This window comes from Collinsella sp. CLA-ER-H10 (genome assembly GCF_040092475.1).
Taxonomy (GTDB): Bacteria; Actinomycetota; Coriobacteriia; order Coriobacteriales; family Coriobacteriaceae; genus Collinsella.
On the sequence record NZ_JBBNLM010000014.1, the window covers coordinates 1 to 57671 of the forward strand.

General features: G+C 55.8%; 41 protein-coding genes and 3 tRNA genes (1 of these 44 running past the window's edge). 16 read left to right on the forward strand and 28 right to left on the reverse strand.

The genetic code is table 11. The annotated features are described in order from the left end of the window. Positions 1-362: 362 nt before the first annotated feature. Entirely contained in the window at positions 363-620 is a 258-nt protein-coding gene (locus AAAX36_RS06810; protein ID WP_349074845.1) for a transposase, read from the forward strand. Positions 621-1099: 479 nt separating this feature from the next. On the opposite strand, the gene AAAX36_RS06815 is transcribed toward AAAX36_RS06810, so the two are convergent. The 8 genes from AAAX36_RS06815 to AAAX36_RS06850 form a co-directional block, all read right to left on the reverse strand. Next, the gene (locus tag AAAX36_RS06815) at positions 1100-1456 is read right to left on the reverse strand and encodes a DUF2304 domain-containing protein (protein ID WP_117840743.1); all 357 of its coding nucleotides are present in this window, start codon (positions 1454-1456) and stop codon (positions 1100-1102) included. Then, positions 1456-2202: a glycosyltransferase family 2 protein gene (locus AAAX36_RS06820; RefSeq protein WP_117840741.1), complete on the reverse strand. Its 747-nt coding sequence runs from the start codon at positions 2200-2202 to the stop codon at positions 1456-1458. The genes AAAX36_RS06815 and AAAX36_RS06820 overlap by 1 nt, the downstream gene beginning before the upstream one ends. Before the next feature lie 605 nt (positions 2203-2807). Then, positions 2808-3953 carry a glycosyltransferase family 4 protein gene (locus AAAX36_RS06825; protein WP_084591857.1) on the reverse strand — a complete coding sequence of 382 codons (1146 nt, stop codon included), beginning with the start codon at positions 3951-3953 and terminating at the stop codon, positions 2808-2810. 33 nt (positions 3954-3986) lie between these two features. Beyond that, a complete protein-coding gene (locus tag AAAX36_RS06830; protein ID WP_158558654.1) occupies positions 3987-4847 on the reverse strand; it encodes a LicD family protein in 861 nt (286 codons plus the stop codon). Between the two features lie 4 nt (positions 4848-4851). Beyond that, positions 4852-6096 (reverse strand): hypothetical protein, encoded by a 1245-nt coding sequence (locus AAAX36_RS06835; RefSeq protein ID WP_349074803.1) that lies wholly within the window; start codon positions 6094-6096, stop codon positions 4852-4854. A 44-nt stretch (positions 6097-6140) separates the two neighbouring features. Next, positions 6141-7088 carry a glycosyltransferase gene (locus AAAX36_RS06840; protein ID WP_349074805.1) on the reverse strand — a complete coding sequence of 316 codons (948 nt, stop codon included), beginning with the start codon at positions 7086-7088 and terminating at the stop codon, positions 6141-6143. Positions 7089-7196: 108 nt separating this feature from the next. Next, complete coding sequence (locus tag AAAX36_RS06845; RefSeq protein ID WP_349074807.1) at positions 7197-9266, reverse strand: L,D-transpeptidase family protein; 2070 nt, start codon at positions 9264-9266, stop codon at positions 7197-7199. A 42-nt stretch (positions 9267-9308) separates the two neighbouring features. After that, entirely contained in the window at positions 9309-11480 is a 2172-nt protein-coding gene (locus AAAX36_RS06850) for an NlpC/P60 family protein (protein ID WP_349074808.1), read from the reverse strand. A 165-nt stretch (positions 11481-11645) separates the two neighbouring features. Here AAAX36_RS06850 and AAAX36_RS06855 point away from each other — a divergent pair, with 165 nt between their 5' ends. Both AAAX36_RS06855 and AAAX36_RS06860 read left to right on the forward strand, forming a co-directional pair. Continuing rightward, positions 11646-13418 (forward strand): phosphotransferase, encoded by a 1773-nt coding sequence (locus AAAX36_RS06855; RefSeq protein ID WP_217495622.1) that lies wholly within the window; start codon positions 11646-11648, stop codon positions 13416-13418. A 2-nt stretch (positions 13419-13420) separates the two neighbouring features. Then, entirely contained in the window at positions 13421-14362 is a 942-nt protein-coding gene (locus AAAX36_RS06860; RefSeq protein ID WP_117716690.1) for a DMT family transporter, read from the forward strand. A gap of 61 nt (positions 14363-14423) precedes the next feature. Here the strand turns inward: AAAX36_RS06860 and AAAX36_RS06865 are convergent, their stop codons facing one another. The 9 genes from AAAX36_RS06865 to AAAX36_RS06905 form a co-directional block, all read right to left on the reverse strand. Beyond that, the gene (locus AAAX36_RS06865) at positions 14424-16565 is read right to left on the reverse strand and encodes a C39 family peptidase (protein ID WP_349074810.1); all 2142 of its coding nucleotides are present in this window, start codon (positions 16563-16565) and stop codon (positions 14424-14426) included. Between the two features lie 100 nt (positions 16566-16665). Further along, on the reverse strand, positions 16666-17619 hold the full coding sequence (locus tag AAAX36_RS06870) for a hypothetical protein (RefSeq protein WP_349074811.1): 954 nt from the start codon (positions 17617-17619) through the stop codon (positions 16666-16668). Between the two features lie 1045 nt (positions 17620-18664). Further along, on the reverse strand, positions 18665-20875 hold the full coding sequence (locus AAAX36_RS06875; RefSeq protein ID WP_117786532.1) for an N-acetylmuramoyl-L-alanine amidase family protein: 2211 nt from the start codon (positions 20873-20875) through the stop codon (positions 18665-18667). Positions 20876-20955: 80 nt separating this feature from the next. Then, positions 20956-22176 carry a hypothetical protein gene (locus tag AAAX36_RS06880; RefSeq protein ID WP_349074813.1) on the reverse strand — a complete coding sequence of 407 codons (1221 nt, stop codon included), beginning with the start codon at positions 22174-22176 and terminating at the stop codon, positions 20956-20958. 349 nt (positions 22177-22525) lie between these two features. Further along, entirely contained in the window at positions 22526-25012 is a 2487-nt protein-coding gene (locus tag AAAX36_RS06885; RefSeq protein ID WP_349074814.1) for a glycosyltransferase family 2 protein, read from the reverse strand. Next, the gene (locus AAAX36_RS06890; protein WP_349074816.1) at positions 25013-26080 is read right to left on the reverse strand and encodes a glycosyltransferase; all 1068 of its coding nucleotides are present in this window, start codon (positions 26078-26080) and stop codon (positions 25013-25015) included. A 12-nt stretch (positions 26081-26092) separates the two neighbouring features. After that, positions 26093-27211 carry a glycosyltransferase gene (locus AAAX36_RS06895; protein WP_158554610.1) on the reverse strand — a complete coding sequence of 373 codons (1119 nt, stop codon included), beginning with the start codon at positions 27209-27211 and terminating at the stop codon, positions 26093-26095. 74 nt (positions 27212-27285) lie between these two features. After that, the gene (locus AAAX36_RS06900) at positions 27286-28326 is read right to left on the reverse strand and encodes a glycosyltransferase (protein WP_349074818.1); all 1041 of its coding nucleotides are present in this window, start codon (positions 28324-28326) and stop codon (positions 27286-27288) included. 6 nt (positions 28327-28332) lie between these two features. Beyond that, positions 28333-29436, reverse strand: coding sequence for a glycosyltransferase (locus tag AAAX36_RS06905; protein WP_349074820.1), 1104 nt, complete (start codon positions 29434-29436; stop codon positions 28333-28335). Positions 29437-29692: 256 nt separating this feature from the next. On the opposite strand from AAAX36_RS06905, the gene AAAX36_RS06910 reads away from it, so the two are divergent. Next, positions 29693-30712 carry a glycosyltransferase gene (locus AAAX36_RS06910; RefSeq protein ID WP_349074821.1) on the forward strand — a complete coding sequence of 340 codons (1020 nt, stop codon included), beginning with the start codon at positions 29693-29695 and terminating at the stop codon, positions 30710-30712. Between the two features lie 24 nt (positions 30713-30736). On the opposite strand, the gene AAAX36_RS06915 is transcribed toward AAAX36_RS06910, so the two are convergent. The 3 genes from AAAX36_RS06915 to AAAX36_RS06925 all read right to left on the reverse strand — a co-directional run bounded on the left by AAAX36_RS06915 (position 30737) and on the right by AAAX36_RS06925 (position 35091). Continuing rightward, complete coding sequence (locus AAAX36_RS06915; RefSeq protein WP_349074823.1) at positions 30737-32533, reverse strand: AAA family ATPase; 1797 nt, start codon at positions 32531-32533, stop codon at positions 30737-30739. 202 nt (positions 32534-32735) lie between these two features. After that, complete coding sequence (locus AAAX36_RS06920; RefSeq protein WP_349074825.1) at positions 32736-34520, reverse strand: hypothetical protein; 1785 nt, start codon at positions 34518-34520, stop codon at positions 32736-32738. 139 nt (positions 34521-34659) lie between these two features. Further along, positions 34660-35091, reverse strand: coding sequence for an Rrf2 family transcriptional regulator (locus AAAX36_RS06925; RefSeq protein ID WP_138340655.1), 432 nt, complete (start codon positions 35089-35091; stop codon positions 34660-34662). Positions 35092-35314: 223 nt separating this feature from the next. Here AAAX36_RS06925 and sufC point away from each other — a divergent pair, with 223 nt between their 5' ends. From sufC to sufU, 5 genes are read left to right on the forward strand one after another with little or no spacing between them, the layout of a single operon-like run. Further along, positions 35315-36115: a Fe-S cluster assembly ATPase SufC gene (gene sufC, locus AAAX36_RS06930; RefSeq protein ID WP_349074827.1), complete on the forward strand. Its 801-nt coding sequence runs from the start codon at positions 35315-35317 to the stop codon at positions 36113-36115. Positions 36116-36127: 12 nt separating this feature from the next. After that, the gene (sufB, locus tag AAAX36_RS06935; RefSeq protein ID WP_349074828.1) at positions 36128-37540 is read left to right on the forward strand and encodes a Fe-S cluster assembly protein SufB; all 1413 of its coding nucleotides are present in this window, start codon (positions 36128-36130) and stop codon (positions 37538-37540) included. Then, the gene (locus AAAX36_RS06940) at positions 37540-38811 is read left to right on the forward strand and encodes a SufD family Fe-S cluster assembly protein (RefSeq protein WP_349074830.1); all 1272 of its coding nucleotides are present in this window, start codon (positions 37540-37542) and stop codon (positions 38809-38811) included. The genes sufB and AAAX36_RS06940 overlap by 1 nt, the downstream gene beginning before the upstream one ends. Then, positions 38808-40133: a SufS family cysteine desulfurase gene (locus tag AAAX36_RS06945; protein ID WP_217495623.1), complete on the forward strand. Its 1326-nt coding sequence runs from the start codon at positions 38808-38810 to the stop codon at positions 40131-40133. The genes AAAX36_RS06940 and AAAX36_RS06945 overlap by 4 nt, the downstream gene beginning before the upstream one ends. Then, positions 40126-40560 (forward strand): Fe-S cluster assembly sulfur transfer protein SufU, encoded by a 435-nt coding sequence (gene sufU, locus AAAX36_RS06950; RefSeq protein ID WP_161145058.1) that lies wholly within the window; start codon positions 40126-40128, stop codon positions 40558-40560. The genes AAAX36_RS06945 and sufU overlap by 8 nt, the downstream gene beginning before the upstream one ends. Before the next feature lie 659 nt (positions 40561-41219). On the opposite strand, the gene AAAX36_RS06955 is transcribed toward sufU, so the two are convergent. After that, entirely contained in the window at positions 41220-42032 is an 813-nt protein-coding gene (locus AAAX36_RS06955; protein ID WP_349074833.1) for a transposase, read from the reverse strand. Between the two features lie 403 nt (positions 42033-42435). Here AAAX36_RS06955 and AAAX36_RS06960 point away from each other — a divergent pair, with 403 nt between their 5' ends. The 4 genes from AAAX36_RS06960 to dinD all read left to right on the forward strand — a co-directional run bounded on the left by AAAX36_RS06960 (position 42436) and on the right by dinD (position 46997). Next, positions 42436-43170: a nitrogen-fixing protein NifU gene (locus tag AAAX36_RS06960; protein ID WP_006235554.1), complete on the forward strand. Its 735-nt coding sequence runs from the start codon at positions 42436-42438 to the stop codon at positions 43168-43170. Positions 43171-43188: 18 nt separating this feature from the next. Further along, positions 43189-44193, forward strand: coding sequence for a GGGtGRT protein (locus AAAX36_RS06965; RefSeq protein WP_006235553.1), 1005 nt, complete (start codon positions 43189-43191; stop codon positions 44191-44193). A gap of 256 nt (positions 44194-44449) precedes the next feature. Continuing rightward, entirely contained in the window at positions 44450-45976 is a 1527-nt protein-coding gene (locus AAAX36_RS06970; protein ID WP_349074835.1) for an FAD-binding protein, read from the forward strand. Positions 45977-46136: 160 nt separating this feature from the next. Continuing rightward, positions 46137-46997 (forward strand): DNA damage-inducible protein D, encoded by an 861-nt coding sequence (gene dinD, locus AAAX36_RS06975; RefSeq protein ID WP_349074837.1) that lies wholly within the window; start codon positions 46137-46139, stop codon positions 46995-46997. A gap of 87 nt (positions 46998-47084) precedes the next feature. On the opposite strand, the gene AAAX36_RS06980 is transcribed toward dinD, so the two are convergent. The 3 genes from AAAX36_RS06980 to AAAX36_RS06990 form a co-directional block, all read right to left on the reverse strand. After that, a tRNA-Lys gene (locus AAAX36_RS06980) sits at positions 47085-47157 on the reverse strand. A gap of 43 nt (positions 47158-47200) precedes the next feature. After that, positions 47201-47276: transfer RNA gene (locus AAAX36_RS06985), tRNA-Lys, on the reverse strand. A 22-nt stretch (positions 47277-47298) separates the two neighbouring features. Then, positions 47299-47375: transfer RNA gene (locus AAAX36_RS06990), tRNA-His, on the reverse strand. A gap of 166 nt (positions 47376-47541) precedes the next feature. Between AAAX36_RS06990 and AAAX36_RS06995 the strand changes: the two genes are divergently transcribed. Continuing rightward, positions 47542-48723 (forward strand): aminotransferase class I/II-fold pyridoxal phosphate-dependent enzyme, encoded by a 1182-nt coding sequence (locus tag AAAX36_RS06995; protein ID WP_215673607.1) that lies wholly within the window; start codon positions 47542-47544, stop codon positions 48721-48723. A 135-nt stretch (positions 48724-48858) separates the two neighbouring features. Beyond that, entirely contained in the window at positions 48859-49749 is an 891-nt protein-coding gene (locus AAAX36_RS07000) for an ROK family protein (protein WP_196022784.1), read from the forward strand. A 114-nt stretch (positions 49750-49863) separates the two neighbouring features. Here AAAX36_RS07000 and AAAX36_RS07005 read toward each other — a convergent pair whose 3' ends face one another. The 4 genes from AAAX36_RS07005 to argS all read right to left on the reverse strand — a co-directional run bounded on the left by AAAX36_RS07005 (position 49864) and on the right by argS (position 57235). Next, on the reverse strand, positions 49864-50313 hold the full coding sequence (locus AAAX36_RS07005; RefSeq protein WP_349074839.1) for a VanZ family protein: 450 nt from the start codon (positions 50311-50313) through the stop codon (positions 49864-49866). Between the two features lie 7 nt (positions 50314-50320). After that, complete coding sequence (locus AAAX36_RS07010) at positions 50321-51721, reverse strand: hypothetical protein (RefSeq protein ID WP_349074841.1); 1401 nt, start codon at positions 51719-51721, stop codon at positions 50321-50323. Positions 51722-52034: 313 nt separating this feature from the next. Further along, positions 52035-54590 carry a transcription termination factor Rho gene (rho, locus tag AAAX36_RS07015; protein ID WP_349074842.1) on the reverse strand — a complete coding sequence of 852 codons (2556 nt, stop codon included), beginning with the start codon at positions 54588-54590 and terminating at the stop codon, positions 52035-52037. A gap of 791 nt (positions 54591-55381) precedes the next feature. Beyond that, positions 55382-57235: an arginine--tRNA ligase gene (gene argS, locus AAAX36_RS07020; RefSeq protein ID WP_118065045.1), complete on the reverse strand. Its 1854-nt coding sequence runs from the start codon at positions 57233-57235 to the stop codon at positions 55382-55384. A gap of 342 nt (positions 57236-57577) precedes the next feature. Here argS and AAAX36_RS07025 point away from each other — a divergent pair, with 342 nt between their 5' ends. Continuing rightward, positions 57578-57671 carry the beginning of a CarD family transcriptional regulator gene (locus tag AAAX36_RS07025; RefSeq protein WP_022094807.1) on the forward strand. The gene runs 392 nt beyond the window's last position, so the window shows 94 of its 486 coding nt (coding positions 1-94); the start codon lies at positions 57578-57580; its stop codon lies beyond the right edge, outside the window.

The following is a 57671-nucleotide window of genomic DNA, read 5'->3' on the forward strand; positions in this document are numbered from 1 at the left end:
GGCAGGGCCCTGAACCCGTGTGCCCTGACCGTCCTCGCGCGGGAGCGGGTGAGCCCCGTCCTCCTGCAGAACTCCGCGAGGTTGCATGCCTGCGGGTCGAACCCGTCGCCCTCCTCCGCGGCCATCTACCGGAGCGCCGCGTCTATAATCTCCTGTAGGTCATCGTGTCTCTCGTTCACCTCAATGGTCCTCCTAACGCCGGCGTGTTGGCACCACCAGCGTAGTGGCGGCGGGGAGGCACGGTGGCCATTATTCGGTGACCGGGATTGGTCAAAATAGTTTGACTATTAGCGGCTAAAATCGCCCGGCGCTAACAGCGCCACCGGCGCGTGGACCGCGCCCTCGTTGCCGCCGTCGCCGAGATGTACGCCACCGGCACGAGCACCCGCAAGGTGCAGAGGGTAGCCGAGAAGATAGGCGTCTCCAGGCTCTCGAAGGACCAGGTGAGCGCCATCGCCTCGAGCCTGGACCAGGCATCGAGGATCTGTACGGAAGGCCGCTCGAGGGCTCGCCAGTGCCCTACGTCTGGCTCGACGCGACCTACGTCAAGGAGCCCACTCTTCTTCGAGATTGTTTTCCGCAAGATAGCCAAAGCAATATCATTCCAAAGGCGTATTTAAAACCCAGCCCCACTGGGGCGTAGCGGTAGTGTGGTAGTAGTTCAGCCATCAGGCCAGTGATATCGTCCTAATAAATTTAACGGGTTAAAGGGCTAGCAAAAACCGATACATCATCTGCATTATGCATTACAAAATGATGCGTAACTACACACCACATCGAAATTAACCCAAATGGCTCGATAATGGAATTACGCTCTTTTGTAATGGAGTCCTCCGGCTGATTCTATTATCTGTTCTACATTATTAATACAAAACTATTCGACCACGACTTAACAGCTGAAACAACATTGCAGCCGGAGCAGGGATATCGCCTCCATTGACAAGCAAATGGCAACCCGCGATGAGAATCATCGGATTTGGTACCGATCCAGACCTCAGCAAAGGGTATAAGCAACGTTTGTATAAGGCAGATTTCCACTTTCCTCAACTAGCAACATTGAAGAACTAAAAGTAAACTGAATCAAATAATTGTATCAAGCTCAGTCATAATAATCCAACCGATTCTCAAGCTCCTTTTCGAGCAAGGCAATCCTTTGTGTAAGGCTTTTGATTGCCAAAACATGACGGCTCACCGCAACGCTAAGGGATAGAGAGATTGCAAGCAACAGCACAATTGCACCCAGGAAGAGGAAATTGGCCGGGTTAACAAACCCAATAGCCGTGGAGCAATAAAAAATAAGCTGAGGGAATAAATCACAAAGCAAGGCCGCCATGCACATTAAAATCCAAAGCAAAGAATACTTAAGAAGCATCTTTCCTTTGGATACGAGTCGAAGAACATAAACGAGGAACCCACCAAAAAAGATGGCTGCCCCAATCCTTAGAAAAAAATTCATTATTGGTCTCCCCTATGGATCCAACACACAAGGACAATAGCAAGCGTAACTTTAATCATGTAGTAGACGGAAGAGAGAACCCCAATGGATGAACGCCCGCCCTGGCGCTCATTCATCTTTACAGGTGCCTCCATAACGGGGAGACCAAGCTTCATAGCCAAAGCTATCGATTCCGGCTCCGGATAATCATCAGGATAGCTCTTGCAGAATAAGTCGATGGCGTCTTTATTGCAGGCTCTAAAGCCAGAAGTGGGATCGGTGACCGCCTTACCTGTAAGCAACTTAAGCAAAAAAGAGAGCCACCTGATTCCAACACGACGCATAAAGGTTGATTGGAAACCGTCGGTCTCGACCAAGAATCGAGAGCCTATCGCCAGACTCGCCCCACCCTCAATCAGCTTAACAAGCTCAGGTATATAAGAAGGATCATGTTGGCCATCGCCGTCAACCTGAATGTCAATATCATAGCCAAATCTCTGAGCATACTTATGCCCCGCCTGGACCGCCCCACCGATACCAAGGTTCTGTGGGAGATCCAATATGTTGACATCATGCTCTCGACAAAGCCTAAGTGTCCCATCCTGTGAGCCGTCGTTAATTACGACATAGTCATATCCAGCAGCCTTAATAGAAGCAACGGTATTGAGAATGCATTCCTGCTCGTTATAAGCGGGAATAATTACCAGAACACGCGGATATCCTTTTGAATCTTTTGTTAAAGCAAATGACAATCGAGTTTCATCCATTCCAAATAATAGTTGGCCCTTAGCGACGCTCGAAGAAAATGCGGCCCTTACAGTCCAACGCACTGTCTAGTAATGAATAAAGTTTACAGCATCCGGACTAACCATCGCGAAGTTACATCTCAAGCTTGGATATTTAGTTTGCACGGCTGGCATACAGCTGACGTTCACCTGGAGCCCCCATCTGCCATCGCGAGATACAAATCCGCTGCGGCTCTCGCCCAATTGCGCGGTGCATAAGACTTCGACGCCATTCTAATCGGACAAAACTGCTCCAACTATCCCCCCCATCCCAACGATAGCCTTAATCTTTGGCACTAGCTTAAGGAAACGCGGTCTGGGTTGATACAGGCGAGGCCAACATGCAGCAGCGACGCGACGCCGGACGCTAGCAATAAATAGGCGCCGAGACCCATGTCGGCCCCAAAGCCAGGCGCAATAACAGCGGCGTGCTTCTTGATATTCAGCGGTGCTCAAGCGAGCAAATATTCATGAAATAGGAGGAATCGACAATACCAAAATCGGCACTTATATCCAACTTCACGCAAAAGCCGAACAAAAGCCCTTGATTATCAACTTCATCCGAACATAAGCCAGCCAAGTATCACTTAGCAAATACAAAACGCCTTCTCGACATCCATAGCAGTGGCATCCCAGTTATATCGATTTTCAACAAGCGCCCTAGAGTTTCGAGACTGAAGAGAAAGCAGCTTTCGATCATCAAAAAGCCTGCATAATGCCGAAACCACCTCATCAGATGCCATGGACCGAATTATTGTGCCGTAGCTATCATCTAAGATAAGCTCGCGTGCCCCGCCCACGTCTGTTACCACTGCAGGCGTTCCGCAGGCTGAAGCTTCAAGAAGTACCGTTGAAAAGCCTTCGGAACGAGTTGGAAGACAAAGCACATCTGCTTGCTGAAGTAAGGAGGAAATATCCTCTGTGTTACATCTCCCAAGCCAAAACAAGTTAGACGAACAAGCTTCCTTGACCTCATTAGCCAGCGGACCATCCCCTGCAAGAACAAAACAAATATCACGCTTGGTAATATCTTTTGTGCGAGCCGCCTCAATAATTGAATAAATTCCCTTTTCAGGAATAAGCCGCCCGACAAAAGCTACAACCAAAGATGACTGAGGGATACCTAATTCAGATCGGAAATCTCTCCCCGAAGAAATACTCCTATAGAATGAGGCATTGATTGAGTTTGAAATTACGCCTTTTGCAGTGATATTAAAGTGCTGAAGCCATTCAACACTTTTAGAAGAAATCCCATAGAAATCAGGTTCAAACGACTTTACGCGATCAGTAATCCAATCTTCATATCGGCGAACAAAATAATCAAGAAATGGCTGATTGAAAGAGAGATACGCTGAGCCGTGGTCGAGAACAACAGCCTTAGCACTATGATCCGCAGCAAACTTCAGCCCTTCGAGCGAGAGAGGGAAAAGTCTCGTGTTTATCAGAACACCATTCCACTCATAATCATCAAGGGTTTGCAGGAGTCGGTAATAATCACTGGTTTTTTTGGGAAGAGGAAGTCTTCCATCAAGTAACGGAATGCAAGGAAGACGAATTACCTCCAGGCCGTTTTCGACTGAATGACCGACTCCCACGCGCATCGAATCATTAGTAACGATAACCACCCTATCGCCGCGTGCAGTCAAGGCGTGAGCGAGACCATCGACAAAATTACCAATTCCACTAAGTTGCGGGTGATAATGGTGAGTGAAAATACAAATAGAGGAGCTCATCACATAACCTCATCTGATATAGATGTCATATCCTTAATTCTGTGCCGTCCAGACTTCCCCATCTCCAAAGTCGAGCAAGAGCGGAAGATGGGTATGTCGATTATCCGGTGACGGTATTTTTTTCCAATCGCCATACATCGTTGTAAGATATTTATCCGTCATACGAGGAACAGGGAATTCACTGCCTTCGAAAACCGCACTGCTCAGAGGGAAAATCTCTGAAATAGGCACTGGCGCCATATTCGGCCAGCTTAACGTCAGACAGTAATCAGAGACCTCACCCGTATTTGAGTCGGCAATACAGGAATCGAACAAATCCTGGTAAGAGCATGCGCCTCGAGAAACCAGTTGTTCCACCACGTGCATAGCAGAACAACCAATTTGCTCGAGTTGACCAAGGAACCCTTTATGAGGGACAACAATGGAAGAAGAATGATATAAATAGGCTCTTTTCTGTGCAATTGATGCAGTTCGGACTTGCTTTGCACGAAGGCGTTTATCTGTATAGAGCTGGTCATATGGAAAGATGTCGACAAAAATGCCCATCGAACTGGAAGCCTCTCGAGCCTCTTGATTCTCGAAGCGAGTTCCATCGCGATACACCTTAGCAAACATCGCAGCATAGCCAGTAGTATTCCGCGATGTATGGAGCGAATATCCTTCCGGTAACCCACCCTCGGCTAAAGAGCAAAAGCGGTCATAATCTGAACGCATCATTCCGATATCTATATCATCATCCCAAGGGATAAACCCCCTATGACGCATTGCTCCTAAACATGTTCCACCGTCAAGCCACCACCTGATGCCGTGCTTAGAGCAGAATGCGGCGACAACCTGAAGGATATCCAATTCAGTGTTTTGAAGCTTTAATAGCGCGTGAGCTTTAGACATCATCGGCCTATCTCTTTTCCCCGAACCATTGTTGCGTCTGTTTCCCCAAAACAGAAGACTGATAAATAAGGCAAATGGCATTGGATATAAGCGCCGATACAGTAGGGCCATTTAAGCCAAACAGCATTTGCGCAGGAGCCATAACAGCGACAGCACTAATTAAGGACAGCATGCTGCCAACAAATACCCCTCGGTAATTATCAAGAGAAACCAACAAATCGTTGACAAACCAAGCGATGCCAGTCAAAAAGGCACAAGCCAACATAGGCTGAAGGAGATCGGTATGTTTAGCTATTCCAGCGCCATAAAACAGTGACAGCAATAATTTACCGAAAAAGAAAAGGGCAACTGAAGATATGACACCGACAAAAAAGATGCCAGCAAGTATTTTACCTATGAGCGAAAAAAAGGACTTTTCTCTAGAATGGTAACGCTCTACTAGATAACCTAATAAAGGATTATAAATATAGGTCGCACCCATTTGGATAATTGCCACAGGTGCAGCAACTGATGCATAAATACCCAGAGCAGAATCTCCGAATGAATAAGATAAATACTGCCTGGGAATATTCGGCGCCGCAGAAGCAGCAATGCCGCCCAGAACGATGGGCAAACAGCTACATAGGAAGGCTCTGACCTTCGCTCGGCTAATTCCAAGCTTGATTGCAGAAATCCGATTTGATCTTGGATAATCGTAAATAACTCCGATGCCTATTGTCACTACCGTCATAAGCAACAGTGCACCTTCGAGGCTATTAAAAAATCCAAAGACAAGAATGAATGAAAGGAGAGAGCCGATGCCCTGCATTATGAGGGATTTCCCAATATAGTCCATCCTATGACCAGCCTGATCATTAGCATGCATGACATCAATGACTAAGCCAGCGGTTTTATAGAGAGCATACAGAAGAATAGCGGGCACCGTACCAATACGACACGTTGCAATGGAATAGACGGCTAACATTGCAAACGCTATAAAAGTAGTAAAGAAACGAAAAGTCAGGTATTCACCAGCAGAGTTTTTCCTTTCAACATCTGCAATTTGCACCGTGTACATCCTGTATTGGGCTAATTGAGAAAACATGTTGAAAATAGACATAGCCAGCGAATAAATGCCTGCAGCACTATATCCATCAGACAGCCGAACGACCAAAATGGTGATAAGCCACTGACAGCCTAAATTAGTCAACGAACCGACGGTATTCCAGAACATATTATGTTTAATCGAAAGAGTCTTCTCTGTGGCCTTCACAAATATAAGCGCCCTTCTAAACCTGTCGAAATGAGGATACGGAGCTATCTCGCAGCTTTAAGTTCTTTTAAAATCAAAATAAACAGCCAATTCGGCATAAGACGTATAATGATATCTGCTTTAGCGATAGACGGGCAAGCTCGTCGGTATTTAAGTAAACCAATTATGGAGCGCCGCTCCCTTGCTTCAGCGAACCCCAATATTTCCTTTAGATGCGGTGAATCGGGAAATCTATCGGCAAATCGCCTAGCAGTATCAACCCTGTTTTTAACTCTTGTCGAATACCAATCATCTTTTGAAGAAACACCTGCAAGGAATCCAGTTTCGTTACCACCATGTCGACGATACTTAACCAAAGGAGTCATAGTAAAGCTGCACTTCCCCAGTTCACTGCAACCCAATGTCAACCACAAGTCATGTGCAGTCGATTCCGGAAAGGGAATCATCGACTTCGCCGCACTCGCATCTAACATGAGAGCCATACCAATGCCGTAACATACGCTTGCGGCCTGTACAGTAATATCCTCTCCAGAGCACCAATTTACTTCCGGCGAATTAGGATGAGCTTTCCTATAACTCTTTACCAGAATATTTCCGTTTTCGTCAATTACCGATCTATCACAAACATCTAGAATTGAGCCTTCTTCTAGCATATGGTTGAGCGAAACTTCAACTCTATTAGGCTCCCAAATATCATCCTGATCGCAAAGTACTACGTAATCCCCTTCCGCCAAGGAGAGCAGCACCTCGAACGATTTGACATAACCGAGATTATTATCACCGTGATAATACCGATAGGCGTTTTTCGTTATATGCGCTTGGATAAACCGCTCTAATGAATCCGATTCAGGGCAGTCATTTCTAACTAGAAGCGTAAGCGGAAACGTTTGTTTATCTATCGAATCAAGTTGTTCCGCGAAAAACTTAAGATCGGGTTTATAAGCTGAGAGAAGTACGCATACGCCAATATCATTTCCCATTTCTATTTCCAAAAATCCTCCCAAATTCATTGCTTAAAGATTATCAAAGCACCCTCAGTTAAAAGAAACTCTTTTAAAAATAGAGTATTTATCCCTGTCTCTTAAAACGAGTGCCTAATATCAATAAGTAACAACCTTTGTTCCATAAGGAATGTTATCGTAAATCCATTTTGCATTCTGAATCTCAAGGCGTACGCATCCAGCAGAGGATGGAACGCCCATCGTGGGATCCATCACGCGGTTGCTGTTGACGTAGTAGGGTGAGGAATGGAATAAGTAATCACCATAGAACTGCGTGTAGTAATAGCAAGTATATCCATGCCCAAAGGAGTATCCCTTACCGTAGACTTGATACTCCCCTATCACCGTAGGCGTGCTAGCTTTTCCCGTCGAACATACATATCGACGGTTTAAGGACCAGTTATTCCAGGATCCAGTGTAAATACTCGTAACGCAACGTGACGTATCGACAAGTATCAGCCAATTTGTATTGCTTGAATAACTTTGAGCCTTAGCATCCATATAGTCTGACACCCACGCGCCGTTAGCCATAAAGAAATTCCAGGATCCGTCCACAACGCGCCAGCCAGTAGCCATAGCTCCACTAGCATCAAGCCAATACCAGGTGGCGCCCAGATTGAGCCATCCTGTCTGCATATAACCAGACGAATTCAAGTAATACCAAGATCCGTTAACGGCAACCCAACCGGTTTTCATAGCATAAGTGGACGGATCTAAATAGAACCAGGAGCCATCCTTGTACAGCCAGCCAGATCGTGCATAGCCAGCGGTCTCATCAAAAAAGTACCATTTTCCGTTAACGTTCTTCCATCCAGCGCAGGGGGAGCCATCGGTTGAATCAGCATAGAACTTACAGCCTCCAAGCATCACAAACCCGTGAGCTTCGGCCAATTCGCCATCGCCGTTTGATGTAAACAGTTTTCCATTACGCAATGCTCCACACAATGAGCAATCAGAACCAGCAAAAGCCTTAGATGGCTCATCCTGAACCGAGTCCTGGACATCTACCCATTCACGACAAGCAACAGCGCCTGAAGCTTTTGCATAATAGCTTTTCCCATTTACAGAAAAATGACCAAGAAGCATTTTACCGTCGGCGGCAGGATCGAGATAATAGTATTGACCACCGTCCTTCAGCCATTCAGTCTTTATAATGCCCGACGCTTGAGAAGGCTCAGCGTAATACCAGTCTCCATCGCTCATAAACCAGCCAAGTGACAACGCTCCCGTTGAAGAAAAATGATACCGGTTGGATCCGATGACATAAAAGCCGGTAGCCATTCTATTGTCATTTGCGACATCGAGCCAATACCAAACGCCATTCACCAAACGCCAGCCCGATGCAAGTGCGCCGGAACCGTCAGCGTAATACCAGTCCGTCCCATCAAACGCCCAACCAACAGCCATTGCGCCGGAATCCGATAAATAGTAACGAGACGAACCGACAGAAACGATTCCTCTAGACATAACACCATCATTGGCGGGATCAAGCCAATACCAGTTATTGCCAGTTTGAAGCCAGCCGGTTAAGACTTCACCATTGCTACCCCAATACCATAAACCGTTATCAAGGTACCATCCATTAATCAGTCCATAGGTTCCAAGAAGATAAGGGTGCCCATCAATAACACGTCGACCAGTAGCCATAGAACAGCTGTTAAGGGAGTCAAACCAGTACCATTGGTCTCCAATAAACTGCCAGCCACTTACCAAAGCGCCTGACGGACCCGCGTAATACCACTTATTTTCAGTAAAAATCCAGCCGCAGCTCATTGCGCCGTCACGAGCGGGGTCCAAGTAGTACAGCAAGTCGTCAATATTCTGAATTCCGGTCAAACGACAGCCATCTAGATAGTAATACCAGGACAAACCGTTCCATTGCCATCCAGATAGTTGTTCTGTAGTCGACGGGTCATGGCTTTCGACAACCTGTAGGCTCGAATCTTCCGTTGTTTTGCCGGCACAATCGCTGGAGTCTTGAGAGCAACCGCCACCGACCAATGCTCCCGGCCCTCCTGTCGAGTCACGCTCTACGACACCGTTATCCGCCCCCTCTTCCACGGCATAAGCAGTGCAAGAAAATGCGGGGTCTGTAACTGAAAGTAAGGCGGAAAATAGCATCAAGCCAATTACTCGCCAGCAAATTCGATGATCAATCCGAGCATTCATTTCAAGCCCCCAACCGGTACCGACTGTCTTGCAGGGAATCTATTAAATAAACGGACGAGCTGCGCCGATTACATTTCCCCTTGCGCTAATAGGATGAATTCCGACACCTTGATGAGGCCAGGAATCAATCATCAAGCCGCCGCCAAGTGCAATTGCAATATGACCGCGGTAATAAATCACATCGCCGCGTTGAATCGAGCTCGTGCTCACGGGCATAAAGATATTGCTTCGATACCAATTCATGGAATTGTAGGTTTGGCTTGGATCCCAGCGATGGTTATAAGGGTTGTAAACACCCATATCCATGCCAGTAGCATAAAGGCACTGCAAGACAAAACCAGAGCAATCAACAGCTCCACCGGGAGCGGTAGACCAAGGCTCAATATATTGCGTACCGATATACTCATAGGCGCGCTGGATAAAGGCGTTCACGCAATCTTCCCGCGTTGCTTCGACAGAAATGCGAGAAGGGGTCACATAGGTAAAGTATCCGGTGCAATAGCTAGGCAGCTGAACAGTCCAAGAACTGACCTGAGGATACTGGGATGGATTTTGCCAGCCAACTTTGTCGCACTGGCCATCGCTCCAGAAAATTCGGCGAACACCGTCGATGGTCCTTGCGCCCGTTGCCATAGCGCCGCTGCCGTCTAACCAATACCACTTACCCGAATCTTTAAGCCAGCCAACATGCATGCTTCCATTGGACTCAAGGTAATACCATGTTCCATTCAGGCATTTCCAACCAGTTACCATTTTTCCGTCAGCGTTTAGGTAATACCATGAACCACCAGTAAAAACCCATCCGGTCTTCATCACGCCAGAATTGGCATCAAGCCAATACCAATCGCCGTCAATCTGCAGCCATCCAAGATGAATGGCACCCGTTCCGGGCTCAGCGTAAAACCTTAGATTTGCGACATTAACCCAGCCGGACGCAACCTGCCAACCATCAGCTCCAGCGGTTTTTAGAATAGCGCCGTTTTCGCGAATCACATCCTTGCAAAGATATCCATTATCATCGGCATATCTTTCAACGCCATCATTAACGGTAACCCAGCTTGAAACCACGAGCCTACCGCTCTGGTTTGCAAAACAATCGTTGCCGCTCACCTCAAATAAGCCCGTTTTCATTAGATGGCTAACAGGGTCCAGGTAATACCAGCTAGCGCCTTCTTTATACCAGTCAGAAATAAGCGCACCAGATTGAGAGGCTAGATACCAGCCGTTCTCGGACTGAGCCCAGCCAACAGCCATAACCCCATTGGGGTTCAAATAATATGCTGCATTGCCAAGGTCTAAATACCCAACGGACATCTTACCATCGGAGGCTGGGTCGAGATAATACCAAGCGCCGTTAACGAGTTTCCAGCCAGTGGCCGCAATACCGTTAGAGCAGTAATACCAATCTGCTCCGTCTTTGTACCATCCATTTGCGAGGCCATAGTCACCAAAAATGTAGGTTCTTCCATCAATCTTTTGACGACCCTTAAACATGATGAACGTCTGTGGGTCAAAATAATAGCGAGCCCCACCTATCGTTTGCCATGACGAAGCAAGGGCACCCGATGAATAAGCCCAGTACCAATTCCCGTCAACGAGAATCCAGCCGGTTTTCATAGCACCAGTGGCATCTAAATAGTATTTCCCGCTCCCGAGGTCGACAAAACCAACCTGCATTATATGGGTGGCAGGATCCAGGTAATACCATGTGCCGTCTTGATAAAACCAACCAGCAGCTAAATCGCCTCCAGCATTGGCATAAAACCAATTTCCATCTGAGTTACGTAGCCAGCAGTTCTGATATAGCGCGCCAAAAGGCGTTGCGGCATTGCCGTCATTCGCATAAAACGAAGCAGTCGATCCGCCAGCATCGGTCACATTGAAATAACCTGTCTGCATTGCACCATCATTGGCTGGATCAAGCCAATACCAATAGCCCCCGCTTTGCAGCCAGCCAGTTTGGTGTTTACCGTTTTTTCCGTAATACCAAACTCCAGACGACTCGTCTCGTTGCCAGCCATCTTTTATGACGGAAGAATTATCAGGTTGCAAATCATCGGAAACCACAGAAGAAAAATCCGCTTTTGACTCAATACTCTGAGCCTCAACGGAATCCTGTGCAAGCGCGACATTCGCACTCAGGGGCAAGCAGCAAGCAGTGATTAATGACGCAGCAGCACAAACAAGCGTGGCCTTCTTTTCGAATCGATACATAAGCGACCCTCCCAGATATCTCATTTATTTATTTTAATCCACATTCCAGGATTGATTTTCGTTACTGTCTGTTCAGTCTATGTAGATAAATATATTAAATTGAACATAACGTTCAATCATTCTATTCTTTCCCTAAGCAATGAACATCTTAATTGGAGGCCTGCAGTGGAACTGACCAAGCGTAACTTTACTGTTCTGTACGAATACCTAAAGAACCCATATGCCAGCCAGCGAGAAGTTGCCGAGCGCACTGGCCTCTCACTTGGATCGGTAAACGCAGCAAATAAAGAGCTTACGAATGAAGGCCTTCTCGAATCGGACAGCCTAACCGACAACGGTTACGAAGCACTTCACCCCTATAAGGTTGAAAACGCAGTGATATTGGCTGCGGGGCTTTCGAGCCGCTTTGCTCCCATTTCGTATGAAAAGCCCAAAGGCCTTTTAAAGGTACGTGGTGAGATTCTCATCGAACGTCAGATTAGGCAGCTGCAAGACGCAGGTATCAGCAATATCACCGTCGTTGTCGGCTATAAAAAAGAGTATTTCTTCTATCTCGAAAGCAAGTTCGGCGTTTCGATTGTCGTCAACAACGAATATGCATCCAAAAATAACCACGCATCGCTTATGTGCGTAAAAGAGCGGCTTGGCAACACCTATATTTGTTCAAGCGATGATTACCTTCTAAACAATCCGTTTGAAGCATACGTTTGGAAAGCATTTTATTCTGCTCAATATGCTGAAGGCGCCACCAAAGAATGGTGCATTCAAACCGGAGCAATGGACAGAATCACCAATGTTACGATTGGCGGTTCCGATGCTTGGTATATGCTCGGACATGTCTACTTTGATAAAGCCTTCTCGCTTGCATTTAAGCAGATTCTCGAAACGGAATATAACAAGCCCGAAACAACGGACAAGCTTTGGGAAGATCTATATATCGAGCACATCAAGGAGCTCGATATGGTGATCAAAAAGTATCCTGAGGGCGAGATCAACGAATTCGATTCTCTTGATGAACTGCGTGCCTTTGATCCGCATTTTATCGAAAACGTTGACTCCGATATTTTCGATAACATCGAGCAAGTGCTCGGCTGCTCCAAATCAGAGATTCACGACGTTTATCCCCTTAAACAAGGTCTTACGAATCTATCGTGCCACTTTAGAACCAATGACGGAGAGTACGTTTACCGCCATCCGGGAGTCGGGACCGAACTGCTTATTAACAGAAATGGAGAAGTAGCCGCACTTAAAAAGGCCAAGGAACTCGGCCTTGACGACACGTTCATTCATGAGGACCCAAAGCGCGGTTGGAAAATTTCGAAGTTTGTACCCAACGCAAAGCAGCCTGATCCGCATGATGATGCCCAAATGAATCGAATGATGCAGATGTGTCGTTCGCTTCACGAGAGCGGTGCAAATGTCGAAACCGAATTTGACTTCTACCTCGAAGCGAAGCGCTACGAATCACTTCTTCTGGAAAAAGGCCCTATCGACATTCCAGGCTACAGGGAAATGGCCGCCGAAATCGATGAATTGGAGCACTTTGTCCAGGCCGACAATGCGCCAAAATGCCTTTGTCACAATGACTTCTTTTACCTCAATTTCCTTATCGATGAAAACGACAAGTACTATCTCATTGACTGGGAATATGCTGGCATGAGCGATTATGCAAACGATTTTGGAACGTGCAGTGTCTGCTGCGAGCTTTCCGAAGATGAAGTCGACCGCGCGCTTGATGCATATTTTGGGCGCAAGGCAACAAACAACGAAGTTGCACATAACTATGCGCACATTGCCCTTGCAGGATGGTGCTGGTACCTCTGGTCTCTTCTGAAAGAAGCCGAAGGCGACTTCGTAGGCGAATGGCTCTATATCTACTTCAATTACAGTGCCAAATACCTTAAAAAGGCACTGGAGATCTATCGAAAAGGTGAGTAACGATGCAATTCGGCTTTTTTAGCGGTCTTCTTTGGGGCCTTGATACAGTAATACTTGGAATCGGGTTGGCGCTCGCGCCCTATATTGGATCGGCGGAAGCGCTTGCATGTGCCTCCATTGCGGGATCTTTTCTCCATGATGCCTTCTGTGCGATCTGGCTCTTTGGGTACATGGGAGTTCGAGGCAGATTAAAAGACACGCTCGCTGCACTTAAAACTCGTTCGGGCAAGGTCGTCATCGCCGGCGCACTGCTCGGTGGACCTATCGGAATGACCGGATACGTATTGGCGATTAATAATATCGGAGCAGCCTACACGGCAATTATATCCGCCTTCTATCCCGCTGTCGGAGCATTCCTTTCTTTCGTGCTGCTGAAGGAGAAAATGGGCAAAGGACAGATTCTTTCCCTTCTCGTTGCTCTTTGCGGCGTAATGACGATGGGCTATCTATCGGCCGGATCGAGCGAGATTGCAAATGCCCCCCTCGGCTTACTCGGCGCGGTGCTTGCTGTTATCGGATGGGGATCCGAAGCGGTGCTGTGCGCATGGGGAATGAAAGATGATGCCGTTGATGACGAAACGGCTTTGCAAATCCGCGAAACTACAAGTGCGCTTGTTTATGGAGTGCTTGTACTCCCCCTCTTCGGAGCATGGCATTTCACGCTGGGTGCCATCCCGAGCATGCCTACATTGATTATTGCACTCGCCGGACTCGCAGGAACTGCATCCTATCTGTTCTATTACAAGGGGATTGCGGCAATCGGAGCAGCGCGTGCGATGGCTCTGAATATCTCCTATTCGGCATGGTCGGTGGTCTTTGGCCTGATCTTGCTTGGAACAATTCCCGATATGGCATCCGTAATCTGCTGCGTTGTAATTGTATGCGGAACAGTTTTGGCAGCTAGTAACTGGGACGAACTATTTGGACGTAATAAGACGGCGTAGCTTGATTAACAATATAGTAAAAGGGGAGAGCTCGACGAGCTCTCCCCTTTTAGCATCATGGCTATTCAATTACCACAGCCTGGCTATCCATCTGTTGCCACGTGCCGAAGAACACCTGGGCATTTCGCGTAACATTGCCGTTAATCGAATCCGAAAGATAGACAATTCCCTGCTCGTCATCATAGCCTTTAAGGACTACGGCATGATTACCGCCCCACAGACCATAGGAATGCCCGTTATACCAACGAGCAGCATAACGGCCTCCTGGCCAACTTCCCCATTCGGTATTCCACATCTCAACAGGTTGTCCACAGGTCAGTCTGTTCTTAATGGAAGAAATTGACGAGAAAGAAACGTCTTTTGCCTGCATGATACTTCCCGCAGCGCGCAGAAAGTTATTACCAGCAATAGTAATCGCAGGGGCGACGCATCCCATGAGACCCCCGCTGCTACGCCTTGGGTTGCCATCAAAGGCGGTAACAAAGTTGCCGTTGCTTCCCTTGGGCAAGTAATAATCCGCAATAATCGTCTTACCTAAACCGAAACCATAGTAGTTAAGCAAGTTTGTAAGGGCAACCGACTCACAGCCAGTAGGAAGTTCCGGGTACTGCAAATAGCACGGGACATCGACCCAAGCGCCAACCATTGCGCCGGATGAACTGAACTTGTAGTCAGTAGAGCCGATCCAATACCAACCGTTGCTCAACATTACTCCCCCACGTGCGGCATCAAGGTAATACCATGTGCCCCCAAGGGAAAGCCATCCCGTTTTCATCGCGCCAGAAGCGGAATCCAGCCAGTACCAGTTGCTGCCATCGTTAAGCCAGCCGGTCGCCATTCGACCATCCGGGTTAAAGTAATACCAAGACCCAGCAATTTGCTGCCACCCAGTCAGAATTACTCCACTAGCAGAACAATAATATCGAGCACCCTGACTCTCAATCCAACCAGTTCTGGCATTACCGTCGTCGTCAATCAGCTGGATTCCCGAATCGGTCATGATGCCTTTAAGGTCAATTGCGCCGCTGGATGACGAATGATACATCCAAGACCCATCACCGTTTGACCAGCAATTAGCCATCATCTTGCCGGTACTATTAAATATGTATTCACATGATCCGATAGTTTGAACGCCCGTGGCCATGGCGTGCGTCGAGGGATCGAGCCAGTACCACGCACCGTTTAGGTTGAGCCAGCCGGAGGCGAGGGCGCCGGAGCCAGTCGCGTAGTACCAGGTCCCGCCGTCGAGGACCCATCCGGTCGCCATCGCGCCGGAGGCGCTGAACCAGTACGCTGAGCCGTTGCACGCGTGGAGGCCCGTCGCCATGGCGCCGCCCGCGTCGGGGTCGAGCCAGTACCAGGAACCGCCGGTGTAAAGCCAGCCGGTCGAGGCGATACCGTCAGCGAACCAGTACCAGGAGCCGTCGACGAGGCCCCAGCCGTTAAGGGGGCCGCAGCTGCCGAAGTAGCGGCGGACGCCCTGCGCATCAGTCTGGTAACCCGTCAGCATGGCCCCCGTCCGGGCGTCGAAGCAGTAGGGCACGCCGCCGACGGATACGGGGCCGCGCGCCAGCGCGCCGGAGCCCGTCGCGTAGTACCAGGTCCCGCCGTCGAGCACCCAACCGGTCGCCATCGCGCCGGACGAATTAAACCAGTACAGGGAGCCGTTGCACTCGTGAAAGCCCGTCGCCATGGCGTGCGTCGAGGGATCGAGCCAGTACCACGCACCGTTTAGGTTGAGCCAGCCGGAGGCCAGCGCGCCTGAGCCCGTCGCGTAGTACCAGGTCCCGCCGTCGAGCACCCATCCGGTCGCCATCGCGCCGGAGCCATTGAACCAGTATGCGGAGCCATTGCACTCATGGAGCCCGATGGCCATGGCGTGCGTCGAGGGATCGAGCCAGTACCAGGCCCCATTGGTATAGAGCCAGCCAGAATGCAACGAGACCGGATTGACTGAATCCACATAGAACCAGTTGCCGTCAAACGAATTCCAACCCAGATTCCATTTAACGGATTCTTGAGCAGGACCATCATCGATTGAATCGGAAGGAGAAAGAGTCGAGGGGACGGATTGCCTCTCAATATCAGTAGGGATAGAGGAGCTTATGGGTTCTGCGTTCGCGATATCAACCACACCGGGCCCAGCGAGCAGTAGGGTTGAAAGAATGATTAGGATTAATGTTATTCGCTTTTTCCTTGCCATGTGCAGCCCCCAGTAGTAACCAATTTTTACATAAACATAGTCTACAAATGGATGGCTAAGAGCAATATGTAATTAGAAAAAAGCAATTAAAGAAGAGCTGCTAGCCAAGCCATACACCATTGCTAGCAAAAGAGTATTGCACCCCATCGATTTCTTGAACACCCGTAGTCATTGCGTGCGTCGTGGGGTCAAGCCAGTACCAGGCGCCGCCGACGTATGCCCAGCCGGAGGCCAGCACGCCTGATCCCGTCGCGTAGTACCAGGTGCCGCCGTCGAGGACCCAACCGGTCGCCATCGCGCCGGAGGCGTTGAACCAGTACGCGGAGCCGTTGCACTCGTGGAGCCCAGTGGCCATGGCGTGCGTCGAGGGATCGAGCCAGTACCACGCACCGTTTAGGTTGAGCCAGCCGGAGGCGAGGGCGCCGGAGCCAGTCGCGTAGTACCAGGTCCCGCCGTCGAGGACCCATCCGGTCGCCATTGCGCCGGAGCTGTTGAACCAGTATGCGGAACCGTTGCACGAATGGAGGCCCGTCGCCATGGCGCCGCCCGCGTCGGGGTCGAGCCAGTACCAGGAACCGCCGGTGTAAAGCCAGCCGGTCGAGGCGATACCGTCAGCGAACCAGTACCAGGAGCCGTCGACGAGGCCCCAGCCGTTAAGGGGGCCGCAGCTGCCAAAGTAGCGGCGGACGCCCTGCGCATCAGTCTGGTAACCCGTCAGCATGGCCCCCGTCCGGGCGTCGAAGCAGTAGGGCACGCCGCCGACGGATACGGGGCCGCGCGCCAGCGCGCCGGAGCCCGTCGCGTAGTACCAGGTCCCGCCGTCGAGCACCCAACCGGTCGCCATCGCGCCGGACGAATTAAACCAGTACAGGGAGCCGTTGCACTCGTGAAAGCCCGTCGCCATGGCACCGCCCACGTCGGGCTCGAGCCAGTACCACGTGCCACTCTGAAACAACCATCCGGTATACGCCTTGCCGTTGGAGGCTGCATAATACCAGGTGCTGTCAATTAGTTGCCAATGATAAAGGGAGACATCAACATACGCGTAGTTCATATCAACGTTGCCGTTGATTCCAGGGACTTTTCCGTTGCTCTTATACTGCCAAAAACTGTAATTGCCGGTATAGTCACATTGCGAGTTATATTGAGCAATCCAATGATCCCAAGAGCTACTCTTAAATACAGAGTCAGTCAAAATGTTGTTAAACCAATTTAAATTTGCATAAATACCAGGCTCATATCCTGCGGCAGAAATCCTATTACAAAAAACCTGCGCCCTCAATGCAATTCCGGTTTGACGTCCATTTGCAATTATCGAGTTATCCTCAAGATCGTAATACACCGGCAATCTTGGATTATGCCCAGAAAGGCAATTGATCACCATTGATGCCTCATCGGCTGCCTGTTGATTATCAAAAGCATATGAATAGACATAGACGCCGTAGGGAATTCCGAGTCGCTCGCACTCAGAAATATTTCGATTAAATTGATAGTCAACTCGACCGCCGAAAGACGGAGCGCCAAACCCAACGCGCAGAATAGCGAAATCGATGCCAGAAGCTTTAACTGCGTCCCAATCAATACGCCCTTGGTGCTCGCTGACGTCAATGCCCTGAGCTGTAACCCCATCGGGAAGAGCGTCCATAGACAATAAAGCTATTCCGTCTTCTTCGGAAGAAGCATCATCTGAAACTAATAGTCCACCCTCATAACGCCAAGAATTCTCAACCAGAGTCTGAGCAGCCTCTGCATCCGCAGGGCATACAAACATAGAAACGGGCGCAAAGAGCATCAGCACCAACAATGCCGAAAACAACTTAAGATGTTTGTTCATGTAAACCTCGTCATTCGCTCTTGATTGCGTCTAGCTTACAGCATAGCTATGAAAGATTCCCGAACATCTAACAGGACAAGATGCCATCTAGGACAATAAATAGTTGGGCGCAATGCTGCAAAGAAAAGAAGAACTTACCGGCAGGGTTGAACCCGCAGGCTCATTGCCCCCTCCTCTTGCCCCCAAGAATACCGACTTCAAATAAACTTTCAAACCAGATGTCAAAAAGGTAGGGGGCCCAGAGAGTCCCCTACAACTCGGAATTCTAACGAATCAGTATTACTTTCGATGGGCCCAAAGCGGTCAAACCGGAGATGCGATTTCCATAACCATCACTATGCCAGAACAAATTTTCGCTCGGCGAATTGCCCCAGAAAAAGCCAATGTGGCTATCGTCCGCATATGGGTTGTAAGGATTGAAGAACACAATGTCCCCCTTACGAGCCAAACCACTACGTAACAACTCATCAATAGAGTTGAAATAAGTCACGTTCGCACACGTATCGATAGCGTAGCCGTACCAACGATAAGCGTTTACGCAGCCGCCCCTTCCGGGACCTCCACTCCAAGGGGAATGGCTCTGCTCGGCGGCAATGGGAGCTAAATTCCCGCCCGCCTTCATATATGCATGCGATACAAATCCACCACAATTCATGCCCGTATAACCGTCCCAACGCGGATCACCCTTTGGGTACATGCACGTTTCCTGGCTGAGATGCGTGTCGTAGCGTGTTCCACGGTAATAGCCGTCGTTTTCGTGGCTCATAAGCCAATTGACCAAGCTGGACCTATTGACCCCCAAAACAGAACCAGACGTATTCAACCATGCACCACTTGCATTGAAGTAATAGTCAACGCCATCGATTTTCAGCCACCCGTTAGCAAACATGGCACCCGAAGGCTGGAGCCAGTACCACGTACCGCCGTCATTAAGCCATCCAGTTTTCATCTTGAATGTGGAAGGGTCCATCCAATACCACGCACCGTTGACATATTGCCAACCAGACTTAAGGACACCATTGGAAGATGCGTAGTACCAAGTATTGCCACTTTCGTCAGAAGCGTCTTTCGACATAATCCAACCAGACGCCACGTTAACGACACCATTCGCATCCGCATAGAAAACCGCATCTCCAATATGAATCACACCTGGCAATGAAGACGAGTCAGTACGATCAGCGACTACAGGAGATCCATCAGATGAAGTAGGCAACGGCTCGCTCAGTGCTCCAGACGAATTCGCCCATGCCATACCATCGTTCAAGTTGATCCAGCACGAAGATGCCATTGCACCGGAATCATAAGAAAAATAGCGCTTGCTTCCTACCGCAAATTCACCAGTACGCATTGCGCCGGATACATCATCAAGGTAATACCAGGCGCTTCCGGACTTTATCCATCGCCCTCGTTGAATAGCTCCGTTTGATGCGGCGTAATACCAAGTACCATCAGCAAGTGCCCAGCCTGTTGCCATGGCACCTGAGCTCGTAAGGAAATAGGTGGACGAGCCCACTTGCACAAAGCCCGTGAGCATAATATGGCTTCCTGGATCCAGGTAATACCAAGAATTCCCTAGAAGTAACCAACCTCCATGCAGTAAGCCGTTGGAGTCAGCGTAATACCAGTTGTTGTCAATAAGTGCCCACTGGGAGGATAGCATGGCCCCTGAACTGTTAAAGATATAAGAGGTGCCATTGCATTCATTCAGCCCGGTGGCCATAGAACCGTCTGCAGGATCAAGCCAGTACCAACGACCCCCATCCGAGAGCCAGCCCTTTACCAGAGCGCCAGAGCCGGAAAAATAATGCCAGACAGAAGCATCAAGATGCCATCCGATAAGCATTGCACCAGAAGAAGAGAATCCATACGTGGCTCCCCCAATCTGCAGCATCGCATCGTGGACCATCTTGCCCTCATCATCCAGCCAATACCAGTTGCTGCCGTCTGAAAGCCAGCCTTTTACCATGGCGCCAGAACCGGAGAAATAACGCCAAGCAGAAGTGGAGCCCGTAGAATCTAGGTACCAGCCGACACGCATTGCGCCCGAAGAGGAGAAGGCATACGTCGCACCCCCGACTTGAACCAACCCATCCTGAGCCATTCGACCTTCGTCGTCGAACCAGTACCAGCTACCGTCTATATGTCTCCAAGAAGAAACAGCGATTGTTCCGTCGGACAAGCCCCAACGCCAAAAACCAGCCCCTTCTTCGGGTGATATCCACCCCTGATGCCAAATAATTTGATTCGAAACCTCGGAAGGGGTCTCATTATCCACCTGAGAGTTCTGCTCGACAGCGAAGGTCGATTCGCGCTGAGCATCAACGCCTGACTCGACAGAAGCAATAGCAACGTTAGATGCGGGACCTTCGTCAGTGTTATTCGAATCAAGGGCGTATAACATCGAGGGCGAACCCAAAAGGAGCCCCAAAGAAACAAGGCCCGAAAAGACCAGCACCCCGAATGACCATTTCTTCATAGCAGCACAGTATCCAATCACACAGTGGCCCCGTCACCTCAGGGCAACGGGGCCTCAATCAAAACTAGCTCAGTAATGTACTAGCCAATTTGCTGGCAGTTTTTGCACTCTCGTGAAGCGCCACGCCTCTGGGCCTCCTGGATAGAGATCTGCGAATAGCCCTTTGCGTCCTTGCCAACGGTACGGCACTTATGCGTATGGTAAACATGGCTACCGCTCTTATACCAAACTAAACCATAGCCCGGAATCCACTTGCCGTCCTCGCCGACATAGTAGGAGCCAACCCAGGTATTCGTAGCCATGGCACCGGAAGACTGGAGGTAGTAGTCGCCGACCCAGGCGTCGTGGGCCATAGCGCCGGAACCGCTAAAGTAGTACCAGGCGCCGCCGACCTGACGCCAGCCGGTAACCATCGCGCCGGAATCGTCGAACCAGTACCAAACTCCACCAACGTTAGCCCAAGAGTTAGAGGCCATAGCGCCCGAACCTCCGAGCCAATACCACGTGCCGCCATTGCTGAGCCAGCCGGTTGCCATGGCGCCCGAACCGCTCGCATAGTACCAAGAGCCGCCTGCCAAGAACCAGCCAGTGGCCATTGCACCGGAGTCGCCGAACCAGTACCAGGAGCCGCCGAGGCTGCGCCAGCTGTTAGCGACCATGGCGCCCGAACCGTCGAGGTAGTACCACGTACCGCCGATGTTGAGCCAGCCAGTGGCCATCGCACCGGAAGCGTTGGCGTAGTACCACGTCCCCGAAACGTTGATCCAGCCGGTCAGCATGACACCATACTCGTCGAAATAATACCAAGTTCCACCGATATTATGCCAACCGGTCAGCAGTTCGCCACTGGAGGTCGCATAGAACCACTTTCCATAGATGGAGTCATAGAGCCAGCCGCTATGCTGCATGCGGCCATCGGCGTTGGCACCAGGGGTGTTCAGGAAGTAGTTCTTGCCGTCAATCTGAACTCGGCCGTATGCCATATCATGGCTTTCGGGGTAGAAGTAATACTTGTCCCCACCGATAGACTGCCAGCCCGACACCGCGATCCCGTCAGCGCCAAAATAGTACCAGACAGCTTCGTATTCGTTATGCCACTGGTTCGTGACCATGGCGCCAGTTTCGGGATCGAAATAGCGAAGGTTGCCGTCCTCGCACCGAACGAGTCCAGTCTTCGGACGACCGTCGGAACACCATTCCGTAATCGGTCCACCGCCTCCGCCACCGCCAGCAATATCAGCAAATGAGGGCGCCGGGGCAACCGTCATGCAGACAGCGGCAAATGCAACAACTCCCAGCACTGTTAGTCCGCGCCATCTTTCTCGAAGGTTTTTCATACGACATCCTTTCTCCGAGATTTAAGGCTCTCTTAAGTTATTTTTAAACTATCAATTCAGTATTTCAACGGGAAATCGATAAAAGGTGTCTTTGTGACTGCAATTTAAATATGAGTCGCCGAACCCCAACCGTTACGCCAAATAGCTTCTAAGGCAAACTGAGCGCATGAGCGAACCGATTTAATACAACCACCTGTAAAAATCTTGAGGCACGTTTTCGATATGACAAGAGCTGCTTGAACGAGGAGTACCTGAACCCCACCGCTCTTGCAGCTCTGGAGGATACTTTGCCGGACCTTGGCATTACTTCGCACTAAAACGAGAAGTACTCACTGTCGGAGGATAGGTTTGGTCCGAGCCACGGGTCGCCATCGAGGAAGAACTCAGGCCAGTGCTGCATGAACAGCGCCTGCTCACGCTTCCAGCGGCGCAGCTTTTCCTCGTTGGCCTCTTCCCTGCCGCGCGAGGTGAACTCGTAGTGGTACAGCTCGGCATAGGGCGTAAAGATGGTGCGGTAACCCGCCTCCCACACGCGCAGGCAAAAGTCTGCGTCGTTAAAACCGACGGCGAATTCCTCGTTGTAGCCGCCGACGCGCTCAAATACGTCGCGTCGCACCATCTGGCAGGCACCCGTCACGGCGCTAAAGTTGCCCGGGCGCACGGCACGGGCAAGATAGCCCTCGCGCTTTGCCGAGAAGTCCTGGTTGGCATGGGCAAGTGCGCCACGCACGCCAACCAAAATGCCGGCATGCTGCACCAGATGATCGGCAAAGTAGAGTTTGGCGCCCACCACGCCCGCATCGGGACGCTGCAGATAGCCCATCATCTCTTCAATAAAGTCCGGGCTTATGACCTCGGTATCGTTGTTCAGCAGCAGCAGGTAGTCACCCTTGGCGTGCTTCACACCAAAATTGATGATCTGAGAGTAATTGAACTCGCCCGGCCAGTACACAACGCGCGCGATGCCCTTGCCTTCGGATGCTGCAGCCACGCGCTCTGGCAGGGTTTCGTAATACGCAAACGTCTCCGGGGCTTCACTGTTGTTCTCCACCAAGACGATCTCGTAATTGGTATACGTGGCCTTCTGGGCGATCGACATCACACAGGCATCGAGCGTCTCAATGTGATCCTTGGTGGGGATCACAATGCTCACCAGCGGCGCAGGCTCCGGCAGCGCATGGCGCATGCGGTAGACAAACGGCGTCTCGGTCTCCTCGACCGTTCCGTGAACGCCCAGCGCGTTAAAGTGGCGCTGCAGCGCAAGACGACCCGCTTCAATGGCATACGGCTTGCTATCGGCAGAGCCATCGGCGGTCGATCCCGGATGCACGCGCCAGTGATACAGCACATGCGCAACGTGCTCAAAGCGCGCGCCGGCTGCAAGGCAGCGAAGCGTCAAGTCGTAGTCCTGGGCGCCCGCAACGTCTTCTGGGGACATACCAATGTGATCGATGAGCGCCTTCTCCACCATCAGGAAATGCGTCACGCAGTTATGGCTATAGAGCAGGTCGACGTTGAGTACGGTCTTAAAGACCGGCTGGCCCCACTCCCCCGTTTTCTGGAACATGTCCTCATCACAGAACAGGACCTGGGGACGCTCGCCCTCGGCCGCCTTGTTCAGTGCGGAAACATACTGGAATAACGCGTCCGGTTCCAGAATGTCATCGTGGTCCAAGAAAGCGATGTAGTCGCCTGTCGCTTGCTCGATACCTGCGTTGGTGTTGACCACAATGCCGCCGTTGCCGGGAAGCTCGATGCGACGGATGCGCTCGTCGTTGGCACCTGCCGCAAGGGTGGCCACCGCGTCCCATTCGGGCGAGGCGTCCATAAGCAGCAATTCCCAGTTGTCATAGCTCTGGGCTTGCACCGATTCCAGCAGCTCGCGCAGGTAGACCCGATCAGTCTTGTAGCACGGCACCACAATGCTCACGAGCGGTCTATAGGCAAAGGCCGCCGAAGCGACACGCTGGCACGCCAAATCGCCCGGCTTTGCGCGATGCCGCTCAAACCAACGTCGATAAGCTGCGTCGTCTGCACGCGCGTCCTTCATACGGTTCCAGCTGTCGTCGACCATGCCGTTGTACAGGCGACCATCCATGGCGCAAAACCCGCTTTGGATCCGCTCTGTGGGATCGCTCACGATCGCGACAAAATCTCGTATATCCTGAGGCATCTCAACACTCAGATACGATTTATTGATGCGGCATCCGTTCTGCTGCGGAACATCGACCTGCGATTCAAACACATGCACGGTAACATCGATGGCATTCATATGCGTATCGAAGATCTGGAGCTCAGGCGCGCACTGGGGGTCTCCCGCCCAGGTAACCTCATAGCGCCACACCGCGCCGACGTCTGCCGGCAAATAGCGAATGGCATCGATCTCGTAGCGGCCGCAGTGTTCGCCACGCTGCGCATCGCGGATAAGCGCGCACAGCGCAGGCTTTGCTTTGTAGTTAATCTTGGATTCCAATTTGGCCACGCGGCTATCGAGACGAATAGAGCCCAACCTTTGGCCACCGGATGCAAAAACGGCATCCATCGACGAGCCATCCAAAAACGGAAGCACCAAAACGGCGAGCTCGCGCTCGTAATCGGAAACAGAAGGGCATAGCGCCAGCACACGGCCATGATCGACCGGGAGCACCAGTGACGGCAAACAAGAACCGCTCGTAGTCGCATGGGCAAAAGTCTGGGAATCCTCCTGCTCAATAAGCCCCGCGATATCCTGACCGACAAAACGAAGCAGCACAAACAGACGGCCCTGACTGCGGCAAAGTGACAAACGCTTGATACTCATCTACACTTCTCGCTTTCCCAGAGCGTTCGCAGCCATGCGCTTGCACGCGCCCAAGCGCCCAAACCTCAAGACGTCGTAATTGAACATGAGTTTTTTGCACGAACGAGCAGCGGGCGCCTTACCGACAAGCGCCGCACGCACCATGGCGGCAACAGAAGAAGCGCATTGTGCGAGCGAAGCATCACTGCCCACAGCAGAACCGTTAAGCGCCGCAGCAACGGCGGCAAACACCTTGCCGCAGTCCGAACCAAGCAACCTGAGCGCATCGTACAGCACCAGATCACATAGGAAGTACGCCAGGTCATCGGCATGATGAGCATCGAGACCGTCGCGCTGCCAGTCAGCCAGCACCGCGGAGTAAATCTTCACGTGCTCCAGCAGACGCGTCTCGTCGTCGTAGCGCATGGTGTCCATGAGCGAACCTTTGCGTGCCACGCGATACTCGTACAGCTTGTTCGAGATAAGCGCGGTCTTGCGCGAGCGACCGTACACGGCAAAATCGAAGACCTGGTCCTCGCCATACTTAACGGTTTCATCGAACACGATCCCGTTGCCCAGCAAAAAAGCGCGCTTGCAAGCGGTGCGCCATGCAAAGGGGCGAGACGCCTCCTTAAACAGCAGGTCGGAGCTATAGCCCTCAAACGAAACGTCGCGTGGGCTCAGCACATAGTTAAGCCACGGATGCCCTGCCTCCAGCGGATACGGGTTCGCGCCAAAGGTCAAAACGTCGCAATCCTCACGCTCAAAGGCATCGACGATTACACGGCACGCATCGGACGTAAATCGGTCGTCGGAATCCAAAAACGCAACGATAGGCGCCGTGGACGCGGCGATGCCTGCATTACGCGCACTCGACAGGCCGCCGTTCTCCTTATCGACCAGCGTAAAGCGCGCGTCCTTTTCGCAATAGGCAGCCGCAATATCGCGCGAGCCGTCCGGCGAGCCATCGTTGACCAGCACGCCTTCCCAATCGGGCATGTCCTGCGCAAGCAGGGAGTCCAGGCACCAGGCCAGGCACTCCTCCACTTTATAGATGGGAACGACAACGGAAATCTTGGGGGTAGCCATAGTCACTCGCTCCTACTGTGCGGCCGGAACGTCATCGGGGTGCGGGTTGTCGCCGTAGGTGCACTGATACGTCAGCACACGCCAGACCAGCGGCAGGCCGCCAATCTTAAAGTAATGCTTAAACGTATTGAGCTTGCCCGGCTTCTTAAAGTCAAAGCGCGAATCGATATAGGCGCGGGGCGACTTGACCATCAGGCGCAAGTCGGTCTCGCCACGCGGATCAAACAGCGACAGATCAAAGCGACCGGCATCCCAGTCGGCCTTGAGCTCGGACGAGGCTTTCTTCCAAAACTGCTCGCGCAGTTCATCGACCAGGCGCTCATCGTTCCAACGGTACGTATCGACCTTCATGCGCATTAAAATACCCTGAAGCTGAGCCTTAAGCTCGGGGCGTTCATCCAAAAAGCGCTGCATCTCGGCGTATTCGTCGCACACGCAAAATACCTTGTTGGGCGAATTAACGGAGCTCTTCTCGTTGTCTTGGCGATAGCACAAAATGGGGTCCGCGATAAACGCAGCACGCTCGGCGCATGCCCAGACCTTAAAGTTAAAACCCGCATCCTGATACGAGGCACCCGGCGTGGGAAGGAAGCGAATCTGATTGTCGTTGAGGAACGCGCGCCGATAGATAGCCGACCAAATGGAAGGTTTGCGGTAGAAGATGCCCGGGCGATCGACGGGGCGATACGCGGCGCCCGTCATATGCTCGTCGATAATCCCAAACAGCTCACGTCGCTCGCTGGGCGTGGACCAATACAGATAAAAGTCGCCCTTTACCGCATCGGCATGCTCAGCATCGGCCTTGGCGACCAGCTTTTGAAGCGAATCCTCAAACATAAAGTCGTCGGACTCAAGGATGCCCACGTACTCACCGCGCGCCATCTCCAGGCCACGGTTCATCGAGTCGCCGTAGCCGCTGTTGGCCTTGTCGATCATCTTTACACGGGGGTCGTGCTCCATGTACTCGCGGATGATATCCGGCGAGCTATCGGTGGAGCCGTCGTTGATGCAGATGATCTCGATGTCATTGAGCGTCTGCGCCACGGCGGAATCGAGGCACACGCGCAGATAGCGTTCGACATTGCAAATGGGGACAAGCAGCGAAACTTTAGGGGTATCAGAGTTCTGCAAGAGAACCTCCCGTTGAATAGCGTGTAACAGGGTTATTTTAGCAGCCGAGTTGCGGCGGGCGGCAGCGCTTGGAATTATAGAAAGCGCTCCAGGCAGGCTTTGAGACCGCGAGTCGAAAGATAGAACAGCGTGGCGTCTGCCATCGAAACGCCCGAGGTCGCCGCAACGAGCTTGTGGGCAACACGGCGAACGGCACCCTTAGCAGGCATATCCGCCCACTCCGTTCCCAAAAACGTCGTGAGGTCCATGTTGACGCGAGCCGCCACGCGATGGAAGTCATCGGCATCCAAGCGCGCCAGATCGAACACAATTAGGTCCAAAAACCAAGTTATCAGCTCGCCGGGACACAGGTCCAAAAGACCATAGGCCGCCCAGTCTTCCAAGACCTCCTCGAGCATCTTCATGTGGGCGTCAAGCTTTTTGGCGCGCGCCTCGGCACTGTTGAACTCGTGCGTCGCCGATTCGCTCTCCATCACGTAGTGGTAGAACTTGTCAGGCATGACGACGGTCCTGCGGGCAAGCGCATAAGCCGCAAATTGGAAGACGACGTCCTCGCCCAAAGCCAAACCGGGGGCGAAGCGTATGCCTTCGCGATTGAGCAGCTCGCGCGAAAAGGCTGCACGGCAGGCATAGGGCTGCGCATTCGAATGGAACAGCAGTTGGGGATCACGGGCGCCGAAGGTACCAGCTTTGGGGCTCATGAGTTGCTGGACGCGTTTGGGGGCAGCATCGGCAGGTTCACAGACGCCGCCAAAAACGGCGGCCTCGGCATCTGCAGACTTCATGGCATGCAGCACGCGCTCGATCGTCTGGGCATCGATGTAATCGTCGGCGTCCACAAAAAAGACGGTCTCGCCCTCGGCGGCATCGATTCCGACATTTCGAGCACACGAGACGCCCGCGTTTTCCTGATCAATCACCAGTACGCGATCATCGGCCTGCGCAATCTGGCGCAACACGTTCAACGAATCATCAGTCGAACCGTCGTTGACGTAGACAACCTGAATCGAACGCTCAGACTGGGCCAACAGCGAATCGAGGCATCGCTGAATGGAGCGCGACGAATTGTAGACGGGAACGACAATGGTCGCTTTGGGGGTCAAAGTCTCTCCCATGTCGACCTACCCCCTCAGCGATTCGATGAGGAAAGCGGCGACCACGCCTGGGCCTCCAACCGAGGCGTAAAACTTAGCACGCCCCAAGGCACCATCCGTCGCAAAGCTCGGATGCTCGTCAACCCAGCCCTCAGGATCTTTGAGGATAGCAGCGAGATTTGCGCGCTTCCACGGCTTGAGGTCGTCAAGCGAAAACTCCCCGGCGTCCAAGGCAGCTTGGAACTCCTTGGCCATCTGAACCAGGAACTCCTTATAGAACTTGGGCGCCAGGCGCACGTAGTTCCACATGTACGAATCGTACTTAATGAGCTGATTGAACTTGAGCATGCGCACGACGTCATCACTTGCGTGATCACGGGCATAATCCTCTCGAATCCAACGCTCAATCTCGGCATACTCGGTATTGACGCAAAAGACCTTAGCCGAAGAATTGACCGAGGAATTCTCGTTGTCCTGGCGATACGACAACACGGCATCATGCAGGTAAACAGCCTTATCGGCACACGCGATAACCTTAAAGGCGAATGACGTGTCCTGAAAGGATGCCCCTGGAGTCGGCAAGAACTTGATGCCGTTGCGCTCAAGAAAATCGCGACGGTACACGGCCGACCAAATCGACGGCTTTTGCTTAAAGAACTGCGTCGTGTCGCTCGGGTGCACCGGCTTGTCGCAGTCCTTGGCCTTAAACATCTCGTGCAGCGAACGGCGCTCCTCGGGCTTGGACCAGTAGAAATCAAAGTTCGCCTTCGTAAAGTCGGCATTATTGCTATCGGCGGCCGAGACAAGCTTTTCGAGTGCGTCGGGCGCCATAAAGTCATCGGACTCCAAGATGCCAACGTACTTGCCACGCGCCATCTCCAGGCCGTGGTTCATCGAGTCGCCGTAGCCGCTGTTGGCCTTGTCGATCATCTTGACGCGCCCATCGCGCTCCATATACTCGCGGATAATCGCCGGCGAGTTGTCGGTCGACCCGTCGTTAATGCAGATGATCTCAATATCCTTGAGCGTCTGCGCCAGGGCGGAATCGAGGCACTCGCGCAGGTAGCGCTGAACATTGTAAATGGGAATAAGCAGCGACAGAACAGGGCTGCCAGAGGCGTTAGTAGACAAATGTGCTCCTTAGGAAATACCTGTCGTTTCATGGTATCAAAGGGTCAGCGCGCCAGCGGGCGTTTATATAATCTATGGAGCCTCTTGCGGGCAAAGCAGCCCCACGTCATGCGGCGGGTCCATGGCAGGTTCCTGCGTTTTATTCAAAGCTTGCCGTCAAGGTGCGCCGAGCCTTTACAATAGGACAGTCTCAAGGACGTATTCGATAGCTTCCGCGCAGCACTCGCCCGCCGCGCGTGAAAGGATATATTGCCCCATGCCTTCAACCCTTCCCGCCCCCATCGACAAGCTCGCCATCGTCGTCGTTACGTACAAGCGCCAGGAACTTCTGGCCAACTTGTTCGACTCCATGACCGAGCTCACGGCAACGCCCTGGCGCATCGTGATTGTCGATAACGAGAATTCGCGCGAGACCGAGGCCATGTGCGCCGCATTTAACGAGCGCCTGGCCAAGCTGTGGGGCATCGACACCGAGCAGCCCGACGCGCAGGGCGGCACCGACCGCGTCATCTACGCCCCGCAGCTCGAAAACGGCGGCGGTGCAGGTGGCTTCTCCGCCGGCACCAAATGCGCCTACGACCTGGGCGCCCAGTGGTTCTGGGTGATGGACGACGACGTGCTCGTCATCCCCGAAGGCATCGAGCGTCTTGCCAAGTGGACCGACCGCTACGATGTTATCCAGGGTTCGCGCCTGGACTTTGACGGCGGCGCCTTCTTTTGGCAATACCAACTCATCCTTTCGCTCGGCATTCCCAACCCTGTCGCCAAGTGGGACTTGGGCCCCGAGGGCTACCGCGCCATGAACCAGCTGTGCTTTGAGGGCGGCATGTTCTCGCGCCGCGTGGTCGACAAGATCGGCCTGCCCGATGCGCGATTCTTCATCTACGGCGACGATGCCTGCTATGGCTACGTGGCCAGCCAGCACTTCCCCGCCGCCGTTGTTGCCGACGTGGTGCTCAAGCGCGCCCGCGCCGTCTCTAACTGGGACATCGCCGGCAAGCGCCAGCTCAACTCTACGAGCGACACCAACCGCTACTACATCATGCGCAACCGCGGTTATCTGGCACGCTACATGCAGATCTACGGCGACTACCACCCCGTGCTGTTCCGTCTGGGCAACGCCGCGACCTTCTGCAAGGAATTCATTCGCCTGGCCGCCGTTGACAAGTGCTTTAAGACCGGTATTCCGGCGCTGCGCCGTGGCATGAAGGACGCCCGCAAGATCGTTAAGGATCCCAACTGGAAGCCCATGCCGCCCCTGAAGGACACCGAGTAACGGAAGCCGGAAACACCCCGGCGCTTAAAGCCGCTGGCACACCGCTGCCACACGCTGCCCGTCAAACCCGAATCCCCAGCGCATGCGACCCACGCCGGGTCGCGGCACACGGATTTCGTCGATGCCGTCGCGCTCTATGTCGAGCAGCGCCTGCACGGCCAGCAATTCCAGGCCCAGCGCATCCACACCGGGGTCATACATCATGTTGATCGTTATCAGCGGACGTTCGTCCAGCATGCCAATCGTATCTGCTACGTCGAACACGGCGCCCGTAGGAAAAACCTGGATGTCCCAGCGATCCGCGCCACACTTTCGCCTCGAAGCAGGATTGGCATAGCCCGGCAATCCAAAGCAGAGTCCTTGCAAGAGTAGGTGATATGGTAGCGGCTTATCTGGGTCGGTCTCACCGATTCCCGCATCCCCCAGGATGCGGCTTAGCGCCCGCCTTACGGTATCCTCGTTCCCACGGCACAGCCCGTCGCGGAACGCATCGACGTCTCGAATGTCTTCGGCAGCGCACTCAAACCACTCAACGATCACTAGACGCAAGGCCTGGCGAAGCTCGTTATTGGGCAACCGCAAGGCACGGAAGCGATTGCCATGTTCTGGCTCCTCAGTCATATCTGTCGTCAGGAAACCTGACAGATACAGCGCCGTCCACAGACCATCATCAGGCGAGACATCTGGCTCTGCAGTGCCCAAACAAAGCGGGACCTCAGCGCACCCATGGGCCTCGAGCAAATCAAACAAGACCAAAAGGCGGTCGAGATTCCACCCGGCAACTACCCTACTCAGGCAATCGGCATATCCATACAGATCGGCACGCACAGGCGCCGTGCAGCCTCGGTCCAGAAAACCGATCACACGCGCTGGACTCGAGCAATAGGCCCTACCAAACCGATATCCCTCGAGCCATTCACGCGCATCATCCAGGCATTCCTCGCGTCCAGCATGACTCAACAGAGCCTGGACCTCGGCATCCGAAAAACCGAAACATCGGTCACACCACGCCGACAGCGGCGTCGTCAGACAATACGAGCAGCCGCGCGAAGAAAGCGCCGCTTCGGCAGGACCGGGACACTCCCCCATCAGACACGTCAGCCGCAACGAATCGCACGCAGTGGCAATGGCGTCGAACAGCACGCGATCGAATAGCCCTGCCGGATCGGCGTCGGAAGCGTCCCTCGCGCTCACACGGCGAGACCACGCCGCATCGTACCCATCAACGAGCAATACAACCTGCTCATCGCAGGCCATCTCCAGCAGCTCAATGAGCACACCGAGCACCGAGTCAACCTCGTCCGCGCTCGCCACGCCACGCGCGACGCGTTCGATGTGACGCACCTTGTCTCGAGCTAAATCCGGAGCCTCCAAAAGCGCCAGCAGACGGGCGCACTCGCCCGAAAGAGCATCGCGCGCGACGTCGGCAATAGCGGCGCCACGCCTCACAGCGACAGAAAAGTCCAGCGATATCACCGGATAGCAAGCGTACTCATCCCGATAGTGCCCGCCGTCTGCATCCCAAATCTGAGCATCGGCAAACAAACGCTGACCAGCGCGACCGACCGCTGGACGCTCCAGAAAAGCCCTGAGCATCGACAAGTTCATGCTCTTGCCAAAACCCTCGGGTCGACAGCACACCACAACGGACGCGTCGCAGTCCAACACATCTGCAATAAACATGGTCTTGTCGACCAGCGTGCAGCAACCAAGAGCCTCCGCATAGTCGTGCATGCCAATGGGCAAAGCCGCATCGTCGGCACAGCCGATCAAACGCACGCCAAAGCCAGCAGCACAATCAACATTTGCCTGTTCAGACACCAAAACGTTCCCCCTAAATCGCAGCACAATGCCAATTGTAATGACCGCATCGCATGTACCGATGTCGCCGCGCAAACATATCGGGCAACGGTAGTAACAAGAGGTATGAGGGGGCACAATTAATCGTTGCATAACAAAACGGGGCCCGATACATTCGCACCGGACCCCGTCCCGACTATTTAGTTATCTGGCAACTGAGAGCCTACTCCCCCGAGTCGTCCTCCCCAGAAGCCTTCTTCTGCTGATCGAGCTTATGCTTACCACTTACGATAGACGTAGCGCCCAGCGTGGCCAAGCTCGCGCTGGCAAGGCTCGCCATCACAATCAGATCGCCCGTCTTGGGCATGTTGCCGCCCGAGGACTTGGTAGCTGTAGTCGTCGTGGTCGTGGTGGTCACCGTTTTGGAGTCATTTTGCTCCTGGACCTGGTTGTCGGTGTTGCCCTTACCGCCGTCCTCGCCCTGCTGCTTTCCGTCCTCGGTCTTGTCCTTGTTCTCGTCCTTCTTCTGAGCGGATTTGTCGTCCTTCTCCTCAGAGCTAGAACCCTTATCGGATTCGGTCTTCTCGGAAGCCTTGTCCTTGGAGTCGCCCTTTGCGGCTTCGGTCTTTTCCGTGGAAGCCTGATCAGAGTTGTCCTTGTTCTGGGTCGAGCCGTTATTGACACCAGCCATCAGCGAAGAGCCCAGCGTAGAACCAAGCTGCACGGAGAAAGAAGGTTTCTTGTCCGGCGAAGTAACGGGAGCGTCCGGCGCCTTATTCGAGTCGTTCTTGAAAGCATCGGGATCAGGGGTTGCATCAGAGCCGGAGCCATTGTTAGAGCCGATGTCAACGGACGAATCGCTCGAGCCGGTGGATGAGCTAGAGGAGCCAGCGTCGGTCGAACCAGAGGCGGCGCTGTTCGTATTGCCGGCAGAGTTTGAAGACGAATCGCCCGCAGCAGGGCCGTTCGAATCGGAGCCGTTCGAGGTAGAGCCGTCGTTGGTAGTGCCACCAGCAGAGCCATTACCGTCAGCATCGGTCGAGGGCGCATCCATCCTGTCATCGTTGGCATCGTCACTCGAGTCGTCATTCGAATCAGGTGTCGGCGAGGGCGCCGGCGTAGGCTCGGGCTGCACGGGCGTCGCAGCGGCTGCCTCGTCCTCAGCGATATAAACCAAGCAGTCCTTTAGCTCGTTGCGGTAGCGGTTCTTCCAGCCCTCGTGGTACTGGGGCTGGCTTGCATACTTGGTCGCCACGTTATTGACCACACTGTTGGAAAGCGCCGTCACAAACTCGCGGTCGGACATATCGTTGGAAAGATTCGCCCAGCGGAAAAAGTCCCTGCAGCCGCCAGTGCCGCACATGTTGGTAATGCTCCACACCATGCCCTTGACGCAATCGGCGCGGCCCGAAATATCAATACCCAGGCCGCTCTTGAGCCACGCCTCGGTCACCGCATAGTACGAGTTGTACGCATACGCATCCTGCAGAGCCGAAAACTCAGCAGGATCGGTGTTATAAGCACCCTGGAAGGCCTCCTGTGCAATACGGCCCAGCTCGGTAAGCTGACCGTTCTCGGACATGGAATTGTTCGCGTTGGAAAGCTCGCCGCCGCGATCAATCGCATCCTTGAGCATGCTGTATTTTTCGGGGTTGTAGTTGTAGGCCTGCTTCATAAACGGAATGAGCGACCAACGACGGTCGAACTGGTAATAGCCCAGCGCGTTGTAGCCGTCACCATACGAAAAGCCCTGGTTATAGTTGCCATGGCTCTCGTACTTGGTAAAGTACTTCATCTCGGGAGTCACGTTGACAAACGAAACGCCCTGGACCGACCTCAGCACGCCCGAGAAGGACTGTTGGGTGTAAAGGCCCTTATCGATATCGGTGGCATCCGAGGCAACGCCCGGCGTGGGCTCCTCGGCAGCGGCGGGTGCCGGCGCGGAAACGGCGCCAAACGAAAGCGCCAGCGTCAGGCCCGCGACAATCGCAGAATGCTTGGGCTGCATAAGATCCTCCCTGCATTGGTGTAGTTAAAGTTCAGTTTGCAAAGATAAAAATAAGTATTGCAGCTCGCCCGTTGTTGCACAACAACCCCTCGGTAAACGGCAACAACCCTCCGCGAAATCTTAAGGAATTGCGCTCAACCTACAGCTTAATGTCAAAGTTGATCTCGGGGACGGCGGCTAGGTCGGCCAACGTCACGCCGTCGACGTACTTTTCGATTACGTCGTCCAGACCGCGCCAGAACTTGACCGTTGAGCACAGATCACTACGGGTGCAGCTGTTGTCGATGCCGTCGCACGCCACTGGAGCCGTGCTGCCCTCGACGGCACGCAGGATGTCGCCGGCGCGCACCTCGGCCGGATCCTTGGCCATCATGTAGCCGCCGCCCTTACCGCGTACGCTCTTAAGCAGGCCCGCTTTCATAAGCGGACGAACCAGCTGCTCCAGATACTTTTGTGAGATATGCTCGCGGTCGGCGACCTCGCGCAGGGCGATCTTGCCCCCGGCATCACCAAGCGCTGCGATATAGATCATCAGTCGGAGGGCATAGCGGCCCTTAGAGGAAATGAGCATACCTACCCTCCCATCGTTGCTGGGACAACATAACCAGGTTTGTTGTCCCAAATTTAAAGCAAGTGGGACAAACACAACAGGTTATTTTGTCCCAGAATTTGAAAAGTCGAGTGGATTAGTCGGGTTTTCCCTTGACTAACGCCGAACCCATAGTAACTTTATTCCGAGAAGATTCCTAGGGTTTAGTACACCTATGAGTACACCATATACAGAGAGGGACAGCATGAGCGCAAATCCGCTGCTTTCCATCGAAGGTCTGACCGCCTCCGTGGACGAGAAGACCATCCTCCACAACGTCAACCTTAACGTCGCCGCCGGCGAGACCCACGTGCTGATGGGACCCAACGGCGCCGGCAAGTCCACCCTCGGCCACCTGGTCATGGGCGACCCTGTTTACACGGTCAACGACGGCCGCATCGTCTTTGACGGCCAGGACATCACCGAGCTCACCACCGACAAGCGTTCGCGCGCCGGCCTGTTCCTGAGCTTCCAGGCTCCGGTCGAGATCCCGGGCGTGCCGCTGTCGAGCTTTTTGCGCGCCAGCATCGCCGGCCGCCCCGGCCTGGAGATGAAGGGCAAGGAGTTCCGCCGTCGCGTCAAGGAGCTCGCGGCCGAACTCAACATGGACACCGCCTACCTCAACCGCGAGCTGGGCGTGGGCTTCTCGGGCGGCGAGAAGAAGAAGGTCGAGATGCTCCAGCTCCTGCTGCTGCAGCCCAAGCTCGCCATCCTGGACGAAACCGACTCCGGCCTGGACGTCGACGCCCTGTCCACCGTCAGCCACGGCATGGACGCCTACCGCAAGAGCTGCGACGGCTCCATGCTCATCATCACACACAACACGCGCATCCTGGAGCACCTGGATGTCGATCGCGTCCACGTTATGGTCAAGGGCCACATCGTGCGTGAGGACGACGCCTCGCTGATCCCCTGGATCGACAAGAACGGCTTTGAGACCTTCGAGCGCGAGGCCGCCGAACAGCGCGCCCAGGCCGAGACCGCCGCTGCCGAGCAGCAGGCGTAAAGGGGCGACGCAATGACCAAGAACCGCACCGAGGTCTCGGACATCGACCGCAGCCTCTACGACTTCACCTATGGCGAGGAGGGATTCGAGCGCCTCGACGCCGGCATCACGCCCGACATCGTGCGCGAGATCAGCGCCAAGAAGAACGAGCCGCAGTGGATGCTCGACCTGCGCCTCAAGTCCCTCGAGATCTTCAACCGCTTCCCCAATCCGACGTGGGGCCCCTCCATCGAGGGCCTAGACATGGACAACATCGTCACCTACGTCAAGCCCAACACCGACCAAAAGCACGACTGGGAGTCGGTGCCCGACGACATCAAGAACACCTTTGAGCGCCTAGGTATCCCCGAGGCCGAGCGCAGCTACCTAGCGGGCGTCGGCGCGCAGTACGACTCCGAGCTCGTCTACCACAACATGCAGGACACCGCCTCCAAGATGGGCATCGTCTACTCCGGCATCGAGGAGGCCCTGCACGACTCGCAGTGGGAGCCGCTCATCCACGAGAAGTTTATGACGCTCATCCCGCCCACCGACCACAAGTTTGCGGCCCTGCACGGCGCCGTGTGGTCGGGCGGCTCGTTTGTCTACGTGCCCAAGGGCACCAAGCTCGATTTTCCGCTGCAGAGCTACTTCCGCCTCAACGCCAAGGGCGCCGGTCAGTTTGAGCACACGCTCATCATCGTCGAGGACGATGCCGACCTGCACTTTATCGAGGGTTGCTCCGCGCCCAAGTACAACGTGGCCAACCTCCACGCCGGCGCTGTGGAGCTCTTTGTGGGCAAACGCGCACACCTGCGCTACTCGACCATCGAGAACTGGTCCAAGAACATGTACAACCTCAACACCAAGCGTGCGCGCGTGGACGAGGACGGCGACATCGAGTGGATCAGTGGCTCCTTCGGCAGCCACGTGGGCTACCTCTATCCCATGAGCGTGCTCAACGGCCGCCGCGCCCGTTCGAGCTTTACCGGCATCACCTTTGCCGGCGCCGGCCAGAACCTCGATACCGGCTGCAAGGTCGTACTCAACGCGCCCGAGACCTCGGCGACCGTCGAGACCAAGGGCATCTCCAAGAGCGGCGGCATCCAGACCTTCCGCAGCTCTATCGTGGCCACGCCCAAGGCCGAGGGCTCCAAGGCAACCGTGAGCTGCCAGTCGCTGATGCTCGACGACCAGAGCCGCTCCGACACTATTCCGGCCATGGACATCCGCGCCAAGAACGTCGACATCGGCCACGAGGCCACCATCGGTCGTATCGGCGACGACAAGGTGTTCTACCTGATGAGCCGCGGCATCTCGGAGGAAGAGGCCCGCACCATGATCGTCAACGGCTTTGCCAACCCGGTCTCCAAGGAGCTGCCGCTGGAGTACGCCGTCGAGATGAACAACCTGATCAAGCTCGAGATGGAAGGAGCGATCGGATAATGAACCAGACCACGAACACCGCTGCTACCACCCTTGAGCAGGTCAATGCGATGCCAGCTGCCACTTGGGGTTGGCTGAAGATGAACCAGACCAAGCTCGAGCTCTCTGACGAGCTTGCCGCCGCTCCCACCGAGGCTGTTAAGGTCGAGGGCTTGGACGAGCAGTTCCGCGGCGCTGCCGACGCATTTAACGCCGCCATGGACGCCATGGCCGAGCGCTTCCCCGAGCGCCGCGCCTCCGCCCCCGGCGACGCCGCCGACCGCGCCCGCATCACGCCCGAGACCGAGCTTGACGTGCCCGCCACCTCCATCTACCAGGCCGGTGCCATCAAGCTCGAGGAGGAGCTCTCCCCTGCTGAAGCCTTCGAGACCGGCATGGGCGAGGCTGCCTACACCTACTTGGCCGACCACGCCACCAAGCGCATCGTCATCGATGTGCCCGCATACAAGCACGCCACGGTTACCGTGCGCGTGAGCGGTGTCGATGCAGCCGCGGCCATCGCCGCCATCGACGTCGTCGCCCGTCCCCAGTCGACGCTCGATCTGCTTATTGCCCTGGACTCTCCCGTTGCCGGCCAAGGCGTCGTGGGATCCGTGCTACGCGTGTGCGCCCACGAGTACGCCACCGTCAACGTGACCTGCACGCAGACGCTCGACGATAGCTGGATCGCGCTCGACGACACCGGCCTGTTCCTGGACGAGGGCGCGCGCGTCAACGTGCAGCACACCGTCCTGGGTGCCGGCGCCAGCGCCACCGGCCTTGCCGGCGACCTGCTGGGCGATACCGCCAAGGTCACCATCGATACTGACTACCTGGGCGCCCGAGAGCAGGTGCGCGACTTTAACTACGAGCTGCGCCACCGCGGTCGCAAGACCGAGTGCGAGATCGACGCCAACGGCGTGCTGACCGGCACGTCCAAGAAGGTCTACCGCGGCACCATCGACCTCGTGCACGGTTGCAAGGGTGCAACCGGCACCGAGCGCGAGACGGTGCTTTTGGCCAACAAGGGCGTCGACAACAAGACCGTTCCCGTCATTCTCTGCGACGAGGACGACGTCGCCGGCAACCACGGAGCCACCATCGGCCACGTCCGCGACGAGCAACTGTTCTACCTCGCCTGCCGCGGCCTTGACCAAAACGCCGCCGAGGACCTGTTCGTCCGCGCCAAGCTGGAGGACGCCGCACTTTCCGCCACCGACGAGCGCACCCGCGCCGCCGTCGTCCGCTTGGGCAACAACTTGATCGACAACTTTGAAGAGGAGCTCGCATGATCGACACCGAGCACGTTAAATGCGACACCTGTACCGCACCGGAGCCTATGGAGCTCGACGCCAGCGACGAGGCCTCGCGCGGCTGGCCTACCGTCGACATCGAGACTAATCCCTACAAGGCGCAGTTCCCGCTGTTCCAGCAGCACCCCGAGATCGCCTTCCTCGATAGTGCCGCCACCGCGCAGCGTCCTGCCTGTGTGCTCGACGCCGAGCGCGACTTCTACCAGCGCATGAACGCCAACCCTCTGCGCGGCCTGTACTCGCTGTCCGTCGAGGCCACTGAGGCTATCGCGAAGGTGCGCCAGCAGATCGCCGACCTCATCGGCGCTGCCCAGGCCAACGAGGTCGTCTTCACCCGCAACACGAGCGAGTCGCTCAACCTGGTCGCCAAGAGCTTTGCACCCACAGTCCTCGAGCCGGGCGACGAGGTCGTCATCACCATCATGGAGCACCACTCCAACCTGATTCCGTGGCAGCAGGTCTGCCGCGAGACCGGCGCCAAGCTCGTCTACCTCTACCCCACCAAGACCGGTCAGCTCACCACCGAGGAGGTTCTTGCCAAGGTTGGTCCCAAGACCAAGATTCTGGCCGTGGGTCAGGTCTCCAACGTGTTGGGAGTCGAGAACCCAGTCAAGAACCTCGGCAAGCTCGTGCACAAGTATGGCGGCTACCTGGTCGTCGACGGTGCGCAGTCGCTGCCGCACATGCCGGTCGATGTGGCCGACCTGGGCGCCGACTTCTTTGCCTTTAGCGCACACAAGGCTATGGGCCCCATGGGCATCGGCGTGCTGTGGGGCAAGATGGACCTGCTCAACGCCATGCCGCCCATGCTCACCGGCGGCGAGATGATCGACTCTGTTACCGAGCAGGACGCCGTCTGGGCGCCCGTTCCCGAGAAATTCGAGGCCGGCACACAGGACGCCGCCGGCATCTTCGCCACGGGTGCGGCACTCGACTACCTGGTCAACACGGTGGGTTACGAGAACATCCAGGCACGCGAGCAGGCACTCGTCCACTACCTGATGGGCGAGCTCATGCAGCTCGACTTTGTCCAGATCATCGGCTCCATCTATTGGGACAACCACCACGGCGTTGTGAGCTTTAACGTCCGCGGCATCCACCCGCACGACGTCGCGAGCATCATGGACATGGACGGCGTCTGCATCCGCGCCGGTCACCACTGTGCACAGCCGCTGCTCACCTGGCTGGGCGTCGAGAACCTTGCCTGCTGCCGCGCCAGCGTGGCCTTCTACAACGACAAGGCCGACATTGACAAGTTCATCGCCGGCCTGCATCACGTTTGGAGCACGTTCAATGGGTAATCTGTACACCTCCACCACATTTATGGAGCACAACTCGCACCCCGACTACAAGTACGAGATGGATGCTCCCACGCACGAGCACGACGGCATCAACCCCAGCTGCGGAGACGAGCTCACTCTGCAGCTGCGTGTCGAGAACAACGTGATTGAGGAGGCCTCCTTTACCGGCCACGGCTGCGCCATCAGCCAGGCCAGTGCCGACATCATGGCCGATCTCATCACCGGCGAGACCGTCGAGGAAGCTCGCCGCCTGGCAGAGCTCTTCCTCGCCATGATCCGCGGCGAGAAGCTCTCCGAGGAGGACCTGGAAGACCTGGACGAAGCCGCCCAGCTCCAGGACATCTCGCACATGCCCGCCCGCGTCAAATGCGCCGAGCTCGCCTGGCGCACCCTCGACGGCATGCTCGAGGGGCAAGCTAACCAGTAGCGTATGCTCCGAATCCAAGGTTTTTGATTGCCGAGCCGCCCGATACGGGCGGCTCTGTTTTTCCTAATGAGCACGAACACACAAAATCAGCGCGCCCGGCGCCCCGTCTGTCATTTACCACACGGCCAGACGCGAACACGGGCGTTTTCCACAGCACCAAAGGCCTGCGGCAGGGCCCCGGGCCCGCCAAGCAATGCGCCAAGCCCCGTTCTGCTGAGCTCCGACTCGCTTCGCGCCTGCCGCAGACGGGTCCCATAGGGTGCGACGTGCATTTTTGCGAGTATTCAGCACGCCAAGCTGTATGTATACGCATCGAAAGCGTTAATCAACGTCTCCAGGCGCATATATATTGTGTTTTAGAACAAGCATCGCGGTCTCAGGGATCACATACATGCGCTTCGGAGGCGGATCGGAAGGCATAAATAGCTTCGGGACCCGTATGTTGCAAGATTGCGGCAGTGCCGACAGCACCACGATGCTGAAAACTCCGTTTTTTGCACGGCGCAGACGGGGGTAGGCACGGGCAAACCCGGACTGAGCTGTTATTTTATGCAAGATGACGATTGTTCTATGCATATTAAGAAGTGCAGTTACCGTACCAAGCTTTTGAACGCTGGTTGCGGCGTATGGACGACCCCAACTGCGGTGAACAGGCGACCTTACATCACGTTTCCGCCAGCCCGCATCGCCGTTCGCGCGCGGGCGCGCACGATACGAGAGACGGTACTTTTGCCAATCCCGGTATACCGCTCAATCTGGCGCACCGTAAAGCCGGCATTGCTCAATCCAACAATAACGGTATCGCGCTGCGCCGGCGGTGCAGTTTTAACCACATTGAGCGGAACCCCGAGGCTCTTCGCCATCTTGTCGGCAAAGGCGTGGCGTTCCCACTCCGTCTCTTTCATATCGCACAGCGCTGACTCACTGCCGGCGGGCGTCGAAAGCGAATAGGCAATAAAGCCCTCGGCAGAGCCAAAAAGCTCAAGCACGCAAGAAGGATCAGAAAATCCCCTCGCGGCATCGGCCACATCACCGTCGTAAGCGCGTAGATGTTCCGGAAAGCTGCTCCAGGGATAACGCTCGATTAGGCTAACGCCCACCTCCTGCGGATCGGCGTGTACAGAGCGAATAGCCTCCATCACCTGCCAGTCGGTATCGAGCGAGCGCCGGTCAAAACGGTTCTGGAACAGATGCCCGGAGCGTCCGGTACGCTTGTTGAACCGACGAGCGTACGTCAAAAGCAGTCGGTGCATCGCCGCGCTCATCGTGTCCTCATAATCCGAGAGCACCAGATCCACGTGGTCGTTCATAAGGCACCACGCAACGACCGTCACGCCCTCCTCGCGGCAGCACTCGCGCATCAGCTCCAAAAACTCCCACCGGTCTTCATCGCCCTCAAAGATGAACTGCTTGTCCGTACCGCGGGCACAGACATAGTAAAAGCCGGTAACCGTTCTCCAAACGCGCTGCATGGCGCTCCCTTCGCCGGGATCTGCTTGCCATCCAATACAGCACGATTGAAGCGTGCCATCAAAACATTCACGCAAAACAATACACTCGCGCGGCCAAAGGCAGTAATCAGGCGGCGAACGGCATCGTTGCAACAGGTCAACCCCCGCAATGCTTACAAGAGCTGACCAATAGCTTGCCCAAGACGGACCCCCTCTACGGAAGTTCACGACCACAGAACATAGGGTTAAACCGTTTCAATTAAAACTTCCGGACTTCTCGCTACGAAAACTGAGCCGTTCGCCGAATATTCCGTGCATTTCGCGGTATTATAGGGGCTGCATGTCATGTCCCTTTCGAAGGGTCGCCCGGCAATCGCCAGCCACGGCCCCCAGACGGGACGCCAACACGATAGAGAGGAGAGGCATGCAGTACTCACAGGAAGTGGAGAACATGTGCCCCGTTGCCAAGGGTGCATACCACGGCCCCGCACCCATCCCCGAGGAGGGCAAGTGGGTCCAGGCTAAGGAGATTTCCGACATCTCCGGTCTTACGCACGGTGTGGGTTGGTGCGCACCTCAGCAGGGCGCCTGCAAGCTCACGCTGAACGTCAAGGACGGCATCATCGAGGAGGCCCTCGTTGAGACCATCGGCTGCTCGGGCATGACCCACTCTGCCGCCATGGCTTCCGAGATTCTTCCCGGTAAGACCATCCTCGAGGCCCTCAACACCGACCTCGTCTGCGACGCCATCAACGTTGCTATGCGCGAGATCTTCCTGCAGATCGTTTACGGCCGCAGCCAGACCGCGTTCTCCGAGGGCGGCCTGCCCGTGGGCGCCTCCCTCGACGACCTCGGCAAGGGCCTTCGCTCTCAGGTCGGCACCATGTTCGGCACCAAGGCCAAGGGCGCTCGTTACCTCGAGCTCGCTCAGGGCTACGTCACCCGCATGGCTCTCAATGACAAGAACGAGATCATCGCATTCGAGTTCCTGAACCTCGGCAAGTTCACCGACGCCGTCAAGGCCGGCAAGACCCCCGAGGAGGCCATCGCTGGCGCTATGGGCCACTATGGTCAGTGGGAGAACGCTGCCAAGTACATCGACCCGCGCACCGACGAGGAGACTCACTCCGTCGCCAGCGTGTTCCCGGTTCACGAGTAGAAAGGGAGGGAAATAACTATGACTGTTACGTTCGAAGGTTACGAGCGCCGCGCTGACAAGATCAACAAGTGCCTCGCCGACAACGGCATCGCCTCCCTCGAGGAAGCTCTGCAGATCTGCACCGACAAGGGCTTCAACCCGCGTGAGATCGTCAACAACACCCAGTCCATCGCCTTCCAGAACGCCGAGTGGGCCTACACCCTCGGTTGCGCTCTCGCTGTCAAGCGTGGCGCCAAGTCCGCTTCTGAGGCTGCCGCCATCATCGGCGAGGGCATCCAGGCCTTCACCGTTCCCGGCTCCGTCGCCGAGGACCGCAAGGTCGGTCTGGGCCACGGCAACCTGGGCGCTATGCTGCTCTCCGACGACACCGAGTGCTTCGCCTTCCTGGCAGGTCACGAGTCCTTCGCTGCCGCTGAGGGTGCTATCGGCCTGGCTCTGAACGCCAACAAGGCTCGCAAGAAGCCGCTGCGCGTCATCCTCAACGGTCTGGGCAAGGACGCTGCTCAGATCATCGCCCGCATCAACGGCTTCACCTACGTGAAGACCCAGTTCGACTACTTCACGGGCGAGCTCAAGGTCGTCGAGACCATCCCATACTCCGATGGTCCCCGCGCCGCCGTCAACTGCTACGGCGCCGACGACGTCCGCGAGGGCGTTGCCATCATGTGGCACGAGAACGTCGACATCTCGATCACCGGTAACTCCACCAACCCCACGCGCTTCCAGCACCCCGTCGCTGGCACCTACAAGAAGGAGCGCCTCGAGGCTGGCAAGAAGTACTTCTCCGTCGCTTCTGGTGGCGGCACTGGCCGTACCCTGCACCCGGACAACATGGGCGCCGGCCCTGCCTCTTACGGCATGACCGACACCATGGGCCGCATGCACTCCGACGCCCAGTTCGCCGGTTCTTCCTCCGTGCCTGCGCACGTTGACATGATGGGTCTCATCGGCATGGGCAACAACCCCATGGTCGGTGCCACCGTCGCCTGCGCTGTCGCCGTCGAGGAGGCCCTCAAGGCCTAATCGCGCCCGCGCGATGCTCATATAGTTGAGATTTGGAGCCGCTACCTTTCGAGGTAGCGGCTCTTTTTGTTTGCGCTGGCGCAGGGTAGCTAATGCCGGTATATCAGCTGGGGCGAAATACGAGATGTGAAGAGATGGAGCGTCCGAGCGTCCATGACGCCCACCTGCCATATTTGCCCTTTACCGATTTGCCGAGTCTTTGCGGCCCCATTGCCGATCACCCGTGCGACAATGCGCCGGACGAGAAAGGAATCCGATGGAATCGACTGATGTACTGGTAATTGGATCTGGCATTGCGGGCCTTTGCGCCGCCATCGAAGCGGCACGCACGGGCGCAACCGTCACCGTGGCAAGCGCCGGCAAGACTATGAGTGGATCGAGCTTCTTCCCCGGAACCTGGGGCCTGGGGCTTATCGGACCCGTTAACGAAGACGACGAACAAGACCTCATCGACACCATTCAGACCGTTGGTGGCGGCGTCGCCGACCCCGAGCTTGTCCAGACGTTTGTCCACGGCATTCCCCATGCAATAGAATGGCTCGAGCAAGACCTGGGCGTTGAGCTTCAGCGTCCGCAAAGCGCCGAGAGTGCTCAGCAAAAGCAGTTTATCCCCTGCTTTGACCACAAGACGCGCATGTGGCGCGGCCTCACCCGCAAGACCCTTGAGGACGCTCTGACGACCAGGATCGAGTCGCTCGGCATTCGCCTGCTTCCCCGCCACGAGCTTATCGACCTTATTGAGGACACGCCCGGAAAGATTGTCGGCGCCACGCTCTACGACCGCACAAACAAGCATCTCGTACCTATGGCAGCCAAGGCCACCATCATCGCTGCGGGCGGCACGGGTGGCCTGTTCGAGCGAAGCCTCACTTCCGCCGACGTGCTCAGCTCCTCGCAGGCCATCGCGCTGGCACACGGCGCAACGCTCACTAATATAGAGTTCATGCAAATGATGCCCGGCTTCATTGAGCCCAAGCGCAACCTTGTCTTTAACGAGAAGACCTGGCGCTACGTGCATGTAGACCAGCCGGTAGATATTGCCGACGACAAGCTGGACGACCTGCTCGAGCAGCGCTCTGGATATGGTCCCTTCACGTCACGCTTGGCCTCCCGCGCTATCGATCTCGTCATTGATCAGGCAGGTGCCGAAGGCCTGGCACTCCACTACGACTTCCCCCGCGAGGATATCCCAGAGTTTGTGCAGACCTTTGCCACCTGGCTGCAAGACGAGCACGGCATCGCCCCGACTGACGAGATGCGCGTTGCGATGTATGCCCACGCTGCCAACGGCGGTATCAAGATCGATAAGACCGCGCACACAGGCGTTGAGGGCCTCTACGCTTGCGGCGAGGCGACAGGCGGCATGCACGGCGCCGACCGCATTGGTGGCTTGTCAAGCGCCAACGGCATCGTGTTCGGACGCATCGCGGGCGCATCGGCAGCCCTTGCAGCGCAGAATGCACCTGAGGTGGCCCCGAAGGCGGATATCGACCTCCCCCACTACGGCATTGCCACAACTGATGCTGAACGCCTGACACACGGCCTTAAGCACACGATGAGCACCTATTGCATGATCAACCGAACCGAGACGGGCCTATCCGAGGCTCTGCAACAGCTTGAAAGCCTGCAAGACAAGGCCATGGCGCTGAGCAAGCCGCATGCCGATGACCGCGAGATCGCAGCCCTCGCCCGCCTACAGTCGCAGATTCAGCTGTCGATGGAGATGATCAAAGCCATGCGCAAGCGAACCGAAAGCCTGGGTTCGCACTATCGAGCGAATTAAACTGACACCTATCTAAAGCAGAACACAACTAATCGATATCTATGGGCCCCGCGAGCTCGAAGTGGCGCAGGGCCCATTCGTGTCCGCACGGCAGCGTATCCTTATTCTGAATACAGAGTGGGCAAAGCCCGCATAGACAATAGACCAGCGAGGAGGAGATATGGACAGTAGGGATATCGAGAAGTGGCGTGTCGAACTTGGTAGCTACGCCAATGTGGAAGACGGCGTTGAATATTGGCTCGCACGCGATTTAATGGAACCCATGGGGTACACTCGATGGGAGAACTTCGCCGAAGTTGTTAAGAGGGCAAAAGTCTCGTGCAAAACAAACAAAACTCCAGTTGATTCCCATTTTCGTGACACCACGAAAATGGTAACTGCCGGTGTCGCCGCTCGCGCGGTCAAAGACTACAAACTTACGCGCTACGCATGCTATTTAATCGCCCAAAACGGAGATCCAAACAAGCCGGAGATCGCGCTCGCACAGGCATACTTTGCCGTGCAGACGCGCCGCCAAGAGCTCATAGAGCAGCGCTTCGCAGAGATTCAGCGCTTGCAGGCGCGCCACTCGCTATCCGATTCAGAGAAACATCTCTCGGGTATTGCGTTCAAACGCGGCGTAGACTCCAAAGGATTCGCGATCATCAAGTCGAAGGGCGATGAAGCGTTATTCGGCGGCAGGAGCACGGCGGAAATGAAGCAGCAGCTCGGCGTACCCAAGAGCGCGGCATTGGCGGACAGGTTAGCCGATGTCCTCATCAAAGCAAAGGACCTTACGAACTCGATGACGGCCTTCAACGCCGAGGAACACGACCTGTACGGTCTGGACCAGATCAAGCAAGAGCACGTCGAGAACAACACAAGCGTGCGTGGCAGCCTCATCGACCGCGGAATTGTCCCCGAGAACCTACCGCCTGCCGAGGATACAAAAAAGCTCGAGCGTCGTGTGAAGGCAGACGAGAAGAAACTCAAGGAGGGTACTGACGGTTTTACCGATCCCCAGGGTAGGCTCGATCTGTGAAAGCGGCCGCACCCCTTCGGGTTCGACCCAATGCGAGGTCAACAAAAAAGCGACCAGCCTAAGCCAGTCGCTTTAACAATCTTTGGGTGGGCCGTCAGGGGGTCGAACCCTGGACCTTGGGATTAAGAGTCCCCTGCTCTACCAACTGAGCTAACGACCCAAAGCTAAAGTCCGTTATGGCGGACTTTAGAGGAGATATCGTGTGGTGGGCCGTCAGGGGGTCGAACCCTGGACCTTGGGATTAAGAGTCCCCTGCTCTACCAACTGAGCTAACGACCCGATATCAACACAAAGCAAGAACTGGGGTGGGTAAAGGGACTCGAACCCTCGACCTACGGGACCACAACCCGTCGCTCTAGCCAACTGAGCTACACCCACCGTGTCCTGTGCGCTTCGCGCTCGACTATTATTGCAAGGAACGCCACGCGATGCAAGCCCCAATTTTCAAGAATTTTGAAAAGAGTTTTTCGAGACCATTTCGAGCAAATCCCACCGGTTTCATAGGAGTAAACTTGCCCCACTGCAAATCCTCGAAAGGACCGTCATGAAAGAACTCTCCAACCGCACGGCAAGATTTACCGATTCGGTCATCCGCCGCATGACACGCATCTCCAATAAGTACGGCGCTGTCAATCTCTCGCAGGGCTTCCCCGACTTCGATCCCCCGGCGCAGCTGCTCGATAGCCTCAGCGCCATCGCCAGCGACCCCAAGCCGCTCTATCACCAGTACTCCATCACCTGGGGCTCCCAGGCCATGCGCGAGGCGCTCGCCGCCAAACAGGAGCACTTTATGGGCATGCCGGTGAACCCCAACGAGAATATCGTAGTCACCTGCGGCTCCACCGAGGCCATGATGGCCGCCATGATGACGGTCACGAACCCCGGCGACAAGGTCGTCATCTTCTCGCCGTTCTATGAGAACTACGGCGCCGACACGATCCTTTCGGGTGCCGAGCCCATCTACGTGCCGCTCAACCCGCCTGCGTTCGACTTTGACCGTGAGGTGCTTGAGGCGGCCTTCCGCGACAACGATCCCAAGGCGATCGTCCTGTGCAACCCGTCCAACCCCTGTGGCAAGGTCTTTACGCGCGAGGAGCTCACCTTTATCGCCGACCTCTGCAAAAAGTACGACGCCTACTGCATCACCGACGAGGTATACGAGCACATCGTCTACGCGCCCCACGAGCACGTCTATATGGCCACGCTGCCCGGCATGTTCGAACGAACCATCAGTTGCAGCTCGCTGTCCAAGACGTACTCCATCACCGGCTGGCGCCTGGGGTACACCATCGCCCCTGCCGAAATCACCGAGCGCATCAAGAAGGTCCACGACTTCCTCACCGTGGGTGCCGCCGCTCCCCTGCAGGAAGCCGTCGTCACCGCCCTCAACTTCGACGACAGCTATTACGATGAGGTCCTTGACCACTATACCGCCAAGCGCGACCTGTTCTGCCAGGGGCTCGACAGTCTCGGTCTTGAGCACAACGTGCCGCAGGGCGCCTACTATGTGATGATGGATATCTCGGAGTTTGGCTACGACAGCGACCTCGAGTTCTGCGAGGACCTGGCCTCAAAGGTGGGCGTGGGCGCTGTGCCCGGCTCGAGCTTCTTCCGCGAGCCCGTCAACCATCTGATCCGTTTCCACTTTGCCAAGCGTGACGAGACGCTCAACGCGGCGCTGGAGAACCTCAAATCGCTACGTGATAAAATCAAGCCGCGCGGGTAAGGACGGCCCGGCAACTAAAACAACCAAAGAAGCCCCGCACCGCCGAGTTGCGGGGCTTCTTTTTATAGCGCTTTCTTAAATGGTTTAGCGCACTATACTTTAGTCACGGAGCAACTCGTCCCAGAGAGGAATACTATGGCAGAGCAGCAGCTTATCGGAGCGCTCGAGGCCGGCGGCACCAAGATGGTCTGCGCCACGGGCTATGCAGACGGTACGGTCCTGGAACGTGAGCAGATCGCGACCACGACCCCGCAGGAGACCGTTGAGGCCGTCAACGCGTGGTTTGCGAACAAGGGCATCGCCGCGCTCGGAATCGGCGCCTTTGGCCCCACCGCGGTCAACCCCGCCTCACCCCAGTACGGCAAGATCTTGGAGACCCCCAAGACGGCATGGCGCTACTTCGATCTGCTGGGCACCATTCAAAACGAGCTCAATATTCCCTGCGGCTACGACACCGACGTCAACGTCGCCTGCCTGGGCGAGGTCACCTTTGGTTGCGCCCAGGGCCTCACAGACGTGATCTACCTGACCATCGGCACCGGCGTGGGCGCCGGCGTGCTATCGGGCGGCAAGCTCGTACACGGCATGATGCATCCCGAGGCCGGCCATATCCTGGTCACGCGCGACCCGCGCGACACCATCGGCGAGCATAGCGCCTGCCCCTTCCACGACAACTGCCTCGAGGGCCTCATCGCAGGCCCCGGCGTTAAAAAGCGCTGGAATGGCAAGAGTGCCGGAGACATGGCCGATGACCCGGAGGCCATGGATCTGCTCGCGGGCTATCTGGCACAGGCACTCATGACCTACACGCTGTGCTATGCCCCGCAGAAGATCATCATCGGCGGTGGCGTTGCCGATCACACCCCTATCGTGCCGCTCGCCCGCAAAAAGTGCGCCGAGATGCTCAACAGCTACATCGTCACGCCCGAGGTCAACGATATCGACACCTACATTGTCAACAACAGCCTCGAGGGCAAGCAGGGCATCATGGGCTGCCTGGCCCTGGGCGCACAGGCGCTTCAGTAGCAGACGCACCCACAGGGCGTGGCGCGCTCGGCAAATCCAACCTACGGAACGACGCCACTACGCCCCATATAAGCCCTCAAATAAAAAAGGCCGCCTAGGACCAAACAATACGTCCTAGGCGGCCTTTTTGGCGTACATCAGCGACTGTAAGAGATATCGGAGCACAACGCCCGTTGCCGCTCCACAGCAGTCAATCATCACATCGGTGATCATGCCGGCGCGTCCCGGCACAAAGAGCTGAATCGTCTCGTCGATCGAGGGAATCAGCAGCAGGAACACCGCCGTGGGCAGCAGCACGTCAAAGGTGCGCCGGCCCTCAAAATCAAAGGCGTGCGTTGCCAGAATGCCGAGCACCATATACTCGGTAAAATGCGCGCACTTGCGAACAACAAAGTTGGTCACCCATTCATATGGAAGTCCCACGCCGTGCAGGAAACAGCGGATAGCTTCCATGACCGTTAGGCTCAGCGAGCCCGACCCCGAGCCGGGAACCAGCGAATTGCCCCAGATCAAGAGCGCCATCAGGCAGGTCGCGACCGCCCATTTTCGATTAATCTTAACCATGCAGAAGTTATGCCTCCGCGCGGAGCGGCGCGAAGCTGGCGGTACCGCCCTCGATAACGCTCAGATAGGCACGGCCCGTACGCTTGGCTGTGGAGGACTGCAGGCGCTCGATCTCTTCCTCGAGGATCTGATTGACGCGCTCGTGACGACGATTTTCCATAATGCCGGCGGCAATAGCCTCGGCCCGCTCGATACTCTCGCGCGAGATGCGGGCGGTATCCTCGGGGAACACAGCGCTGTGACGGCCGACATAGGCGGGGGCAGCAGGCTGAGGGGCAGCGACGGGAGCGGGCGCTGCAACAGGAGCGGGCTCGTCAATCTCATCCAGAATCGCGGTGGCGGCGGCCCACATGTCCTCGTGGCCCGAGTAATCGGCCATGGGAACATCAACCTCGAGCGAGGCGTCCGGAAGGTCTCCGGTGTCGATGCGATCTTGGGCATCAATCGATGCGGTGATGGCTGCAGGCTCATCGAGGTCATCGAGATCGATGTCCGTGGCACCGGAGATGATAGGCATGCTGGCGAGGTTTGCATTGTACGGCGCAGCCTCAGCCGCCTGCTGCTGGGCAGGAGCGCCCCAAAGCGAGCTCTCGGCGGCACGGCGGGCGGCAACGGCCTCCTCGTCCGCGGTCATGGCTTCATCAACGTACGAATTATCGGCAAAAGCGTTCGCGTCCGACGAGGTAGCGCTGTAGGCGTTATTGGATGCCGCGTTGGCAACGAGTGCCACGAAAGCCGCCGTGCTGCCCGCAGGGGCGGCCTGGGAGCCCGATACGGCACGCGCCGCGGCGGCGATGTCGTCGCGATTGAAGGAGCCGGTCTGCCCGCCGTTGGTGAGCTCGTCGATGGCGACTTGATAGACGTCGCGCGAGTGTGCAGGGTCGCAGCTCACCGGCGAATCGTCGTCGAGCATACTGTCGATCATGGACCAAGCCTCGGCCTCGTCCATAGCATCTGCGGCTCGAGCGATGGTAGGGACACCATCATCGGCATGACGGCGCTGGAACGCACCAGTCAGGCCGGAAAGGAATGCCGAGGTAGACTGCTCCGCCTGAGCCTGAGAAGCAGAAGCCGCAGCGTAAGGAGTCGCATCCTGCTGCTGAGCTGGAATCGAGGCGGTCTTGAACTCGCTTTGATGCTGATTGAGATTGGCGGCACCGCCCATGGCATCGGGCTGGAACAGACGCTCTTCACGCTGCGCACGGTACTCGGAGATACCCAGCGAGGCGGCATAGATACCCACGCCCGCCACTGCGCCCACGGCGAAGGGAACCGCACCCGCCACGACCGTCTCGTTCACAGACGAAAACGGCAGCGTCGCGGCATACATAACCACGGGAGCGGCAAGGCCGATCCCGCACGAAAGTCCGGCAAGGACTGCTCGTTGTGTTGCATCAGAAGAAGCCATGAGCTCTCCCCATCTTCCAGCACCCAAATCGCATCATTCAGTTGGCTGCGCGAGAGAAGATGAAGCGGGGCTATGCCCCAAAGCAACGGTATATGGTTCGTTTCATCTGCGTTTTCCGTCGCGAAGCTTAAAAGCTATTATGCGAAACCGCCCTATCGATTGCAAGCGACGATGTCGGATTGAAACGGGAAACCTGCTGCTTGCAAGTCTTATGGTCAAAAATAAGTGCGAAGCGGCGATATAGAAAAGGGCCGAGGCTCAAAGCCCCGACCCTTTATCGCATTGATGATTAACGCTGCGTGTGGATTACAACCTAGAGCGTCTGCTCGTAGTCGCTGTGCTTTTTGGCCGAACGCACCAGGAACTCCTGGTTGGTGTTGGTGCCCTTTAGACCCTTGATAAACGATGCGGCCGCGCGCTCGGTGTTGTTCATGCCGGCAAGAATGCGACGTAGACCAAAGACAAACGGACGCATCTGCTCGTCGACCAACAGGTCCTCGTTACGCGTACCGGAGGCAACGGGGTCGATAGCCGGGAAGATGCGGCGATCGGCTAGGTCGCGGTCGAGCTTAAGCTCCATGTTGCCGGTGCCCTTGAACTCCTCAAAGATGACCTCGTCCATCTTGGAACCGGTGTCGATGAGGGCAGAGGCCAGGATGGTGAGCGAGCCACCGTTCTCGATATTACGGGCTGCGCCCAGGAAGCGCTTGGGCGGATACAGGGCCGCCGAATCGACGCCGCCCGAAAGGATGCGGCCTGAGGCGGGCGCCGCCAAGTTGTAGGCGCGGGCAAGACGCGTGATGGAGTCGAGCACCACCACGACATCGCCGCCCAGCTCCACGATGCGCTTGGCGCGCTCGATGACGAGCTCTGCCACGCGAGTGTGGTTGTCGGCGGGCATATCGAAGGTCGACGCCACAACCTCGCCCTTGATGGAACGCTGCATATCGGTAACCTCTTCGGGGCGCTCGTCGACGAGCAGGCAGATGAGGTGCACCTCGGGGTTGTTAATCGAGATAGACTGGCAGATCTTCTTGAGGATTGTGGTCTTGCCGGCCTTGGGCGGGGACACGATCAGGCCACGCTGACCCTTGCCGATCGGCGACACGATGTCGATGGCGCGACCGGTAATGGAGTCCTTGCCATGCTCCATGCGCAGCGGCTCGTTGGGATAGACCGGGGTGAGGTCACCGAACTTGGGGCGGTTGCAAATCTGCTCGGGGTCTAGACCGTTGACGGTCGTGATTTTGGCGAGGCCGGCGCGCTTGTCGCCGCCGCGCGAAGGACGAAGCGAGCCCTCGATGACGTCGCCCGTGCGCAGACGCGCGGAGCGGATGAGGTAGGCGGGCACGAAGGCGTCGTCGTTAGACTTCATGTAGCCATGGGCATGGATGATACCGGAGCTGTCCGGACGAATCTGCAGGATGCCCTTGATATCGCGGAAGCCCTCGGCCTTCGCGGCAGTGGTGTAGATCTCCTCGACGAGCTCGGCCTTCTTCTTGCCGGTCGTCTCGATCTCGAACTCCTTGGCCTTCTCGCGCAGCTCGGCGACCTTCATGGCCGCGAGTTCCTCGCGCGAAAGCGTGGGCTCGGTGGGAGCGGCATTACGCTCCTTGTTGCGCTGTTTACGATCGCGCTGACGGTTGCGGCGGTCGTTGTTGCGCTCGTCCTTGCGCTCATTGCGCTCGTCGTTGCGCTTGTGCTGGCGACGGTTGGGGCGAGCGCCGTCTTCGGCCTCGGCGGGCGCGGCGCCATCGGTTGCGGCGGCATCGGCGTTAGCCGCAGTATCATCGCTGGCCTCGGCCTTGGAATCGCCCTGCAGCTCGGCCTCGGCCTGCTGCTCGGACGCCTTGGCCTTAGCGGACTTCTTACGACCGCGCTTGGGCTTCTCGGACGCAGACTGTTCGACGTCTTGGGGCTCGGCGGCATCAGTCGATGCATCGGCGGTCGTCTCGGCGGAATCCTCGGACGCACCCTTCTTGGCAGTCTTGGCCTTGGACGTGCGCTTAGCAGCAGTACGATGGCTGCGACCAGGACGGACGTCGGCGGGCTCGACATCGGCGGGAGCGGCCTCGGAAGTCGTAGCATCCTGGACGGGTGCATCGGCAGCGGTTGCAGACTCGGCGGTCGCCGCAGCATCCCGAGCGGCTGCAGCTGCGGCTGCGGCCTTCTCTGCCTCGACGAAGGCCTTGGGCTTGCGACCGCGACGGTGCGGGCGCAAAGCCGGATCGACAACGGGAACTTCGCTGGCCTCGACAGGCGCAGCGGACTCAGCAGGCGATGCGCCCTCCCCTGCCGCGGAACGAACCGAAGCCTCGGTGAGCTCGAGGGTTACCTGATCGGCAACCTGCTCGGCCTTAGCAGCCGTGCGACGGCGTGTGCGCGGTGCCGGCTTCTCGGTCGGCTGGTCGGCGGCAGGTGTCTCGGGCGCAGACGGAGCTGCAAGCTCGGTCAGAGCCGCGGCCTCGCGCTCGGCAGCACGACGGCGGGCGCGCACCACCTGAGCCTCGCTAATCTGCGCCAACGCACGCGCCTGCGCGACCTCATCGGAAATCGGCTCCGAGGAGTCAGCTGCAACGGTGCGCTTGACGCGCGTCGTGCGCGTGGTACGGCGCTTGGGCTTGGTGACCTCCTCGCCGTCAGCAGCAGACTTGGCCGTGCGGCGCGTACGCTTGGGCTTTGCCGGAGCAGCCTCCTCACCAGTTGCAGGCACGGCCTTCTCAGCCGCTGAAGGCGTAGGCGTCGAAGCAGCCTTAGGCGTCTCAGGAGCCGAGGCTTGCGCGGGCGCCGCGACCTGGTCCAACGCAACCGGTGCAGCGGGAGCGGCTTGCGTCGTCGTTATTTCGTTTTCTTGCTGTTGATCAGACACAGTGTTTGCTCAACTTTCTTTTCAAGCCCTGTGATCACATGCTCCCTGCATAAACCTTCAGGGCGGCTAAACAGTCTAGTTCCGTCAAATACCGACGGACATCATTGATCTGTATCGAGATGATTGCGTCATATACGCAGCTTTAGTGTAACACAACCGCAACCACCTGCAACTTAGTCATTGGGAACGCTCTTAAACGACTAGTCAAAAGGGGCACTCCTCCTCAAAAGCGCCTTGAAACGTCGCGCCAGAGGAGTGAAACTGTGGCATCTGGAATAGACACGCCACGAAATGTGCCCATCTACTACGTTTACCCCCGGGTCCCTGACCATACCCTTGTTTTTTTCAAAAACAACGAGTCTGCTACCTGCGGTTTTAATATCGTACTTTTCGGCATGCTTCGGGATATGCGTCCAAATGTAGGAGATGGGTGCGATTTGTGGCGGGCGGTATCGCTTCACCCTTCCTCGAGACAAAAATGATCCATTTTCCTCCGTCCCCAAGGGGCAATTTTCAAAACTATGCCGGATTACGGGGCCAGAATGATGTAAGCCAACCATACCCTGCATTTTCAAGAAACAATAAACCGTCTACCTGCGGTTTTATTTTCACTGCTATCGCTATGTTCGCCAGGCAGCGATTCAGCCCCGTAAACCGGTATAGTTGCGTTTTTGTAGCATTTTCCAACACGCCAAAAAGCCCCGACAAACGCAAAAAGCCCGACCTCCGCATGGAGATCGGGCTTATAGGGCTCAGCAAAGCCGAACCTTCACGGTCAAAGGACCCGTAGATTACATCTGCTCGGGAGCGGAGACACCAACGAGGGTGAGAACCAGAGCGAGCGTCACGCGGACGGCGTCGCAAGCGGCCAGACGGGCGCGCGAAAGCTCGGGGTCGACGGGACGGCCCTCGCTCGGCAGGACCTGGCAGGCAGCGTAGAAGCTGTGGAAGTCGCCGGCGAGCTCCTCGGCAAAGTGCGTCAGACGGAACGGGGCGCGGTCGCGAGCGCAGCTGGCGATGAGGTCGGTGAGCTCGTTGAGCTTACGCGAAAGGGCGAGCTCGGTCGGGTCGGTCAGCAGCGAGTAATCGACATTCTCACCGATGGCCTTGGCGGCGACGGCCTTCATGCCCATCTCATCAGCCTGCTCGGGCGTAACGTCAGCGGCACGGCGCAGAATGGAGCACACGCGAGCGTGAGCGTACTGCACGTAGTACACCGGGTTGGAGTTGTCGCGTTTCTTAACGGCCTCGATGTCGAAGTCGACCATCTGGTTGGAGCTCTTGGAGATGAGCGTGTAGCGAGCGGCGTCGGAACCGACCTCGTCGACGAGCTCCTGCAGGGTCACCATGGTGCCCTTGCGCTTGGACATACGGACGGGCTTGCCGTTACGCAGCAGGTTGACGAGCTGGCCCAGCAGAACCTCGAACTTGCCGGGGTAACCCAAGGCATCGCAGACGCAGCGGACGCGCTCGATGTAGCCGTGGTGGTCGGCGCCCCAGATGTCGATGACGTGGTCAACGCGCTGGAACTTATCCCAGTGATAGGCAACGTCGGAGGCGAAATAGGTGTACTCGCCGTCGGACTTGATCAGGACGCGGTCCTTGTCGTCGCCCAGATCGGTGGAACGGAACCACAGGGCGCCGTCCTTAGTGTAGAGGTAGCCCATCTTGTCGAGCTTCTCGAAAGCGCGGTCGACGGCGGAGGTGCCGGCGGTCTCGCCCTCGGTGTCCTTCACATACAGCGAGCGCTCGGAGAACCAGCGGTCGAAGTCGCAATTGACGGCGTGGCAGAGGTCGCGCATGTTGTCGACCATCTTCACATAGCCGCGCTCACGGAAGCTCTCCATGCGCTCCTGCGGATCGGCCTCGACCCACTTGTCGCCGTCGGTGCGCCAGAACTCGGCGGCCTCGTCGATGATGTAATCGCCGCCGTAAGAGTCCTTGCCCAGAGTCTCGGCAAAGTTGTCCTGGTACGGATGGGTCTCGGGGTGCTCGTCATTCTCATCGGCAACGAAGGCGTCACGGTCGGCGATCAGCAGCTTGTGAGCCTCGTCGATATCCACGCCCTGCTTGGCGATGATGTCGGCAAGCTGCATATAGCGCGTGCTGATGGAGTTGCCGAAGGTGTTCATTTGCGAGCCGTGGTCGTTGATGTAAAACTCACGCTGGATGTCGTAACCGGCGTGGTCCATAACACGGCAGAGGGAGTCGCCCAGCGCGGCCCAGCGGCCGTGACCGATGTGCATGGGGCCGACGGGGTTGGCGGAAACGAACTCGACCTGGGTCTTCAGGCCGCCACCGACGTTGGACTTAGCGAAGTCCATGCCCTTCTCGCGGGCCTCGCCGAAGATGGCGTTCTTGACGGCAACCGAGAGGTAGAAGTTGATGAAGCCGGGGCCGGCGATCTCGACCTTCTCGATCGCGGGGTCCTCGGGCATATGGGCAACAACGGCCTCTGCGATCTTGCGCGGGGCGCAGTGAGCCAGCTTGGCGGACTTCAGGGCCATGGTGGAGGTCCACTCGCCATGAGAAGTGTCAGCCGGTCGCTCGATGGCGCAATCGTCAAGTTCAAATGCGGAAAGGTCGCCGGCCTCCTGGGCCGCAGCAAGCGCAGCGCGTACCAGCTCTTCAATCTTCTCGGGCATAGGTCCTCCTTGTGTTAAAGCCCCCGAGCTCTTGGTCACTCGTAGGGCAAAAGCCAGAGTTTGTAGCACTCTATCACAAGCGGCAGCTACTGTTGCAGGGTAAAGCTCATAGATATTGCATATGCACAAAAATGACTACTGCTCTTGCACGGCGTTACAAAGTTGGCGGTTTGCCTGCAGTTTATACACGTTCTGGAAATGCATAAACGTATGAATAAGTGGTTCTATTTATCGAATACTCTAACCTATCGGAGTTGTGTGCTTTTCCTGCATAAAGTGATGGTTTGCGCACGTCAGCGTGGTATTCTTAACATACGTAAATTCGTATAAGTTGGAGGTAGCATGTTCTCAATCGGTCAACACGTCATTCATCCGGGTCAGGGAGTCTGCACCGTCGTCGGTTTTAGGGACGACACGCCGCAGCCCATGTTGTTGC

Excerpts from the sequence above, each read along its gene's own strand:
- AAAX36_RS06925 (WP_138340655.1), bottom strand. The coding sequence starts at position 35,091 with ATGCTCATTTCCTCTAAGGGCCGCTATGCCCTCCGACTGATGATCTAT.
- argS (WP_118065045.1), bottom strand. The coding sequence starts at position 57,235 with ATGCCCGAGAAGATTGAAGAGCTGGTACGCGCTGCGCTTGCTGCGGCC.
- AAAX36_RS06815 (WP_117840743.1), bottom strand. The coding sequence starts at position 1,456 with ATGAATTTTTTTCTAAGGATTGGGGCAGCCATCTTTTTTGGTGGGTTC.
- AAAX36_RS06870 (WP_349074811.1), bottom strand. The coding sequence starts at position 17,619 with ATGAACTACGCGTATGTTGATGTCTCCCTTTATCATTGGCAACTAATT.
- AAAX36_RS06860 (WP_117716690.1), top strand. The coding sequence starts at position 13,421 with ATGCAATTCGGCTTTTTTAGCGGTCTTCTTTGGGGCCTTGATACAGTA.
- AAAX36_RS06970 (WP_349074835.1), top strand. The coding sequence starts at position 44,450 with ATGGAATCGACTGATGTACTGGTAATTGGATCTGGCATTGCGGGCCTT.
- AAAX36_RS06940 (WP_349074830.1), top strand. The coding sequence starts at position 37,540 with ATGAACCAGACCACGAACACCGCTGCTACCACCCTTGAGCAGGTCAAT.
- AAAX36_RS06890 (WP_349074816.1), bottom strand. The coding sequence starts at position 26,080 with ATGGCTACCCCCAAGATTTCCGTTGTCGTTCCCATCTATAAAGTGGAG.
- sufC (WP_349074827.1), top strand. The coding sequence starts at position 35,315 with ATGAGCGCAAATCCGCTGCTTTCCATCGAAGGTCTGACCGCCTCCGTG.
- AAAX36_RS07010 (WP_349074841.1), bottom strand. The coding sequence starts at position 51,721 with ATGGCTTCTTCTGATGCAACACAACGAGCAGTCCTTGCCGGACTTTCG.
- AAAX36_RS06885 (WP_349074814.1), bottom strand. The coding sequence starts at position 25,012 with ATGAGTATCAAGCGTTTGTCACTTTGCCGCAGTCAGGGCCGTCTGTTT.
- AAAX36_RS06900 (WP_349074818.1), bottom strand. The coding sequence starts at position 28,326 with ATGGGAGAGACTTTGACCCCCAAAGCGACCATTGTCGTTCCCGTCTAC.
- sufU (WP_161145058.1), top strand. The coding sequence starts at position 40,126 with ATGGGTAATCTGTACACCTCCACCACATTTATGGAGCACAACTCGCAC.
- AAAX36_RS06910 (WP_349074821.1), top strand. The coding sequence starts at position 29,693 with ATGCCTTCAACCCTTCCCGCCCCCATCGACAAGCTCGCCATCGTCGTC.
- dinD (WP_349074837.1), top strand. The coding sequence starts at position 46,137 with ATGGACAGTAGGGATATCGAGAAGTGGCGTGTCGAACTTGGTAGCTAC.
- AAAX36_RS06920 (WP_349074825.1), bottom strand. The coding sequence starts at position 34,520 with ATGCAGCCCAAGCATTCTGCGATTGTCGCGGGCCTGACGCTGGCGCTT.
- AAAX36_RS06820 (WP_117840741.1), bottom strand. The coding sequence starts at position 2,202 with ATGGATGAAACTCGATTGTCATTTGCTTTAACAAAAGATTCAAAAGGA.
- AAAX36_RS07000 (WP_196022784.1), top strand. The coding sequence starts at position 48,859 with ATGGCAGAGCAGCAGCTTATCGGAGCGCTCGAGGCCGGCGGCACCAAG.
- AAAX36_RS06960 (WP_006235554.1), top strand. The coding sequence starts at position 42,436 with ATGCAGTACTCACAGGAAGTGGAGAACATGTGCCCCGTTGCCAAGGGT.
- AAAX36_RS06810 (WP_349074845.1), top strand. The coding sequence starts at position 363 with ATGTACGCCACCGGCACGAGCACCCGCAAGGTGCAGAGGGTAGCCGAG.
- AAAX36_RS06965 (WP_006235553.1), top strand. The coding sequence starts at position 43,189 with ATGACTGTTACGTTCGAAGGTTACGAGCGCCGCGCTGACAAGATCAAC.
- AAAX36_RS06845 (WP_349074807.1), bottom strand. The coding sequence starts at position 9,266 with ATGAATGCTCGGATTGATCATCGAATTTGCTGGCGAGTAATTGGCTTG.
- AAAX36_RS06875 (WP_117786532.1), bottom strand. The coding sequence starts at position 20,875 with ATGAAGAAATGGTCATTCGGGGTGCTGGTCTTTTCGGGCCTTGTTTCT.
- AAAX36_RS06850 (WP_349074808.1), bottom strand. The coding sequence starts at position 11,480 with ATGTATCGATTCGAAAAGAAGGCCACGCTTGTTTGTGCTGCTGCGTCA.
- AAAX36_RS06995 (WP_215673607.1), top strand. The coding sequence starts at position 47,542 with ATGAAAGAACTCTCCAACCGCACGGCAAGATTTACCGATTCGGTCATC.
- AAAX36_RS06955 (WP_349074833.1), bottom strand. The coding sequence starts at position 42,032 with ATGCAGCGCGTTTGGAGAACGGTTACCGGCTTTTACTATGTCTGTGCC.
- AAAX36_RS06865 (WP_349074810.1), bottom strand. The coding sequence starts at position 16,565 with ATGGCAAGGAAAAAGCGAATAACATTAATCCTAATCATTCTTTCAACC.
- AAAX36_RS07005 (WP_349074839.1), bottom strand. The coding sequence starts at position 50,313 with ATGGTTAAGATTAATCGAAAATGGGCGGTCGCGACCTGCCTGATGGCG.
- AAAX36_RS06830 (WP_158558654.1), bottom strand. The coding sequence starts at position 4,847 with ATGATGTCTAAAGCTCACGCGCTATTAAAGCTTCAAAACACTGAATTG.
- sufB (WP_349074828.1), top strand. The coding sequence starts at position 36,128 with ATGACCAAGAACCGCACCGAGGTCTCGGACATCGACCGCAGCCTCTAC.
- AAAX36_RS06825 (WP_084591857.1), bottom strand. The coding sequence starts at position 3,953 with ATGAGCTCCTCTATTTGTATTTTCACTCACCATTATCACCCGCAACTT.
- AAAX36_RS06945 (WP_217495623.1), top strand. The coding sequence starts at position 38,808 with ATGATCGACACCGAGCACGTTAAATGCGACACCTGTACCGCACCGGAG.